Genomic DNA, 55,765 nt, shown 5'->3' on the forward strand with positions numbered 1-55,765 from the left:
CAGCTCTTCTTCCGGATCGCCGAAAGCGTCGTCGGCGGTCAGCTTGACGTCAACGGCGTCGCCGACGTTCTTGCCTTCCAGTGCCTCTTCCACCAACGGGAAAATGCCATCGTAGCCGCCGTGCAGGTAGCTGATCGGCTCTTCGGTCTTGTCGAGCAGGTTGTTTTCGGCGTCGAACATCTCGTAGTGGAGCGTGACGATGGTGTTTTTGGCGATTTGCATGAGTCGATTATCCGTGAGGATGGTAAAAAAACTTGACAGGGGCAGGCACCAGGGTGTTCCTTCCTCCGCAAGATAGGGCGTCTGTGCGCCTGGCCGTATTGTAAACCATAGACGGGTGAATGAGCCCGTGAAAAAACCGATGAATACTGTAAACCTGCTGGGCGGCATGTCGCCCGAACAATTTCTGGCCGAGTACTGGCACAAGAAGCCGCTGCTGATCCGCGGCGCCTTGACCGATGTCGGCCCGCATGTTGATTTTTCCGTACTGTCGCAATTGGCGCAGCGCGATGACGCGGAGTCGCGGCTGATCGAATACAAGAAGGAAAAGTGGCATCTGGAGCGCGGCCCTTTCCGCGCCTCGCGTTTCCGCCGGCTGGGCGAAACCGACTGGACGCTGCTGGTGCAGGGCGTCAACCATCACCTGCCGCATATCGACGACATCCTGTGGCGTTTCAACTTCATCCCTTATGCCAGGCTGGACGATCTGATGATCAGCTACGCGCCGCCCGGTGGCACCGTGGGGCCGCATTTCGACGCCTATGATGTGTTTCTGCTACAGGTAGGCGGCCAGAAGCGCTGGCAGATCTCTTCACAGCATGACGATGACTTCATCGAAGACGCGCCGATCCGCGTGCTGAAGGATTTCCGCATGGAGCAGGAGTTCGTGCTGGAACACGGCGACATGCTGTATCTGCCGCCGCATTGCGCGCACTACGGCGTGGCGCTGGAACCGGGCATGACGTATTCGATCGGTTTCCGCGCGCCGCCGGCGCAGGAGCTGGCGACGCAGTTCCTAGTGTATCTGCAGGACCGCATGTGCTTGGACGGCGTGTATGCCGATCCGAATCTGAAGCTGCAGGCCGAGCCGGCCCGCATCGGCGATGAGATGATCGAGCAGGTGGCCGGTTTGCTGTCGCAAATACGTTGGGACAAGGACACGGTGTGCGATTTCCTCGGCCATTACCTGACGGAGCCTAAGGCGCATGTGTTCTATGACGCGCCGGAAGATGAACTCGATGAAGACGAGTTTGCCGAGGCGGTGGCGGCGCGGGGCTTGGCGCTGGATCGCAAGAGCCAGATATTGTTCTGCGACGCCTGCGTCTATTGCAATGGCGAAAAGGTGGAAACTGCGGATGAAGATCTGGATGCCTGGCGGCGTTTTGGCAATCTGCGTCGACTGCCGGCGGGAAGCTATTCCGATGAAATGCTGGCCACGCTGTTCGATGGTTATCTGTCGGGGTACTGGCATTTATCAGACGTTGTTGTAGAATGACCACAAATTCTTGGCTTGTATCGAATTGGCAACGCTCGGAACGTGAATATTTCGCGTGCAAACGCCCGTTTTTGCGTCTGTGCGGCCTATTGGCCGGCTCGGGTCGGCTATGTGGTTTTTTTAGATTTTTGCCCTCTATACAGCCATTTTTTTCGTGATACAATTTGCTCACTGATGGATTTTCAGTCGCGCGGCTTTTCGTCGAGACCGTGCGATAACTGACGTCTTGTTCAACTTATCCTCAAAGGTAAAGAAAAAATGAAACAGTCGCTCCTCGTTGCTGCCCTGCTGGCCGTAGCCCTGTCCGCTTGCGGTAAGAAAGAAGCTCCGGCTGAAGCTTCCGCTCCGGCTGCCGAAGCTTCCGCTCCGGCCGCTTCCGCTCCGGCTGCTGAGGCTTCCGCTCCGGCCGCTTCCGCTCCGGCTGCTGAGGCTTCCGCTCCGGCTGCTTCCGCTGCTAAGTAATTCGCGGAAAGCAACAACAAAAAAACCGGCTTCGGCCGGTTTTTTTGCGTTCTTTTTCCAGGACGTATGTTTGTCTATTGGCTGATTTGATGCAAAAACCACAGAATCGCTTGCAAAATACAAAGCGTTACATACTGGCGATTAGCGCTTGAACGCGCTTGCGCAACGGACTGATCAATCATCAAGCCGGTCAATCAGATGAGTTATGCATAAAAACAGCCCGCATTGCGCGGGCTGTTGCATTTGTGCTGACGGCTGTTGTTTTATTGCAGTTCGGTCTGCAGTTTGCCCAGCGCGGCTTTGACGAATTCGTCGGACAGCGGTTTGCCTTGCTTGTCCTGGATCTGCAGCGAAGTGGCGCCGTTGTTCAGCTCCTGCAGCTTGATCCGGTATTCCTGCTCGCTCGGTTTGACGGTCTTGCCATCGCTGCTCTTCCAGAAGGCCAGGCTGGACCAGAAGCCGCCGCTTTCTTCCTTGTCGGTTTCGCTCTTGGCCGGCTTCACGTAGTACAGGCCTTGCGAGCGGTCGCGGTCGGTGACGACCAGGCCGACGCGGTCCAGCGCCAGGCCGACGCGGCGCCAGGCGCGGTCGAAGCCGTCGGACAGCTGCAGTTGGCCGTCGATGATCGGGTCCTGCGGTTTGACCGGCTTGGCCAGCGTCTGCTGAACCTGGGCTTTCGCCTTGTCCTCGGTCAGACCCAAACGGATCATGAAGCGGCCGAGCAGCTCGGCTTCCAGGTTCGGGTCGGCCGGGCGGGCCTGCCAGATGGTGTTGGTCTTGCTGTTGTCGGCGTAGACCTCTTCCATGCCGCGATGCGAGAAGTACACCTCGGTGCCTTGCGGCGTGTTTTCCAGGCGGATGCGGAACTTGTCGCGCTCGCCGGTGGAGTAGACGCTGCCGAGGCCCACGGTTTCCAGCAGCTTGCGCAGGCCGTCGTTGGGCAGCTTGGCGCGGTTTTCCGCCCAGTCCGTCTCCATGATGCCCAGGCTCGGGTCTTCGGTCTTGATGACGAAGCCGTTTTCCTGCCAGAACGCTTTCAGCACCGGCCACAGCTCGGCGGCCTTCTTGTTGCCGACCAGCAGCCAGCGTTGGGTGCCGGCGCGCTCCATCTTGATGTTGTCCAGCTGGTTCACGGCGACCGGTGAGGATACGGCCGGCGCGGTGGCGTCGTCAGTGGCGGAGACCACGCCGTTCGGCAGATTGTATTTGTTCTGGACTTGCGGCGCGGTCAGGTCCGGCGGCACTTCCAGGCTGTTGCCGGTGGTTTTCGGCGCATCGGACTTGTAGTCCAGATTCTTGCTCAGGGGTTGTTGAGTGCTGCTGCACGCGGCCAACAGGCCGGTTGCCAGCAGGATCGCGACGGACGCGCTGCGTTTCATGCGGACTCCCATCAAGCAGGGGATGATCAAATGACTTCGGCTTGTTTCATGGCCGCTTCGACCACCGCTTCAGCGGAGGCGCTCAGCGGCGTCAGCGGCAGGCGAATGCCGGCGGGGATGCGTTGCATCCGCGTCAGCGCCCACTTGGCCGGAATCGGGTTCGGTTCGACAAACAGCTGCTTGTGCAGGCCTTGCAGCTTGTCGTTGATGGCGCGCGCCTTGGCGGTGTCGCCGGAGGTGGCGGCCACGCACAGCTCGCTCATCAGTTTGGGGGCGATATTGGCGGTGACCGAGATCACGCCATGGCCGCCGCACAGCATGAAGGCCATGCCGGTGGCGTCGTCGCCGGAATACAGCGCGAAGCCTTCCGGCGCGCGCAGCGCCAGGTCGCAGGCGCGCCCGATGTCGCCGGTGGCATCCTTCAGGCCGACGATGTTCGAGTGCGCAGCCAGGCGCAGCGCGGTGTCGTTGCTCATGTCGGCCACGGTGCGGCCCGGCACATTATAAAGAATGACCGGCAGCGGGCTGTGGTCGGCGATAGCCTTGAAATGTTGATAGATGCCTTCCTGGGTCGGCTTGTTGTAGTACGGGACCACGGACAGCACCATGTCGGCGCCGGCTTCGGCAGACAGGCGGCCCAACTCGATGGCCTCGCTGGTGGCATTGCCGCCGGCGCCGGCGATCACCTTGATCCGGCCTGCGGCGTATTTCACCACCGCTTTGACCACTTCGATGTGCTCTTCCACCGACAGGGTGGCCGATTCGCCAGTCGTGCCGACGGCGACGATGCCGGATGTGCCGTTTTCGATGTGGAACTCAACCAATCGTTGCAGCGCCGCAAAATCCACCTCGCCGTCGTTAGACATCGGGGTCACGAGCGCTACCAAGCTGCCGGTAAGCATAGTTCTGCCTATCTGGAATAAGGATTTACAAGGTTTACGATTGTAGCGGAATTCGTCTGGCTGGCAAAAGTTCATGGCGAACAACCGCGGGAGGCTTCGGGAATTCATGGCGCTTGTGCTAGAATCCTACGTTTTTCCGATACTTACGGCTTACGGCTGAAGGATCCTCAAGCGTGATTACCACAAGCAATATTACGATGCAGTTTGGCGTGAAACCTCTGTTCGAGAAGGTTACCGTCAAATTCGGCGAAGGCAACCGTTACGGCCTGATCGGTGCCAACGGTTCCGGCAAATCCACTTTCATGAAGATTCTGGGTGGCGACCTGGAGCAAACCGCTGGCGAAGTCGCCATCGAGAACGGCTTGCGCCTGGGTAAACTGCGTCAGGACCAGTTTGGCTACGAAGATCAGCGCGTGATCGACGTGGTGATGATGGGCCATACCGAGATGTGGGCGGCGATGAGCGAACGCGACGCCATCTACGCCAACCTCGAAGCCACCGAAGAAGATTACATGCACGCGGCCGAACTGGAAGCCAAGTTCGCCGAATACGACGGCTATACCGCCGAGGCGCGCGCCGGCGAGCTGTTGATGGGCGTGGGCATTCCTGTGGAGCAGCACTTCGGCCCGATGAGCGAAGTGGCGCCGGGCTGGAAGCTGCGCGTGCTGCTGGCGCAGGCGCTGTTCTCCAATCCGGACATCCTGTTGCTGGACGAACCGACCAACAACCTGGACATCAACACCATCCGCTGGCTGGAGAACGTGCTCAACGAGCGCAACTCCACCATGATCATCATCTCGCATGACCGCCACTTCCTGAACTCGGTGTGCACGCACATGGCGGACTTGGACTACAACACCATCCGCATCTACCCGGGCAACTACGACGACTACATGATCGCCTCGGCCCAGGCCCGCGAGCGACAGCTGAGCTCCAACAGCAAGGCCAAGGAGCGCATCCAGGAACTGCAGGAGTTCGTGGCCCGCTTCTCCGCCAACAAGTCCAAGGCACGCCAGGCAACCAGCCGTCTGAAGCAGGTGGACAAGCTGAAGTCCGAAATGGTGGAAGTGAAGCCATCCAGCCGCCAGAACCCGTTCATCCGCTTCGAGATGGACGACAAGTTCAAGCTGCACCGCCAGGCGGTGGAAGTGGAAAACCTCAGCAAGGCCTACGACAACAAGGTGTTGTTCAAGGACTTGAACCTGATCTTGGAAGCCGGCGCCCGCCTGGCCATCATCGGCCCCAACGGCGCGGGCAAGACCTCGCTGGTCAAGCTGCTGGCCGGCGCATTCGATCCCAAGTTCGCCGAAGGCCTGACCGCCGACTACGGCACCATCAAGTGGGCGGAAAAGGCGCAGATCGGCTACTTCGCCCAAGACCATGAAGCCGAATTCGACAGCGACGCCACGCTGACCGAGTGGATGCGCGAGTGGGGCCAGGAAGGCGACGACGAGCAAGTGATCCGCGGCACGCTGGGCCGCCTGCTGTTCGGCGGCGACGAGGTGGGCAAGCCGGTGCGCGTGCTGTCCGGCGGCGAAAAGGGCCGCATGCTGTACGGCAAGCTGATCCTGCAGAAGCCGAACGTCATGATCATGGACGAGCCGACCAACCACATGGACATGGAGTCGATCGAGTCACTGAACATGGCGCTGGAAAAGTACAAGGGCACGCTGATCTTCGTTTCGCACGACCGTCAATTCGTGAGCTCTTTGGCCACCCACGTGCTGGAGCTGGACGGCAAGGGCGGTTACGACTACTACACCGGCAACTATGAAGATTACCTGGCCAGCAAGGGCCTGGAGTAATTTGGTTACGAGCTGTCGCGGCTCGTAACTTTACCGGCGGGAGGGGGTGCGCTATATTGCAGTGCACAAACTCCCGCCTTTTTCATGCGTCCCACTCAGGCGCGATAACAATAATCAGGGACCCGGCCAGGGAGGTCGATGCCGGAGACATCTGGTCCTCATCCGCCCTCGGGCGACCTGATGAGATCTGCAAAGCAGTGAGAGAAGGAAACCATATGCGCTTAAAAGGGAAAGTCACCATCATCACCGGCTCCGCCAGCGGCATCGGCAAGGCTACCGCGGAGAAGTTCGTCAAGGAAGGCGCCATCGTCGCGGTGTGCGACCTGAACCAGGAGGCAGTCAACTCCGTGGTCGGCGAGCTGAAAGCGCTGGGCGGCGAAGCCTATGGCTACAAGGTGGATGTGACCAACAAGGGGCAGATCGCCGAGATGGTGGCGGATCTGAAAAACCGCTGCGGCCGCATCGATGTGCTGGTCAACAATGCTGGCATCGTGCAGGACGCGCAACTGACCAAAATGACCGAAGACCAGTTCGACAAGGTCATCGACATCAACCTGAAGGGCGTCTACAACTGTGCCCGCGCCGTGGTGGACACCATGGTGGAGCAGGGCGGCGGCGTGATCCTGAATGCTTCGTCCGTGGTGGGCGTCTACGGCAACTTCGGCCAGACCAACTACGCGGCGGCAAAGTTCGGCGTCATCGGCTTCGTCAAGACCTGGGCCAAGGAGCTGGGCAAGAAGGGCATCCGCTCCAACGCCGTCTGCCCTGGTTTTGTCGCCACGCCCATCCTGAAGGCCATGCCGGAAAAGGTGTTGCAAGCGATGGAAGACAAGGTGCCGATGCGCCGCATGGCTGATCCGGTGGAGATCGCCAACGTCTACGCCTTCCTGGCGTCGGACGAGGCTAGCTACATCAACGGCGCCGCCATCGAAGTGACCGGCGGCCTGACGCTGTAAGCGCGAGCCTGCCGCTCCCAGAACAACGCCCCGGCTGGTCCGGGGCGTTGGCTTTGGTGGGATCACTCCTCGTCGTAGACATCGTGCGCCAGCAGCGCCGAATCCACCTCGCGGCGATGCAGGTGCGGCGCGAACAGCTCGATGAAGGTGTAGGCGAAGCCGCGCAAATAGGCGTCCTTGCGGATGCCGATCTTGGTGGTGGACGGTTCGAACAGATGGCTGGCGTCTATCGCCACCAGATGGCGGTCGCGCTCCGGCTCGAAGGCCATGCTGGCGATGATGCCCACGCCCAGCCCCAGCGAGACATAGGTCTTGATCACATCGGTGTCGATGGCGGTCAGCACCACGTTGGCGTTCAAACCCAGATCGGCGAAGGCCTTGTTGATCTTGGAGCGGCCGGCAAAGGCGAAATCGTAGGTGACGATGGGGTACTGGGCGATGTCGGCCAGCGAGATCGGATGCTTTAGCTCTGCCAGCGGATGGCCTGCGGGCACCACCACCGAGCGATTCCACTCGTAGCAGGGCAGCATGGCCAGCTCCTTGTACAAGGAGATGCCCTCGGTCGCGATGGCCAGATCGGCTTCGCCGGAGACCACCATTTCGCAGATCTGCGTCGGGCTGCCCTGTTTCAGCGACAGCCGCACCTTGGGGTAGCGGCGCACGAATTCGGCGATGGCCTGCGGCAGCGCGTAGCGAGCCTGGGTGTGAGTGGTGGCGATGGTCAGCGCGCCTTCCGATTCGCGCGAGAACTCCTCGCCGACGCGCTTGAGATTCTGCGCCTCGCGCAGGATGCGTTCGGAGATGCGCAGCACTTCCTTGCCTGGTTCGGAGACCGATACCACGCGCTTGCCGTTGCGGATGAATACCTGGATGCCCAGCTCATCCTCCAGCAGGCGGATCTGTTTGGAGATGCCCGGTTGCGAAGTGTGCAGTTTCTCGGCCGCTTCCGAGACGTTCAATCCCTGCTTGGCCACTTCCACCAGATAGCGCAGTTGTTGTAGCTTCATGTTGACGGCCTGTCCTCTATAAAACCTGTAGTCATTAAATACTAACACAATATTCTTTTAGGTTTATAAGCCCTTTGGTTAGGATGAGCTCGAACCATTCCCGGAGCGCTTGATGAGCTTGGAATCCAAACTGGCCGCCACCACGGCGCTGCTGCAAACCATTGCCGCCGAGCATCCCGATGCCTTGCTGGCCAACAGCTACGGCGCCGAAGACATGGTGCTGACCGATCTGATCGCGCGTCTGAACCTGCCATTGCGCAGCTTCAGCCTCGATACCGGCCGCCTGCCGGCGGAAACCTATGATCTGATGCAAAAAGTAGCCGAGCGCTACCCCAGCCATCCGGTCACGGTGTATTTCCCGGACACCGCCGCCACCGAGCAATACGTCAACCTGCACGGCATCAACGGCTTTTACCAGAGCGTGGCGCTGCGCCAGTCCTGTTGCGCGGTGCGCAAGCTGGAGCCGCTCAAGCGCGCGCTGGCAGGCCGCTCCGCCTGGATTACCGGCTTGCGCCGCCAGCAATCGCCGACGCGGCAGGATCTGGCGGACAAGCAATACGACGCCGACAACAGCCTGTGGAAGTTCAGCCCCTTGCTGGAGTGGAGTGAGGCCGAGGTGTGGCAGTACCTGAAGGAAAACCAGGTGCCGTACAACGCGCTGCACGACCGCCACTATCCATCGATAGGCTGCGCACCCTGTACCCGCGCCATCAGCGTGGGCGAGGATGTCCGCGCCGGCCGCTGGTGGTGGGAAAACCCGGAAACCAAGGAGTGCGGGCTGCATGCGAAGGCTAGCCCGCTGCAAAGCCCCGTCTGACCCGCCGGCCATCGCCGTCGGCATTCCCGCTGGAATCCAACCATGTATCGATACGATGAAGTAGATCATCGCCTGGTGCGCGAGCGCGTCGACCAGTTCCGCGACCAGACGCGCCGCTTCCTGGCCGGGGAGTTGTCGGAAGATGAGTTCCGTCCGCTGCGGCTGATGAACGGCCTGTACATCCAGCGCCACGCGCCGATGCTGCGGGTGGCCATCCCGTACGGCCATTTGCGCAGCGAGCAGCTGCGCAAGCTGGCCGACATCGCCCGCCGCTACGACAAAGGCTACGGACACTTCACCACCCGCCAGAACATCCAGTTCAATTGGCCGGCGCTGGAAACCGTGCCGGACATTCTGGAGGAGCTGGCCACCGTCGAAATGCACGCGATCCAGACCTCCGGCAATTGCGTCCGCAACACCACGACCGATGCCTTTGCCGGCGTCTCCGCCGATCAGTTGTTCGATCCGCGGCCGTATTGCGAGATCATCCGCCAGTGGAGCACGCTGCATCCGGAATTCGCCTTCCTGCCGCGCAAGTTCAAGATCGCCGTGTCCGGCAGCGTGGAGGACCGCGCCGCCACCATGGTCCACGACATCGGCCTGCACGTCAGCCGCAACGAAGCCGGCGAAGCGGGATTCCGCGTCATCGTCGGCGGCGGCTTGGGACGCACGCCCATGGTGGGCGAGGTGATCCGCGAATTCCTGCCCAGGCAGCACCTGCTGACCTATCTGGATGCGGTGCTGCGCGTGTACAACCGCTTTGGCCGCCGCGACAACAAGTACAAGGCGCGGGTCAAGATTCTGGTCAAGGCGATGACGCCGCAAGGCTTCGCCGCCAAGGTGGAGGACGAATGGCTGCATCTGAAGGATGGACCGGCCACGCTGCGCGACGAGGATGTCGCCCATTACGCCAGCTTCTTCGCCGATCCCGACTATCCGCCGCTGCTGGACAATCCGGCAGAACTGACAGGCCCCTTGGCCGAAGACAAGGCGTTTGCCCGCTGGTATGAGCGCAACACCCGCCCTCATCGCCAGCCTGGTTATCGCTCCGTGGTGCTGTCGCTGAAGGAAACCGGCGCGCCGCCGGGCGACATCACCGCCGAGCAAATGGAGGCGGCGGCGGACTGGGCGGACCGTTTCGGCTTTGGCGAACTGCGCGTCGCGCATGAGCAGAACCTGGTGCTGCCGGATGTGGCGCAGAAAGACCTGCACGCCTTGTGGCAGGAGGCTCGCCGGCACAGAATGGCCACGCCGAACATCGGCCTGTTGACCGACATCATCAGCTGCCCGGGCGGGGATTTCTGTTCGCTGGCCAATGCGCGGTCGATTCCCGTCGCCAATGCGATCCAGCGCACTTTTGATGATCTCGATTATCTGTACGATCTGGGCGACATCGCCTGCAACTTCTCCGGCTGCATGAACGCCTGCGGCCACCACCACATCGGCAACATCGGCATCCTGGGCGTCGATAAAAACGGCGAGGAGTGGTATCAGATCACGCTGGGCGGCAGCCAGGGCAGCGACACCGCCATCGGCAAGGTGATTGGACCCTCATTTGCGCAGGCCGATGTGCCGGTGGCCTTCGGCAAGATCATGCAGGTTTATCTGGAGCTGCGGCTGGATGGCGAGCGCTTCATCGACACCCTGCGCCGCGTCGGCGTGGAACCATTCAAGGAGAGGGTCTATGCCCCGGTACATTAAGGATGGCAAGGCGCAGATCGATGCCTGGACGCTGCTGCGCGCGGACGAGTCAGGCGCGCTGCCCGCCGCGCCGGCCGACGCGGATGTGATCGTGCCGCTCGCGGCCTGGCTGGCCGATCCGGCAGGCTGGCAGGCCCGGCCGGGGCGCGTAGGAGTGTGGCTGGCGCCGGATGACGAGCCGGCGCGGCTGGCGCCGTATCTGGCCAGCCTGGCCGTGATAGCCGTTGACTTTCCGGTTTTTACCGATGGACGCGGTTATAGTCTCGCCAGACTGCTGCGGGAGCGTTATGATTTCGCCGGCGAGCTGCGGGCCGTCGGCGACGTCTGGCAGGATTTGATCCATCCCCTGTGGCAGGTAGGTTTTGACGCCTTCCTGATCAAGGATGGCAAGGCGCTGAATGAGGAAGATTATTACAATACCTTCAGCGATGGCTATCAAGTGACATATCGGCAGCCGCAACCACTGTTTCGCCGGCGCGTCACACTATCGTAATGTGTCGCGTGTGAGAGACAGGTCTTAACGATAATTAGCGAAATGTGATGCATTTGTGCAACGTTTGGCAGGCTTGCCGGCCGGCCTCGTGTTGACATGGTGTTGCTGGATTCCTATAGTGCGGGTTAACTGCATCAACACAGCATGTAGCCATCTCTGATGTTTGCAGTCAACTTGTTCGCGTGGTCTTTGCGTCAGCCCGCATTGCTACCCATTTTATAGATTAAAGAGGGAATAACATGACTAAACAGCTGAAACTGAGCGCACTGGTTGCCGCCCTGTTGGTTTCTGCTAGCGCTTTTGCTGCTAAACCGGGTTATGCCGTTGACCAGTCCACCGACTCCGTGGTCCGCAACAATTATGGCGAATGCTGGCACACCGGCACCTTCGACAAGGCCGCCAATGGTCTGGTTGAGTGCGGCGACCGCGAAGCAGCCAAGCCGGCTCCGGCTCCGGTAGCTCAGAAGCCGACCCTGGTTCCGATGAAGGAAAAAGTGACTCTGTCCGCCAAGGTGCTGTTTGACTTCAACAAGTCCGTTCTGCGCGCTGACGCCAAGAACGAACTGGACCCGCTGGTTGCCAAGCTGAAGGCTCACGCTGGCAAGGGCTACCTGAACGGCGTGGAAGTTGACGGTTACACCGACTTCATGGGTTCCGACAAGCTGAACAACGCTCTGTCCCAGAAGCGTGCTGACGCCGTTAAGGCCTACTTCGTGAACGAAGGCGTGCCGGCTGACAAGGTTACCTCCGTAGGCAAGGGCAAGGCCGAAGCCAAGATGACCGAAGAGTGCAAGGCCAAGTTCCCGAAATACGCGAAGAACAAGAAGCAAAATGCCGAAATCAAGGCTTGCATCGAGTCTGATCGTCGCGTTGAAGTGGTGATCGATGCCGTGAAGGAAACCATGGTTGAGCAACCGGCCAAGTAAGCCAAACGCTCCGATTGGAAAAGCCCCGCGCCATGCGGGGCTTTTTGTTTGCGCGTCAGATGGATGACGGCTGGACGCTATTGACCGCGGGCGGCTACAATCGACGGTTTCAGGACGTGTACAAAGACCGCAAATGCAGGTATTTCTGGGGGATCCGCGTCGTTTCGCCCTGCCGGGCTGCGCGTTGACCATAGGCAATTTCGATGGCGTGCACCAGGGGCACCGCCGCATGCTGGAGAAGCTGCGCCAGGAGGCGCAAGCGCGGGCATTGCCGACGGCGTTGCTGACGTTCGAACCGCATCCGCGCGAATTCTTCAGCCGCGCCAAGCCGCCGGCCCGTTTGTCCACGCTGCGGGACAAATTCGTCTTGCTGCGGGAGCTGGGTCTGGTGGACTATGTGTTTGTCTACCGTTTCAATCACAGCTTCGCCAACATGACGGCGGCGGATTTTGTCGATCAGGTGCTGGTTGAGCAATTGCAGACGCGCTATCTGCTGATCGGCGATGATTTCCAGTTTGGCGCCGGCCGCCAGGGAAATTTCCAGTTATTGGCCGATTGCCGGCATTTTGCCACCGAGGCGATGCCGTCGGTGCTGGTGCAGGGCGAACGGGCCTCCAGCACGCTGGTGCGGGAGAAGCTCGCCGCCGGCGATCTGCCCGCGGCAAACGCGCTGCTGGGGGACATTTACCGGATTTCCGGCAAAGTCATGCATGGCAAGAAGCTGGGCCGCACCATAGGTTTTCCCACGGCCAACATCCATTTGCCGCATTTGAAGCCGGCGCTGCAGGGGGTGTTCGTGGTTGAGGCGGATACGCCGCACGGGCGGCTGGGCGGCGTGGCCAGCCTGGGCCTGAACCCGACGGTCAGCGACACGCCGGACTACAAGCTGGAAGTGCATCTGTTCGATTTCGCCGGCGACCTGTACGGCCAGCGGCTGACGGTGCGCTTCCTGAAAAAACTGCGCGACGAAGCGCGCTATGATGATTTGGCCACCCTGGTGGCGCAGATCGAGCGCGACGCGGCCAGCGCCAAGACCTATTTGACAAGTTTGCAGCGAGAGCAGGCATGACCATTGATTATCGTAAAACCGTAAACCTGCTGGATACACCTTTCGCCATGCGCGGGGATCTGGCCAAACGCGAACCGGCCTGGGTCAAGCGCTGGCAGGAAGAGAAGCGCTACGACAAGCTGCGCAAGCTTTCCGCCGGCCGCCCCAAGTTCATTCTGCATGACGGTCCGCCGTACGCCAATGGCGACATTCACATCGGTCACGCCGTCAATAAGGTGCTGAAAGACATCATCGTCCGCTCCAAGACGCTGGCCGGTTTCGACGCGCCGTATGTGCCGGGCTGGGACTGCCACGGTCTGCCGATCGAGCTGATGGTGGAAAAGCTGCACGGCAAGGATATCCCGGCCGCCAAGTTCCGCGAGCTGTGCCGCGAATACGCCAAGGAGCAGATCGCCCGCCAGAAGAAGGACTTCATCCGTCTGGGCGTGCTGGGCGATTGGGACAATCCGTATCTGACCATGGATTTCAAGACCGAGGCCGACATCGTCCGCACCCTCGGCAAGATTTATGAAAACGGCTACCTGACCAAGGGCGAGAAGCCGGTGCACTGGTGCATCGAGTGCGGTTCCTCGCTGGCCGAGGCCGAAGTCGAGTACGAAGATAAAGTATCGCCGGTGATAGACGTCGGCTTCAAGGTGGTCGACGCCGACAAGGCATCCGCCGCTTTCGGCGCGGATGCCGCCGACGCGATGGCCGTGATCTGGACCACCACGCCGTGGACCTTGCCGGCCAACCAGGCGGTCGCCGTCGGCGCCAACCTCGATTACCAGCTGATCGACACGCCCAAGGGCAAGCTGATTCTGGGCAAGGACCTGGTCGAATCGGCGATGAAGCGCTACGGCGTGGACGAGTACCGCGTGCTGGGCGAGGCCAAAGGCCAGGCGCTGGAACTGATTGCGCTGCAACATCCGTTCTACGCCCGTCAGGTGCCGGTGATCCTGGGCGACCACGTCACCACCGATGCCGGCACCGGCCTGGTGCACACCGCGCCGGCCCACGGCCTGGAAGACTTCCAGGCCGGCCTGCAGTACAAGCTGCCGGTAGATAATCCGGTCGCCGACAACGGCCGCTACAAGAGCACGACGGAAATTTTCGCCGGCATGCTGGTATGGGACGCCAATGCCCGCGTGATCGAAACGCTGGAAGCCAACGGCGCGCTGGTGCAGCAGGCCAAGCTGGAGCATAGCTATCCGCATTGCTGGCGCCACAAAACCCCCATCATCTTCCGCGCCACGCCGCAATGGTTTGTCAGCATGGATCGCCAGGCCCACGGCGGCGAGACTTTGCGCGAGATCAGCCAGCGCGCGGTGGATGCCACCGAGTTCTTCCCGTCCTGGGGCCGCGCCCGCCTGGACGCGATGATCAAGAACAGCCCGGACTGGTGCGTATCGCGCCAGCGCAACTGGGGGGTGCCGATGACCTTCTTCATCCACAAGGAAACGGGCGAGCTGCATCCGCGCTCCGCGCAATTGCTGGAAGAAGTGGCGCTGCGCATCGAGCAGCAAGGCATCGAAGCCTGGTTCAGCCTGGACGCCAAGGAGCTGTTGGGCGAAGAGGCCGAACACTACCGCAAGCTCAGCGATACCCTGGACGTGTGGTTCGACTCCGGTTCCACCCACTTCGCTGTGCTGAAGCAGCGCCCGGAATTGGCCTGGCCGGCCGATCTGTACCTGGAAGGCTCCGACCAGCACCGCGGCTGGTTCCAGTCATCCTTGAAGACGGGTTGCGCCACCATCGGCCGCGCGCCTTACAAGCAGCTGCTGACCCATGGTTTTGTGGTGGACGGCAAGGGCATGAAGATGTCCAAGTCCAAGGGCAATGTCGTATCGCCGCAAAAGGTCAATGATAGCCTCGGTGCCGATATTCTGCGTTTGTGGGTGGCATCGACCGACTATTCCGGCGAACTGGCTATTTCCGACGAAATTCTGAAGCGCGTGACGGAAAGCTATCGCCGTCTGCGCAACACCATCCGCTTCCTGCTGGCCAATCTGTCCGATTTCGATCCGATCGAGCACGCCGTGCCGCTGGCCAATATGGTGGAGCTGGACCAGTACGCGCTGCTGCGCGCGCGCCAGATGCAGGAAAAAGTGGTGGGCGAGCTGTACTCCCGCTACGCCTTCCACCACGTGGTGCAGGAAGTGGTCGGCTACTGCTCGGAAGACCTGGGCGCGTTCTACCTGGACGTGATCAAGGATCGCCTGTACACCACTCAGGCCGACAGCCGCGCCCGCCGCAGCGCCCAGACCGCGCTGTACCACATCACCCGCAGCCTGTTGCTGATGGTGGCGCCGATTCTGTGCTTTACCGCCGACGAGGCGTGGAACGTGCTGGTGGACAGCGAGGAAGAGTCCACGCTGTTCCACATCTGGCACGAATTCCCGGCGCAAGCCGTGGAGCGGGAGGAGGCGCTGTCCATCAAGTGGCAAGCCATCCGCGAGCTGCGCGCCGTGGTCAACAAGGAAATCGAGGAACTGCGCAGCGCCGACAAGCTAGGCTCCTCGCTGCAGGCCGAGGTGGAGATCGACGCGCCGGCCGACTTGGCCCGCCAACTGCTGAGCCTGGGCGAAGAGCTGAAGTTTGTGTTGATCGTGTCCAAGGTGACGGTGCGCGAGGCGGCCGAGCTGGCCATCCGCGTATCGCCTGCCGCGCATGAGAAGTGCGAGCGCTGCTGGCATTACCGCGCCGATGTGGGCAGCCATGCCGGCCACGGCGCCGTCTGCGGCCGCTGCGTGGACAACCTGGACGGCCAGGGCGAGCAGCGTCTGCACGCCTGATCCGTCGGTAACGGGGCCGCGCGGGCGGCCCCGTCAGTAATGGGAAACCCATAAATGGATTCTGCAATGACTATGCCTGGCGCAAGCCGCTGGTCCAAGTGGTTCGTGCTGGCGGCGCTGGTTGTTGTGCTGGACCAGATCAGCAAGCTGTATTTCAACGGCAACTTCCAGTACGGCGAAGTGCGTCAGGTGATAGCCGGCTTTTTCAGCTTCACCCTGATTTACAATCCGGGCGCGGCGTTCAGCTTTTTGCATGATGCCGGCGGTTGGCAGAAATATCTGTTCACCATCTTGGCTTTCGCGGTGTCGGGCTGGCTGGGCTGGAGCATCGTCAAGGGCCGCTTCAGCGGCGTGATGAATCTGGCTGCCGCCTTCATCATCGGCGGCGCGCTGGGCAATGTGATAGACCGCCTGGCTTACGGCCACGTGATCGACTTCATCCTGGTTCACTACTACAACCAGTGGTACTACCCGGCGTTCAATCTGGCCGATTCCTTCATTTGCGTCGGCGCGGCGCTGATGGTGCTGGACAGTTTCAAAAAGCCATCGCGTTGAGCGGACTAGGATTGGATTCAAAGCAATGGCCCGCGGTGCGGGCCATTGGCGCATGCGCCGGGTAAAACCCTGGCTTGAATAAGGAAATACGGATGTCGAAGACCATCATGCTTGCCAACCCGCGCGGCTTCTGCGCCGGCGTGGATCGGGCCATCGCCATCGTCGAACGCGCCATCGAACTGTATGGCGCGCCCATCTATGTGCGCCACGAAGTGGTGCACAACCGTTTTGTGGTCGATGATCTGCGCGCCAAGGGCGCCGTGTTCATCGAGGAGTTGAAGGACGTGCCGCCTGGCAGCACCTTGATTTACTCCGCCCATGGCGTGCCGCTGTCTGTGCGCGCCGAAGCTGACGCCTTGGGCCTCACGGTGTACGACGCCACCTGTCCGCTGGTGACCAAGGTGCATATCGAGGTCAAGCGCATGCGGCAGGCGGGCATGGAGATCGTCATGATCGGCCACGCCGGGCATCCGGAAGTGGAGGGCACCATGGGCCAGGCCGATTCCGGCATGTATCTGGTCGAGAACGAGGCCGATGTGGCCAAGCTGCAGGTGAGCAATCCAGAACAGCTGTCCTATGTCAGCCAGACGACGCTGTCGGTGGACGAGACGCGCGACATCATCGCGGCCCTGAAGGCGCGCTTCCCGGCCATCCATAGCCCCAAGAAGGATGATATTTGCTACGCCACGCAGAATCGCCAGGATGCGGTGAAATTGCTGGCCGAGCAGTGCGACATGGTCGTCGTCGTGGGTTCGCCCAACAGCTCGAACTCCAACCGCCTGCGCGAAGTGGCGGCGCTCAAGGGCGTGGACGCTTACATGGTGGACAATGCCGATCTGCTGGAACCGGAGTGGTTTGTCGGCAAGAGCCGAGTCGGCGTGACTGCCGGCGCCAGCGCGCCGGAGGTGCTGGTGCAGGCGGTGATAGACCGCATCAAGTCTTTCGACATCAGCCAGGTGACAGAGCTGCCTGGCGTGGAGGAGACGACGGTGTTTGCGCTGCCGCCCGCGCTGCGGCCGGCTTGATTTATCCAGTTTCGCCGCGAAAAGGCCGCCCGATTGGGGCGGCCTTTTTGTTTATTCCAACAGCGGGGTTTTTGAGTCGGGAGGCGAAAAGAATGTATACGTTAATTTACAGATCGGCACTATTTGAATAGGATAATGGAATAAAAACTATATCAATGCACCGACGCCAACTGATAACTTTTTTTGTCGGATGAACATCTCTATGAAATCTATTAAGGCTCTCTTGCTGTTGTTAGTTCTACTGCTGTCTGCTTGCGCTGCAACCCCTTCCAGCATTAAGGAAAGCGAGGATGATCAAAGCTGGAACGCCCCAGATTATTCAGTAGGTAGTAATATTCCACATCATGCCAATAGTCGGACGGAAACTTTGTCTGACCAAGCGCAGCAAGAGCTTGCCAATCAGATCTTGCATGGCAATCCTGCTAGGGTTAACAAATAAGTTGCCTGTACTTTCATTCTGAGAGCTAGAACGGCAACTCCGGCTGCACGCCTTGCGGATGTTCGATCCGTGCCTCGGTGCTGCCTTCGGCCAGCCGCAGCGTCACTCTTTCATGGTCTTGAAGTTCGGCCGGGTTCTTGACTGCCTGGCCGTTCCGCTTTTGCACGATGGCGTAGCCGCGCGCCAGCACCGCCTCGGGGTTGAACGCGGTCAGCGTGGCGGACAGTTGCGCCAGTTGCTGGCTGCGCCGCTCCAGCAATCGATCCCGCGCGCGTTGCAGCCGGGCTTGCTGTTGTTGCAGGCGCTGGCTCTGCGCTGCCAGGTCCGGCTGATGACGCGTCAGGTGGCTGGCTGCCAGTTGCAAGCGCCAGCGGCCCTGATCGAACATGGTGTGTACCCGTTGCCGCAGGGTTTGGGACAGGGAGCCCAGCTTGTCGCGTTGCGCTTGCAGCTTGGAGCCGGGGTGGGTCAGCCGGCGTCCCAGGAAGTCCAGCTGCTGCGTCTTGTCGGTCAACAAACGGCCCAGCGCCCGTTCCAGCGCGCGCTTGGTTTGCTCCAGCTGAATGGCCAGATGCTCGCGGTTTGGCGACACCAGTTCCGCCGCCGCGGTCGGCGTCGGGGCGCGTCGGTCGGCGACGAAGTCGCAGATGGTGAAGTCGGTTTCATGGCCGACGCCGCTGACGGTCGGGATCGGGCAGGCGGCCACGGCGCGGGCGACGATTTCTTCATTGAACGACCACAGGTCTTCAATGCTGCCGCCGCCGCGGCAGATGATCAGCACGTCGGCCTCGCGCCGCTCGCCTGCCTGGCGGATGGCATTGGCGATCTGCTGCGCGGAGCCCTCGCCCTGAACCTGGGCAGGGTAGAGAATGAGCGGAATGCCGGGCATGCGGCGTCGCAGCGTGCTGACTACATCGCGCAACGCGGCGGCGGCCGGCGAAGTGATGATGCCGATGGCAGCTGGATGGGCCGGCAGCTCGCGCTTGCGGCTGCTGTCGAACAGACCCTCGGCCTGCAGCCGCGCTTTCAGCCGTTCGAACGCTTCGTACAGGCGGCCTAGGCCGGCGGCGCGCATCTCGCCGACACTGATCTGGAATTCGCCGCGGGCCTCATACAGCGTCACCTGGCCGCGCAGTTCCACCTGCATGCCTTCCTGCGGGCGGAACGGCAGCAAGGCCAGTTTGTGGCGGAACATCACGCAGCGCACTTGGGCGCCGCCATCTTTCAGCGAGAAATAGCCGTGGCCGGATGCGGCCAGCGTCAGGTTGGAGATTTCTCCGCCAATCCAGACTGGCGGGATGCCTGCTTCCAGCAGGTCGCGCGCCATCCGGTTAAGGGAGGAGACGCTGATCACATCCTGGTTGCGATCAAGAAAATTAGGTCTTGTCAAGTGATCCACAATCGCTCGCTGGAGTAAATATTCAATCTTGGCCACGGAACAAGCGTTGGCGTAGCGTTTGATATCTGACTGAATAATCAATCAAATCAATGGTTTGAGAAAATCTGTCCCCGGGTGGGCAAAAGCAATGCAAGCCAATGGCTGCGGGCGTTTACCGCAGCTATGCACCGGCTTATCAACAAAGTTATCCACAGCCGGCGGCAGAATTCCGCAAGGCCACGGCTAGGCTTGGCAGAGCGGACTTTATCGCCGTACGTCAGCTTGGCGTGATGGATAAAGGCTGAGTAAGCACTTGCTATTTGAACCCGGATGGCGACTGTCGCAGCCGCAACAACAGGCCGCGCAGCTGCAAGGCTACATGATAGCAATCGCGCTACCATCAGGTATATCAAACTGGGGGATGAATATGGACGCACTGCTGCGCAGCATCCAGGCCGACATCACGCAGATGGATGTGGACGCCATCGTCAACGCCGCCAACAGCAGCTTGTTGGGCGGTGGCGGCGTCGATGGCGCGATACATCGCGCGGCGGGGCCGGCTTTGCTGGAGGCGTGCCGCGCGCTGGGCGGTTGCCCGACCGGGGAGGCGAGGCTCACCCCGGGCTTTAATCTGAAGGCGGCTTATGTGATCCATACCGTGGGGCCGGTATGGCAGGGCGGCGGCCATGGCGAGGCGGCCTTGCTGGCCGCCTGCTACCGCAACAGCCTGGAGCTGGCGCGCTTGCATGAGGCGCGGCGCATCGCTTTCCCGGCCATCAGCTGCGGCGTGTATGGCTATCCCTTGGACGCGGCGTGCGAATTGGCAGTCAAGGAGTTGCGGTCTTGGTTGTCGGAACGGCCGCACGCCCTGCGCGAAGTCTGGCTGGTGGCCTTCGATCCGCGCGCGCTGGACGCCTATCAGCGCGCGCTCAGCTGACTTCGCCTTTGGCTGGGCGCGGCAATTGGCCTCCGCAATGCTTGCAGTACTGGGCGTCCCAGTCGTGGCCTTCGCTAAAGCAATGCGGGCACAGTCGGGTGGCCGAGCGATTGTCGCTGCTGACGGGGTCGGGTACGCTGCGGGCGATTTCGGCGCTGACGATGCCGGTGGGCACCGCGATGATGCCATAGCCGGTGATCATCACCAGGCTGGCCAGCGCTTGGCCCAGCGGCGTTTTCGGCGTGATGTCGCCAAAGCCGACGGTGGTCAGCGTGACGATGGCCCAGTAGATGCTGATCGGGATGCTGGTGAAGCCGTGCTCCGGGCCTTCTATCACGTACATCAGCGTGCCCAGCACGATCACCAGCAGGATGACCGTGACCAGAAAGACGGTGATCTTGCGCCGGCTGGCCAGCAGGGCCCGCCGCAATTGCGCGGCCTCGCCCAGGTGGCGGCTGAGCTTCAGGATGCGGAACATCCGCAGCAGCCGCAGAATGCGGATGTCGGCGAGGAAGCGGCTCTCCGGAATGAACAGCCCCAGATACAGCGGCAGGATGGACAGCAGGTCTATGACGCCGAAGAAGCTTTTGACGTAGCGCAGCGGCTTGTGGACGCATATCAGCCGCAAGGTGTACTCAATCGTGAACAAGATGGTGAAAGTCCAGTCCAGCACGGTCAGCAACGTGCCGTACTGTTGCCGGATAGAGGAGACGCTTTCCAGCATCACGCAGGCGACGGACAGCAGGATGGCGATGATCAGCGCCATATCGAAAATGCGCCCGGCGCGGGTATCGGCCTCGTAGATGATGATGTAGAGCTTGCGGCGCCAGCCGGATAGCGGAATCAGATTTTCCTGGGTGGGCATGGGAATCTTGCCTGTGTTGCATTGACTATAACAAAGCCGGTTAGAGAGTATGGCCGGCATTTGGTTTGCTGGATATAAGCAAAGAATATTAGGCTGCCTGTCTGGCATTGATTATGATGATGGGGAATATCAGAATCGATATTTCTGGTTGATGAGGAATAAGACGATGCGCATTGCCAATACCATCACCGACCTGATCGGCAACACGCCGCTGGTCAAGCTCAACCGCGTTGCCGAGGGCGTCGGCGCCACCGTGGTCGCCAAGCTGGAATTCTTCAATCCGGCGCACAGCGTCAAGGACCGCATCGCCGTGGCGATGCTGGACGCGGCGGAGAAGGCCGGCAAGATCAAGCCGGATACCGTCATCGTTGAACCGACCTCCGGCAATACCGGCATCGGCCTGGCCATGGTGTGCGCGGCGCGCGGCTACAAGCTGGTCATTACCATGCCGGAAACTATGAGCAAGGAACGCCGCCAGCTGCTGAAGGCCTACGGCGCGGAGCTGATCCTGACGCCGGGACCGGAGGGCATGGGCGGGGCCATCGCCAAGGCCAAGTCGCTGGTGGACGAATATCCGGACACCTATTTCATGCCGCAGCAGTTCGAGAATCCGGCCAATCCGGAGATTCACCGGAACACCACGGCGGAAGAGGTGTGGAACGATACCGATGGCAAGGTGGACATCTTCGTGGCCGGCGTGGGCACCGGCGGCACCATCACCGGCGTGGGCGAAGTGTTGAAGGCGCGTAAGCCTGGCGTGCAGATCGTGGCGGTGGAGCCGGATGCCTCGCCGGTGCTGTCCGGCGGCGCCAAAGGGCCGCACCCGATCCAGGGCATAGGCGCGGGCTTTGTGCCGGGCATCCTGAATACGCAGATCTACGATGAGATCATCCGCGTCAAGAACGAAGACGCGCTGCAGACCGCGCGCGACGTGGCCACCAAGGAAGGCATCCTGGTCGGCATCTCTTCCGGCGCGGCGGTGTGGTCGGCGCTGCAACTGGCCAAGCGCCCCGAAAACGCAGGCAAGCTGATCGTGGTGGTGATTCCGTCGTTCGGCGAGCGTTATCTGTCGACGGTGCTGTTCGAGCATCTGGCGTAAACCGTTTCGCGGTACGCGCTGAAGCCCGGCTGCCGCCGGGCTTTTTTGTCGCAATCCGTCATCGATTGTGAAATCCGCGCCATTGACGGCGCAAGGGCCTGACGGGCTACAATGGCCGCCATGAAAAGACTGATCATCGGTTTGACGGTGCTGGGCGGCTTGACCGCCTGCGGCAGCCTGCAACAGATCGCGGCGCCGGTGCATCCTGGCGGCGGCGCGGCCTCCACGTCAACGGTTCGCCCCGCCTCCAGCAAGGTGGACCAACTGCTGGATGAGGCGAATCGGCTGGCCGATCGCGTCAAGTCTGGCGAGCTGACCCGCACCGCGGCGGCCGACCAGCTTGGCGCGGCGCGCTTGCGCATTGCCGGCGCCAATGCCGTCGACAACGACAATTTCGCCATCTACCGCCAGCTGACGGTGGAGCGCGAAGCGGGACGCATCGATTCTGATGCCTTCCGCGCCAGGCTGGAGGCCCATCTGCGCGAATGGATGCGCCGCTGGCCCAAGTACACGCCGAAACCGGCCGATCCCGCTTTCAGCAATTTCTTGCTCAAGTTGTACGGCCTGCCGCCGCTGGGTTACTGAATGAAGTCGAAGAAACACGCCCATGTCGCCTGCCCCTGCGGAGGCGGCGATCTGGCGGCCTGCTGCGGCCGCTACCATCAGCCCGACGCGCCGCCGGCGCCCACCGCGCAGGCGCTGATGCGTTCCCGCTACAGCGCTTATGCGCTGGGGCTGGAAGACTATCTGCTGGCCACCTGGCATGCGTCCACCCGGCCTGAACAATTGAATCTGGCCGAAGACGCCGGCGTAGTGAAATGGATAGGGCTGGAAATCCAGCGTTGCGAGGCTGGATTGGACGGCGATGAGGCAGGGCTGGTCGAGTTTGTCGCCCGTTACAAAGTGGGCGGCAAGGCCGAGCGCCTGCACGAGGTCAGCCGCTTCGTCCGCGAGGATGGACGCTGGTATTACGTGGCCGGCCAAGTATCCTGATCCGCGCTTGCTCTGGCGCAAATGTGCCGCGAACAAGGTTTGACCCCTGGCATGCCATGGCGGGAGCATAGAGTTTTCCATTGCCGGAAAAGTCCATGCTTACCATCTATTCCGATTCCCACCGTCTGCAGCACGGCCGTTCCGAGTTGATAGACGGCACGCTGAAGCCTTGTTTCGAAACCCCTTCCCGCGCCGACATGGTGCTGGCCGCGGTGCGGCAGCGCGATCTGGGCGACGTCGTGCATCCGCGCCGGCATGGTCTGGAGCCGATTCTGCGCGTGCACGACGAGGGGTATGTCCGCTTCCTGGAAACTGCCTGGCAGCGCTGGAGCGAGATGGGGCGCGATTATGACGCCTTGCCCAAGATGTGGCAGATCCGCCGCTTGCGCGAGGCCGTGCCGGAGCATGTGGAAGGCCAGCTCTGTTACTACTCGATGGACTGCGGCACGCCGATCACCGCCGGCACCTGGCAGGCGGCCACCGCTTCCGCTGATGTGGCGCTGACCGCGGTGGACAGGCTGATCGGCGGCGAGCGCGCCATCTTCGCGTTGACCCGGCCGCCCGGTCATCATGCCGCGCGCGACTATTGCGGCGGGTATTGCTTCTTCAATAACGCCGCCATCGCCGCCCAGGCGCTGCGCGATCGCGGCGCGCACCGGGTGGCCGTGCTGGACGTCGATTACCACCACGGCAACGGCACCCAGGATATTTTCTATCACCGCTCCGACGTGCTGTTTTTGTCCATCCACGGCGATCCGCGCACTGAATATCCATTCTTCCTGGGTTTTGCCGACGAAAAGGGCGAGGGCGAGGGGCTGGGGTACAACTTCAATTTTCCGCTGGCGGCGGGTTCCTGCGTCAGCACCTGGTTCTTCGCGCTGGACTGCGCGCTGGAGCAGATCGCCCGCTTCGGCGCCGAGGCGCTGGTGGTGTCGCTGGGCGTCGACACCTTCGAGGGCGACCCGATTTCCCGTTTCCAGCTGGGCACGCCGGACTTCGTCACGCTGGGCGCGCGTCTGGCGGGACTGAAACTGCCGACGCTGTTCTGCCTGGAGGGCGGCTACGCGGTGGGGCCGATAGGCGACAATGTGGTGAATGTGCTGGCCGGTTTCGAGGCGCGCAGCTAGCCCGGTTTTTTACCGCCGCTTGGCCTATGTTCAAAGAGTCTTCGCCGCGGATGGGGACGCCGCGCGGGGCATGAAACGGAGAGGCTATGGGGAAGAGTATTGACGGCTTGATCGATCGCTTGGGCACGCCGCGTCCGCCTTTGGGCGGCATATCCGCCGTGTCGCAACGCCGCGTCAGCGCGGCGCTGTCTGGCGATCTGGCTTTGGAGTTGATGGCCTTGGCGGCTGTGTTTGAAAACAGCAGCGAGGCCTTGGCTGGGGAATTGTTGGGCGCCGCCATCGCGGATGCCTGGGAGGCGCTGGATGATAGCCAGATGCTGCGCGCCACCCAGGCTTGCCGCGACATCTTGAGCGGCGCGGGGGACGGAGGCCTGCGCAGGCATTAAGTCGAAGTTTGGCGGAACGGGGCGAGGGGACGACGCAGCCGTTTTGCACGGCGGAATGCCGCAAGGTCAATACGCTTTTGCATCTGGCAACGCAAAGGGAGGCAATGATGGGATTGGCCTTGAAAACCCTGCTGACCGCGCTGGAGAGCCAGCGCGTCGGCAATGTCGATTCAGGAGCGGAGCTGGATATGCCGACGGTGCGCGTGCTGGAGGTGCCTTTGGATCTGACGGCCTGCCGCGAGCTGCGCGTGTTGGCGCATGTGTTCAATGGCGAGCAGTCGGCTTTGGCGGCGGCGGTGCTGCGCGCCGCCTTGCTGGATATGCAGGCGCATCTGGACGATGAGCTGGATCAGCTGGCGCATTTGGCGCGCAACTCGCTGGATGATTGCCAGTCCTGATGGCGGCAGCGCAATAACAGGCCGGACAGCGATGTCCGGCCTTTTGTTTGGGCGCGGCGTAAGGCTTACAGCAGCTTTTCTATGGCCGTGGCCAGTTCGGCCGGCTCAGTCTGCGGCGCATGGCGGGCGACCACGCGTCCTTCGCGGTTCACCAGAAACTTGGTGAAGTTCCACTTGATCATTTCAATGCCCAGCAAGCCCGGTTGCTGCTGCTTCAGATAGCGCCACAGCGGATGGGCGTCGTTGCCGTTGACCTGGATCTTGTCGGCCATCACGAAGTCCACGCCGTAATTCTTCTGGCAAAAGTCACCGATCTCGTCAGCCGTCCCCGGCTCCTGCGCGCCGAACTGATTGCAAGGGAAGCCTATCACCGTCAGCCCTTGGTCGGCGTAGTCGGCGTGCAGCTGTTGCAGCCCGGCGTATTGCGAGGTAAAGCCGCAGCGGCTGGCGGTGTTGACCAGCAGCAGCACGCGGCCGCGGTAGTCGGTCAGCGATTGTTCGGCGCCATTCAGGCGACGGAAGGAGAAGTCGTAGATGTCCATCAGGTCCCTTAGTTTGCGTGAGCAGGCAAGCATGCGTGCGGACTTAGGGCCTGGCAAGGGGAGGAGCATAAAAAGGGGGCGTAGCGGCAAGGGGGAACCGCGACGCCCCAAGAAGAAACAGCTTGCTGTGCAAAGGGTCGGCACAACCGGGATGTCAGCTAACCCTTTGTTTAGCCTAGAACAGTTGGTGGAAATTGCGAGAGGGTTTTTGCGGCTGCCGCAAATGCAACAGGATGGCCGGGGCCATCCTGTCTGGAGAATCGTACGAAAGTACGGTCAGGGGCGGGGCAGGGTAACGCCCACCTGGCCCTGGTATTTGCCGGCGCGGTCCTTGTACGACACGTCGCAGATTTCATCGGACTCGAAGAACAGCACCTGCGCCACGCCCTCGTTGGCGTAGATCTTGGCCGGCAGCGGGGTGGTGTTGGAGAACTCCAGCGTGACGTAGCCTTCCCATTCCGGTTCGAACGGGGTGACGTTGACGATGATGCCGCAGCGGGCATAGGTGGATTTGCCTAGGCAGACGGTCAGCACATTGCGCGGGATGCGGAAGTATTCCACGGTGCGCGCCAGCGCGAAGCTATTGGGCGGGATGATGCAGTAGCCCTTGCCGGAGACTTCCACGAAGGAGTTGGGGTCGAAGTTTTTCGGGTCGACGATGGTGCTGTTGATGTTGGTGAACACCTTGAACTCGTCGGCGCAGCGGATATCGTAGCCGTAGCTGGATGTGCCGAAGGAAATCAGCTTCTGGCCGTCTTCGTCCATCTTCACCTGATTGGGCTGGAACGGCTCGATCATGCCCTGTTCCGCCGCCATCCGGCGAATCCACTTGTCCGATTTGATGCTCATAGTCGTTGGCCCGTGTGTCGTTTATTGCAATGGCTGCAATTTTAACCGTTTAGCGGCGCTTCCGGCTATGGAATTGACCGGCGGCGGCGTGAGCGTGAAGCGTTTGACCTCGGTCAAGCCGACCCGGGATTGCGACAAATTGTCGCAAGAGGCAAGGAGGCGATTCGATATAATAATGCAAATTATTCCCGTTATTATCAGGACAAAAAACATCATGTCGTCCCTGGACATCTTTCCCGCCGGCGCCCACGGCATCGTCGAGCGGCTGAATCTGGCTGAAGAAGCCTTCCGCCGCGTGGCGGCTTTCGGCCTGGTGCCGGGCTGCCGTTTCCACTTGCGCAAGGCCGCGCCCTGGGGCGGCCCCTTGCTGCTGGAAGTGGGCGCCACCCGCTTCCTGTTGCGCCGCAGCCTGGCGCGCCATATCGAAGTGAGGGCGGCGGCATGAAGCGGTTTGCCCTGATCGGCCTGCCCAATACTGGCAAGTCCACCTTATTCAACCGCTTGACTGGCATGTCGCAGCGCGTGGGCAATTGGCCCGGACTGACCGTGGAGCTGATCAGTTCGCGTTTGCTCTTGGGCGGCAAGATGGTGGAGCTGATCGACTTGCCCGGCGTCAACGATCTGACCGGCTATACCGATGACGAGGCGGTGGTCCGCGACGTGCTGCTGTCCACGCCGTTTGACGGCGCGGTGCTGGTGCTGAACGCCAGCCAACTGGACCGCCAGCTGCCGCTGGCCTTGCAAGTATTGGCCAGCGGCCTGCCCTGCCTGGTGGTATTGAATATGGCGGACGAGGCCAAGCTGCTGGGCGTGACGGTGGATGCCGACGCGCTGGCCGAGCGCCTGCAGGCGCCGGTGGTGCTGGTGTCGGCCAAGCGTATGGAAGGCTGGCCCAAACTCAATGCCGCCTTGAACCAGCTGGCCGCGCAGGATGGCCCCGCGGTGCACGCGCAACTGGAGAACGTGCCGGAGGCGCAGCGCGCCATCGACATGGCCCGCCGCAAGCTGGAAGGCTGCTGGCGCTTGCCGCCGGTGCTGCCGGTGCTGCTGACCGAGAAAGTGGACCGCTGGCTGCTGCACCCGTGGCTGGGCCTGCCGCTGTTCTTCGCCTTCATGGCCTTGCTGTTCAATCTGACCTACCAGATCGGCACCCCATTGCAGGACGCCGTGGGCGGCGTGCTGGACTGGGTCAAGGACCAGGCGCTGGCGCCTGCCGTCGCTTCGCTGCCGGCCATCCTGCAGAGCTTGGTGCTGGACGGCGTGTGGCAGGGCGTGGCGACTGTGCTGACTTTCGCCCCCATTCTGTTCGTCTTCTTCGTGCTGATGGCCATGGTGGAAGACAGCGGCTATCTGGCGCGCGCCGCTTTCCTCACGGATGCGATGATGGCGAAGCTGGGGCTGGATGGCCGCGGCTTCGTGATGCAATTGATGGGCTTCGGCTGCAATGTGCCGGCCATCCTCGGCACGCGGGTGATGCGCGAGCGCAAGCAGCGGTTGCTGACCATGCTGGTGATCCCGTTTTCGCTGTGTTCGGCGCGCCTGCAGGTGGTGGTGTTCTTCGCTGGCATTTTGTTCAGCAAGGCACAGGCGCCGTGGGTGGTGTCAGGCCTGTATCTGATGACTTTCGTCGCCGCCATCATCACCGCCTGGGTGTTCAAACGCCGCTACCGCGGCGACGAGGCCTTCCTGCTGGAAGTGCCGCCGTATCGCCTGCCGGGCGCGCGCCACATGCTGACGCGGGCGGTGGGGGAGGTGAGTGCCTTCCTGCGCCTGGCGTCCACCTTCATCCTGGCCGGCGTGGTGATGGTCTGGCTGCTGACCCACATCCCGGCCGGCCACGACAAGACCCTGGCCTACGTGCTGGGCGAGACGATGTCGCCGGTGCTGGACCCGATAGGCATCCGCGCGGAGCTGGCGGTGGCGCTGCTGTTCGGCTTCATCGCCAAGGAGATTCTGCTGGGCAGCCTGGCGGTGATTTACGGCGTGTCCGAGGCCGGCTTGGGCGGGGTGCTGGTGCAGCATCTGGACTGGGTGTCGGCGATGAGCTTCCTGATCTTCACGCTGGTGTATGTGCCTTGCCTGTCCACGGTGGCGGCGATGCACCGCGAGTCCAAGGATTGGCGTTTCACCGCGATGTCGGTCGGCTGGTCGGTGTTGTTGGCCTGGCTGCTGTCTTTCGCTTTCTATCAGGGCGTGCATCTGATGCGCTGAGCGCCTAGAATGACGGCTTGAATCACCAAGAACAACAGGAAACGATCATGCAAGGCGATCCCCAAACCCTGGCGCTGCTCAACGACCTCTTAGCCGAGGAGCTGTCCGCCGCCGACCAGTATTTCATCCATGCCGAGATGTACAAGGACATGGGGCTGAACAAACTGTTCGAGCGGATTGATCATGAGCGCGAGGATGAGTTGGAGCACGCCCGTACGCTGATTGCCCGCACCCTGTTCCTGCAGGGCAAGCCCAATGTGGCGCGCCGGGTGCCGATCAAGGTGGGCGAGGACGTGCCGGCCATGCTGCAGGCGGACCTGGAGGTGGAGTACCGCGTCGGCGCGCTGCTGAAGCAAGTGATCGCCCACTGTGAAAGCGTGCGCGACTACGTGACGCGCGACGCGCTGATGGTGCTGCTGGAAGAAACCGAAAACGACCACGCGCACTGGCTGGAGCAGCAATTGAAGCTGATTGAGCTGATGGGCGTGGAAAACTACCAGCAGGCGCAGATGTAAGCCGTTTCCTTGTGCGGAAGCGCGCCCAATGCCCGGCCATGAGCCGGGCATTGTCTTTGGCGGCGTAGTTTCTGCCAGGGCGGGAACGAAGGCAGAGGCAAGGATGTCATCCGCCGCAACCTTGACACCGCTCAGCGCGGCGCGAGGCTATTTCCTTGATACTGCGGCGGTTTCAATCCAAACCGGAGCCCGCCATGCCTGACCATTCCTCCATCGACCTGTCCGTCACCTGGCTCGGCCAGACCATGCCTGGCTGCCTGTACAACGCTTCCGGCGTGTGGTGCCGCGAGGAAGACGAGCTGGAAACGGTGCGCGCCTCCGCCGCTGCGGCGGTGATCAGCAAGAGCGCCACCTTGCACGCGCGCGAGGGCAATCCCGAGCCGCGCTACTACCGCACGGCTTTGGGCAGCATCAATTCCATGGGGCTGCCGAATCGCGGATTCGCCTATTACCTGGACTATGCGCGCCGCTACGATTACGGCTGCGGCAAACCCTTGTTTCTTTCCCTGTCCGGCATGACGCTGGATGACAATCTGACCATGCTGCGCACGCTGGCCGCGGCCGGCCTGCCGGCGATTCCGGAGATCAATCTGTCCTGCCCCAATGTGCCGGGCAAGCCGCAACTCGGTTATGACTTCGTGGCGACGACGGAGGCGCTGAGCGCCTTCGACCAGGCCTGGCCCGGCCGCTATGGCGTCAAGCTGCCGCCTTACTTCGATCCCGCGCACTTCGCCGCGATGGCGGAGATTCTCAATCGCCATCCGCGTCTGGCCTACGTCACCTGCATCAATTCCATAGGCAACGGCCTGGTGGTGGATGTGGACAGCGAAGCCGTGACGATCAAGCCCAAGGATGGCCTGGGCGGCCTGGGCGGCGATTACGTGCTGCCGACTGCGCTGGCTAATGTGCGCGAGTTCTACCGCCTGCTGCCGGGCAAAGACATTGTCGGCTGCGGCGGCGTGAAGAGCGGTCGCGAGGCATTCATGCATATCCTGGCCGGCGCGCGCGCGGTGCAGGTGGGCACCTGCCTCTATCACGAGGGGCCGGCGGCCTTTGCCCGCATCGCCGCCGAGATGGCGGAGCTGATGCGGAGCAAGGGCTATCGCCGCTTGGACGATTTTCGCGGCAAGCTGCGGACGCTCTAGTCAAAACGCCAGCACGTCATGGACAGCGAGCCCGCCCGCCAGTCGTCATGCAGCTTTTGGGGCTCCGCATCGTCGCTGGCGGCGCCAAGCGCCACCAAGAGCGGCTGGAAGTGCTCGTCGCTGGGGTGGTTCTCGCGCGCATGGGGCGCGCGCTGGCGCCAGTTCACGACATCGTCGCGCCGGTTTTCCGTCAGCGCTTGATCCATCCAGCCGGCGAATTCCGTCGCCCATGGCGCCGGCGCGCTGCCTTCCGGCTGCAGTTCCCACAGATTATGGGTGTAGCTGCCGCTGCCCAGCACCAGCACGTTCTCGTCGCGCAGCGGACGCAGCGCCCGGCCCAGGGCGTAGTGTTCGGCTGCGCCTGCCTGGTGATGCAGCGAGATCATCACCAGGGGAATGTCCGCCTGCGGGAACATCAGCATCAGCGGCGTCCAGACGCCATGGTCCAGCGGGCGTTGCTGGGTCGTCGCAACCGGCAGGCCGGACGCGGAGAGCAGGCCGACAATGCGTTCGGCCAATTCGAGGTCGGTCGCCGCGGGGTAGCGCAGCGTGCGCAAGACCGCAGGAAAGCCGCCGAAGTCGTACAGCATATCGGGGCGCGCTTGCAGATTGACGGTCAGCGCATGCGTTTCCCAGTGGGCGGAAACGATGACGATGGCGCGCGGGCGCGGCCAGCTACGTCCCAGCGTTTCCAGAAAATGGCGCGTGGGGCTGTCTTCTATGGGAAGCGTCGGCGCGCCGTGCGAGATGAACAGCGCGGGTTGTCGGGTATGCATGATGTGCTGCCTGCAATAAGGTATGGCGACAGCTTACGCCGCAGCGGCGGGTAAAAAAATCCCGGTTTGCTCACTGAATTGTTTCTTGCTGTTCAATAGTCTTGGCAGGATGAGCGCCATATAGGTCTTGCGCCATCATTGCAGCCAGGCAAAGCCGGCCCACATCTCTTGCAGGATCTTGCGCCAGTCTTGTTTCATCGTTCTCTCCCGGATACTGGATGCTTGCAGTATCCGCAATCCTCATAGTCTTGTTAAATTAATTGTTTGTAGCAAATAGTTAGGGTTTGGCTATGGCCCAGCGGCCAGCGCGCCGTTCGGGCGTAAAAAAACCCGGCCAGGCCGGGTGGGGTTTGCTTGGGTAGGATCTTAATCCCAGGGCACGTCGACGGCATCGCCTTTGCTTGGCGCCGACGCGCTAGCCTGGGGGGCAAGCGGCTGCGCCTGGCTGTCTTCCAGTCCGCCCAGCGCTTCCACCAGTGCTTCCACCAGTTCGCCCAGCTCTTCGCTCATCAGGATGAAGGTGGCCTGGAACAGGCTTTCGCGGTCGTCCCCGGCCTGGCTGGCTTCGTCTTGCAGCACGTCCAGGAACTGGATGCGCTTCAGTTGCAGCGTATCGGTCAGTTGGAAGCGGATTTTCTCGTTCCAGATCAGGCCCAGCTTGGTGGCCTGTTTGCCGGTGGCGATATGCTGGCGGATCTCGTCGCTGGTCAGGTCGATGCGGCTGCAGCGTACCACCGCGCCGTTTTCGCTGCCGTCTTTCAGCTCGCAGTCGGCGTCCAGCTCGAAGCCGCCGGGCGCTTCGCCTGCGGCCAACCAGTCGGTCATGGCGGTATGCGGCGCGATCTTGGTGCGCGGCAACGCGGCCGGGAAGGGCGGCAGCGCCTCGCGCAGTTTGGAGATCAGCGCCTCGGCCTTGCTGGACGACCCGGAGTCCACCATCAGCCAGCCGCGGGCGATGTCCAGATAGGCGCTGGTGCGGCTGCTGCGGACAAAGGCGCGCGGCAGCAGGTCGTCAGTCACTTGTTCCTTCAAGGCCAGCTTTTCCTTGCGGCCTACCTTGCGCAACTCCTTGTCTTCGATCTCCTGCACCTTCATTTCGACGAAGTCGCGGATCACCGAAGCCGGCAACACCTTGTCCTCGCGCCGCATCGAAACCATCAGGCTGCCGCGTGCCGCATATACTGGCGCTTCTAGATAGGAAGCCGGCGCAACCCACCCTTCGCTGAACCAATCGAGCCCCATGCAGGGTTGGAATGGGCGTTTTTCCAATGCCTGCAACAGCTTGTCGGCGTCCACCAGGCTTTCTTTGTTCAAACGATAAAAAGATAGTTGCCTAAACCACATATTTGTTCCATAATGCGCGTCCTCTGAAGCCGCTGATTGTACCGCAGCAAGCGATGCAGCAGCAGATTTTCAGACAAGCAGTTTTGACCGGTCGTCGGAGTGTAGCTTAGCCTGGTAGAGCGCTACGTTCGGGACGTAGAGGCCGGAGGTTCGAATCCTCTCACTCCGACCAGTTAAACAAAAATCGCTTGTCAGAAAACAGTAAACGAGGTAAAGTAGCTTCCCTCGGCGCTAGCTGAGGAAGCAGCAAATCGGAGTGTAGCTTAGCCTGGTAGAGCGCTACGTTCGGGACGTAGAGGCCGGAGGTTCGAATCCTCTCACTCCGACCAGAATTCAAAAAAGCCTTGATTTTCAAATTCAGAGAATCAGGGCTTTTTTAACAGATTGGATTGCCGGTATAGCTCAGTTGGTAGAGCAGCGCATTCGTAATGCGAAGGTCGTAGGTTCGACTCCTATTACCGGCACCATAAAAATCAGGCTCGTCAGTTTAGTTTATCTGTCGGGTCTTTTCTTTTGCTTGCATCTAGTTTGCTGATTTCTGCGGGTGAGTGGTTTATTGATTGCCTAGCGCAAAAGATAATATAAAATGCTTGCCAGGATTAATCAGTTAAGGTATAGTTCCTTTCTCTCAAGTCGCTGCGCGGTTTGAGATAGTGTTGGCAGTTAGCTCAGTTGGTAGAGCATCGGATTTTGATTCCGAGGGTCACAGGTTCGAGCCCTGTACTGCCTGCCAGAATTCAGAAAAAGCCCTGGAGTCAATCCGGGGCTTTTTTGCGTTTGTTCACTGGATGTGAAAAAGCCCGCGGAAGCGGGCTTTGTTTATTATTGCCCGCTGGGAGCGAGCAATGGCGCGTAGCCTAGTTCGCGCAATTTCTTCATGGCTTCGTCGGCCTCGGCCCGGTTTTTGAACGGGCCGACCTGGACGCGGGTGACGGTGTGCGCCGCAATGCCGTGTTTCTGCAGTTCTTTCACCAGTTTTTGGGCGTTGCCCATGCTGGCGAACAGGCCTAGCTGCACTTGATAGCCCACAGAGCTGCCGGCGGGTTCGGCTTTGGCGGGAGCGCTTGGCAGGGCTGTCGCGACGGGCGGCGCAACTTTTGCCGCGGCGGCGTTGTCCATGCTGGGCGCTGTGGTCGCTTCGTTACGCGCAGGTGTGCTGGGTGGGCGAGTGCTTGCCGTTTTGCTCGGAGGCGTTTCGCGTTCCTGGCTTGCGGCTTTGCTGGCGGGTTGCGTCTGGCTTGGCGCCGTTGCGTGGGGGCTGGCCGGATGTCGGCTGGCCGCTTGCTGGTTGGCGATGGCGGGCGTTTTGCTCAGGTCCGGCGTGGACGGAAGGTTGGCGGCAGGCGCGACGGGCGCGCCATTGCCGGCTTCCGCTGTCGGTGCGCTGCTTTGCTGCGCGGGCGCGCTGGCGATCTTGGGCGGCGTGATGATGCCGGCCTCCGGGCTGGATGCCGGTTTGACGATCTTGCCGGAGCTGGGAGTGGGGGCGTCGCTGCTCATTTCCACTTTGGGTTTGGTCAGCGCGTCCATCAGTGGAATGGCGGCCACGGCGACGGCGACCAGTCCGCCGGCAATCCATAGCCGTTTTTTCAGCTTGCTGTTGAGGTCGGATTCGTCCGGGCCGATTTGCGGCGCTTGCTGCTGATTTTGTTCTCGCATGGTGCCTGTATGGAATGTGCAGCACGTGTTTGAAAACGCTGCTAAAATAGCGGGTTCGTCAGAATTGGGTAACCCGAGTGGCGTCATAATACTCAAGTTTAGCCACTTGTCTTGTCGTTAGGGAGAATTTATATGGCAATCGAACGTACCTTGTCCATCGTTAAGCCGGATGCCGTTGCGAAAAACGTAATTGGTAAAATCTACGACCGCTTCGAATCCGCCGGCCTGAAGGTTGTGGCCGCCAAGATGAAGCAACTGTCCCGCGCGGAAGCCGAAGGCTTCTACGCCGTGCACAAAGAACGCCCGTTCTTCAACGATCTGGTGAGCTTCATGGTGTCCGGCCCGGTGATGATCCAGGCGCTGGAAGGCGAGAACGCCGTGCTGAAGAATCGCGAGCTGATGGGCGCGACCGACCCGAAGAAGGCTGAAGCCGGCACCATCCGCGCCGATTTCGCCGACTCGATCGACGCCAACGCCGTGCACGGTTCCGACAGCGTGGAAAACGCTGCCATCGAAGTGGCCTACTTCTTCGCCGCTTCCGAGATCTGCTCGCGCTAATCTCGAACTGTAGTTGATTGACCGGAGGCTGCCGCGCAAGCGGCGGCCTCTTTCCCCTCTCGAGGATTGCATGAAAACCAACCTGCTCGACTTCAATCTGGACCAGTTGACCCAGCACTTTGCCGAAATGGGCGAGAAGCCGTTCCGCGCCAAGCAAGTGATGCGCTGGATGCACCAGATGGCCGAAGACGATTTCGACGCGATGACCGATCTCGCCAAGAGCCTGCGCGCCAAGCTTCACGAGCGCGCCGAGGTGCGCGTGCCGTCGCTGATGACCGGGCAGGAGTCCAGTGATGGCACCCGCAAGTGGCTGCTCGACGTCGGCACCGGCAACGGTGTGGAAACCGTGTTCATTCCGGAAGACGACCGCGGCACTTTGTGCGTGTCATCCCAGGTGGGTTGCGCGCTGGAGTGCACGTTCTGCTCCACCGGCCGCCAGGGATTCAACCGCAACCTGAGCACTGCCGAGATCATCGGCCAGCTGTGGTGGGCCAACAAGGCCATGGGCGTGACGCCGAAGAACGAGCGCGTGGTGTCCAATGTGGTGATGATGGGCATGGGCGAGCCGCTGGCCAATTTCGACAACGTGGTCAGCGCGATGCAGATCATGCTGGACGACCATGGCTATGGTTTGAGCCGCCGCCGCGTCACGTTGTCCACCTCCGGCCTGGTGCCGCAGATGGACCGTCTGCGCGAGGAGTGCCCGGTGGCGCTGGCGGTGTCGCTGCATGCGCCGAACGACGCGATCCGCGACGTGATCGTGCCGATCAACAAGAAATATCCGCTGTCGGAGCTGATGGCCGCCTGCAGCCGCTATCTGGAAAAAGCGCCGCGCGATTTCATCACCTTTGAATATGTGATGCTTGACGGGGTCAACGATAGACCGGAACATGCTCGCCAGTTGATGGAGTTGGTGAGGGACGTGCCGTGCAAATTCAACCTGATCCCATTCAATCCTTTCCCCAACTCGGGTTATGATCGTTCCAGCAACAACGCGATCCGCATTTTCCGTGAACTTCTGCAAGAACAAGGCTATGTGGTGACCGTGCGCAAGACGCGCGGCGACGACATCGATGCAGCCTGTGGTCAACTGGCCGGCCAAGTGCAAGATAAAACCAGGCGTCAGGCCAAATGGATGCAAATAAGCGAGGATAAGAAACTATGAATAAATGGCGGGGATGGTTGGCTGGATGGCTGTTGGCATTTGGCGTCGCCACCTCCGCCATGGCGGCTAACTCCAGCGAGCTGGCGCAGATACGCAGCCAGCTTGCCGTGGAGTACGCCAGGATAGGCAATCTGAAGGCGGCGCTGGACAACGCCAATCAGGCGGTGCAGGCGGATGCGTCCTATGTGGCCGCGTATGTCGCCCGGGCCTATGTGCTGGGCTTGCTGCAGCAGAACGACCAGGCGGAACAGGATTTCCGCCGCGCCTTGCAGTTGGACCCGGCGAATTCGGCCGCCAACAACAATTACGGCCTGTTTTTGTGCGAAAACGGCCGGGTGCAGGATTCGCTGCCGCTGTTTCTGAAGGCGCTGGCCAATCCGCTGTATGATTCTCCTCAATCCGCCTATCTGAACCTGGGGCGTTGCAACCTCAAGCTTGGGCAGGCGGACAAGGCCAATGAGTATCTGCTGGACGCTTTGCGCGCGGCGCCCAATTATCCGCCGGCGCTGCGCGAACTGGCGGAGATGCATCTTGGCCAGGGTAATGCAAAACTAGCCGCTTTCTATTTCGGCAGGCTGCGCAGCGCCAGTCCCGAGGGTTTGGGCGCCGCCGACCTGTGGCTGGGAGCCAGAATCGCCCGCAAGACCGGCGACGGCACGTTGGAAAGCGAATGCGCCGGCGAGCTGAAGAACCGGTATCCGGACTCTAGAGAAACACAACTGCTGTTGAGTGGAAGCTGAGGATGGAAAGAACAAACGAACATCTAGACGCTCCGATGCCCAAAGGCATCGGCCCCAGTTTGAAAGCGGCGCGCGAGGCGGCCGGACTGGGCTTGGGGGAAGTGGCTGATCGGCTGAAGCTGTCGATGCGGCAGTTGGAAGCGATTGAGCGCGACGATTTCGACGCTTTGCCCGGAGCCACCTTTGTCCGTGGCTTCGTCCGCAATTACGCGCGCTTTCTGGGCGTGGATCCGGAGCCGCTGATGCAGGCCCTGGAGCAGCATTTTCCCTCGGCCGTCAATGATGTGGCCAATCTGGTAAAAGGCACCGCCGCGCGCGACTTGCCGCACGAGCCGGAGGAGGCGCCGGCGGAAAGCCGTGAAGGCTCGTCCATTGGCAAATGGCTGGCGCTGGCGGTGATTGTCGCCGGCATCGCGGGCGGCGGCTTCTGGTACGCCAATCGCGACGATGGCGGCGCCAAGGCGGAGCAGCATGCGGACGACCAACTGGCCCCGATGCTGACTCAGCAGCATGATGCGTCTGCGGTGGCGGCATCCGTTCCGGCGGCAGCGACGCCGGCGAACTCTCCCGCCTCGGCTGCGGTGGCGGCCGCCAAGCCGGCAGCCAGCAGCCCGGCCCAGCTGGCTGCTGCCAAGCCTGTTGCCAGCGCGCCAGCCAAGGCGATTGCCGCCAAGCCGGTGGCGAGCGCCCCGGTCAAGGCCGCTGCGGCCAAGCCGCTGGCCAGCGCGCCGGCAGCGGCGCCAGGCAACGACAAGGTCAGCGTCAACGTCAAGGACGCGGCCTGGATATCGGTGCAGGACGCCACCGGCCGCAAACTGATTTACAAAGTCATGCAGCCTGGCGATGCCACCGAGGTTTCCGGCACCGCGCCGTTCAAAGTGGTGGTGGGCAACGCCAGCCAGGTGGAGCTGAGCTACAACGGCAAGCCGGTGGACTTCAGCGACAAGATCCGCGGCACAACCGCCAAGATTCAACTCAAGTGATGCAGGGTAGCGAATGGATAGCGTGAATATCGCGCGCCGCCCCACTCGCCTAGTGCGGGTGGGGCATGTTTTGGTAGGCTCCGCCGCGCCAGTGGTGGTGCAGTCGATGACGAATACCGATACCGCCGACGCCGCCGCGACGGCGGAACAGGTGTATCAGCTGGCGCAGGCTGGTTCCGAAGTGGTGCGCATCACCGTCAACTCGCCGGAAGCGGCTGCGCGCGTGGCGGAAATCCGCCAGCGGCTGGATGATCAGGGTTGCAATGTGCCGCTGGTCGGCGACTTCCACTTCAACGGCGACCGTCTGCTGAAGGAATACCCGGATTGCGCCCAGGCGCTGGCCAAATACCGGATCAATCCCGGCAACGTCGGCAAGGGCGCCAAGGGCGACGACAAGTTCGCCTTCATGATCCGCACCGCGATGGAGCTCGACAAGGCGGTGCGCATCGGCGTCAACTGGGGCAGCCTGGACCAAGCCTTGCTGGCTCGGATGATGGACGCCAATAACCGCTCCGCCGCGCCTTTGCCGCTGCCCAAACTGATGCAGGAAGCGCTGATTGTTTCGGCGCTGGAGTCGGCCGATAAAGCCATGGAAATCGGCCTGTCGCCGGACAATATCATCCTGTCCTGCAAGGTCAGCAATGTGCAGGACCTGATCAGCGTCTACCGCGAGCTGGGCAGCCGCTGCGACTACCCGCTGCACCTGGGTTTGACCGAAGCCGGCATGGGCAGCAAGGGCATCGTCGCTTCCAGCGCCGCGCTGGCCGTGCTGTTGCAGGAGGGCATAGGCGATACCATCCGCATCTCGCTGACGCCGCAACCGGGCGAGGCGCGCACCAAGGAAGTGGTGGTGGCGCAGGAGTTGCTGCAAACCATGGGTCTGCGCAGCTTTACGCCGCTGGTCACCGCCTGTCCGGGCTGCGGCCGCACCACCAGCACCTTCTTCCAGGAGCTGGCGGACGATATCCAGAACTACCTGCGCGAGCAGATGCCGGTATGGCGTCTGCAATACCCTGGCGTCGAGGACATGAAGGTGGCGGTGATGGGCTGCGTGGTCAATGGTCCGGGCGAGTCCAAGCTGGCCGACATCGGCATCTCCCTGCCCGGCACCGGCGAAGTGCCGGTGGCCCCGGTCTATGTGGACGGCCACAAGGATGTGACGCTGAAGGGCGACAACATCGCGGCCGAGTTCACCGCCATCGTCGACAACTATGTCAAAACCCGCTACGGCGAAGGCGGCGCCAAGCGCCGCGAAAACGCCAGCCGCACTATTCCGATCCAGCCGGTGAAAGCCTGACGGAACCAGAATTCAGCTGATACAAGAAGATAGCAATGGCTCAGAAATACCAAGCGGTCAAAGGCATGAACGATGTGCTGCCGACCGAATCCTACCAGTGGGAATATTTTGAAGGGGTGCTGCGCAAGCTGCTGGCCGACTACGGCTACCACAACATCCGCACCCCTATCCTGGAAAATACCGCGTTGTTTGTCCGTTCCATCGGCGAAGTCACCGACATCGTCGAAAAGGAAATGTACACCTTCATTGACAGCCTGAACGGGGACAGCCTGACGCTGCGCCCTGAGGGCACCGCAGGCACGCTGCGCGCGGTGGTCGAGCACAATCTGCTCTACAACGCCACCCAGAAGGTGTGGTACATGGGGCCGATGTATCGCCACGAGCGTCCGCAAAAGGGCCGCTACCGCCAGTTCCACCAGATGGGCGTGGAAGCGCTGGGCTTTGCCGGCCCGGACGTGGACGCCGAAATCATCGCGATGACGGCCGACCTGTGGCGCCGTCTCGACATCAGCCAGTATGTGCGTCTGGAAATCAACTCGCTGGGCAACAAGGAAGAGCGCGCCGCCCACCGCGACGCGCTGATCCAGTACCTGGAGCGCCACGTCGACATCCTGGACGAGGATGGCAAGCGCCGCCTGTACACCAATCCGCTGCGCGTGCTGGACACCAAGAATCCGGCGCTGCAGGAAATGGCCAACGCCGCGCCCAAACTGTCCGACTATCTGGGCGAGGCGTCGCGCGCCCATTACGAGGGTTGGAAGGCGATGATCGCCGCGCTGGGCGTGGAGTATGTGGAAAACCCGCGGCTGGTGCGTGGTTTGGACTACTATAACCAGTCCGTGTTCGAGTGGGTGACCACCGAGCTGGGCGCCCAGGGCACCGTCTGCGCCGGCGGCCGTTACGACGGCCTGATCGAGCAGCTGGGCGGCAAGCCGGCGCCGGGCATCGGCTTCGGCATGGGCATGGAGCGCGTGCTGCTGTTGCTGCAAGACAAGGGCCTGCTGCCGTCGCAGCGCGGCGTCGATGTCTACCTGGTCAACCAGGGCGAGGGCGCGGGCCTGTACTCGATGAAGCTGGCGCAGCAATTGCGCGCCGCCGGTTTCTCCGTGGTGCAGCACCTGGGCGAGGGCAGCTTCAAGTCTCAAATGAAGAAGGCCGATGCCAGCGGCGCAGCGTTCGCCGTCATCGTCGGCGAGAACGAGATCGCCGCCGGCCAGGCCGTGATCAAGGCCTTGCGCGCGGAAATCGAACAAAAGACCGTGGCAGCCGCGGATGTCGCCGCGACGCTGGCCACTCTGAAAGCTTGATTGAATAAGGGGGAACGCAATGGCGTTCGACTTGCAGGAACAGGAACAGATCGATTCGATGAAGGCCTTCTGGCAGCAGTGGGGCAAACTGATCGGCGGCGCAGTGCTGGCGGTCAGCCTCGGCTACCTGGGTTACAAGGCCTATGGCATGTATCAGCGCCAGCAAGCGGAAAAAGCCGCCGTCGCGTATGAAGCAGTGGACGCAGCCATCGCCGCCAAGGATGTCGCCAAGCTGAAAACGGCGGCCCAGCAATTGCAGGGCGAGTTCGCCGGCACGGTTTACGCCAGCCGCAGCGCGCTGGTGCTGGCCAAGGCTGCGTTCGACAAGAACGATCTCGATCTGGCCTCCAGCCAGCTGCAGTGGGTGGTGACGAACGGCAAGGACGAGGCCATGCAGGCCATCGCCCGCTTGCGTCTGGCATCGCTGCATCTGCAGCAGAAGAAATACGATGCCGCGATTTCTGAGCTCAACCAGCCGCACCCGGCGGCTTTCGACGCCGAGTATCTCGAGTTGAAGGGCGATGTGTTCTCCGCCAAGGGCGATACCGCCGGCGCGCGCGACGCCTACAAGGCCGCGCTGGCCAAGCTGGTGGAAGAAAATCCGAGCCGCGAGCTGGTTCGGATGAAACTCGACGCGTTGGGAGGCTGATCGCATGCGCCGCCAACTGTTGCTTACCGCTGTCATCTCTTCCTTGTCGCTGGCTGGTTGCGCCAGCTGGTTTGAAGGTTCCTCGCAATTTCAGCCGACGCCGCTGGCCGCCATCAAGCCGCTGCAGACGCTGGAGCTCAAGTGGACGCTGCAGCAGGCGGCGCCGGCCGGCAGCTTCCTGCCGGTGTACGCCAACGGCAATGTGGTGACGGCAGACGCTGCGGGGCGCATCCGCAGCATCGATGCCCTGTCCGGCCGTATCCAGAGCGATGTGTCGCTGAAGCGCGGCCTGAGCACCGGCGTCGCCGTCAGCGGCGATACCGTGCTGGTGGGCACGCAGGACGCCAAGCTGCTGGCGGTGGACCGCGTCAGCGGCAAGACGCTGTGGGAGCAGTCCCTGACCAGCCTGATGCTGGAAGCGCCGCAGATCGCCGGCGACAAGGTCATCGTGCGCACCAACGATGCCCGTCTGACGGGGTTCAACCTGGCCGACGGCAAGCAGCAGTGGTCGGTCGGCAACGTATTGCCGCAGCTGACGGTGCGCAACGACGGCTCGATGCGCGCGGTGGGCCGCGAGGCGGTGATGGTGGGGCAGGCCGGCGGCCAGCTCGACATCATCAATCCGCAAACCGGCAATTCGCTGTGGCAGGGTGCCGTGGCCACGCCGCGCGGCGCCACCGAGCTGGAGCGCGTCACCGACGTCACCAGCCGCCCGGTATTCGATGGCGGCCAGGTGTGCGCCGTGGCCTATCAAGGGCGCGTCGCCTGCTTTGAGGCGCGCAGCGGCAGCCTGCAGTGGGCGCGCGAGATCTCGTCCAGCCGCGGCCTGGCGGTGGATGCCCGCAATGTCTACGTGACGGCGGAAAACGGTTCGGTCTGGGCCTATGATCGCCAGAGCGGCCGCAACGTCTGGAAAAACGACGATCTGAAGTACCGCGATGTCTCCGGCCCGGTCATGCTGGGCCGCTTCGTGCTGGTGGTGGATGGCGAAGGCTATGCGCATCTGCTATCCAACGAGAGCGGCGGCATTGTCGGCCGCAGCAAGATCGGCACCTCCGGTCCGGTCAATCAACCGGTGTCGCTCGGCTCCTCCGCCCTGGTACAGGGACAGGATGGCCGCTTGGCGATGCTGAATTTGGGATAAAAGCAGTTTTACATGAAACCTACCGTAGCGCTGGTCGGCCGCCCCAATGTGGGCAAGTCGACCCTCTTCAACCGGCTGACCCGCAGCCGTGACGCCCTGGTCGCCGACCAGCCGGGCCTGACGCGTGACCGTCATTACGGTCACGGCCGGGTCGGCGAGAAGCCGTATCTGGTGGTGGACACCGGCGGTTTCGAGCCGGTGGTGGACGAAGGCATCCTGTTCGAAATGGCCAAGCAGACCTTGCAGGCCGTTGACGAAGCCGATGCCGTGGTGTTCCTGGTGGACGGCCGTTCCGGCCTGACGCCGCAAGACAAGATCATCGCCAACCGCCTGCGCCAACTGGACCGTCCGGTGTTCCTGGCCGTCAACAAGGCGGAAGGCATGAAGCATGCCATCGCCGGTGCCGAGTTCCATGAACTGGCGCTGGGGGAACCGCTGGTGATTTCCGCCGCCCACGGCGACGGTGTGCGCGAGCTGATGGAGCTGGTGCTGGAGGGCTTCCCCGATGAAGTGGAGGAAGAAGACAGCCGCCATCCGAAGTTCGCCGTGATCGGCCGGCCGAATGTCGGCAAGTCCACCCTGGTGAACGCCATTCTGGGCGAGGAGCGCGTCATCGCCTTCGACCAGGCCGGCACCACCCGCGACAGCATCTATATTGATTTTGAGCGCGAAGGCCATACCTATACCATCATCGACACCGCCGGCGTGCGCCGTCGCGCCAAGGTCAACGAGATGCTGGAGAAATTCTCCGTCATCAAGACCATGAAGGCGATTGAAGACGCCAACGTCGCGGTGCTGGTGCTGGATGCCCAACTGGACATCTCCGAGCAGGACGCCACTATCGCGGGCTTCGCGCTGGAGGCGGGCCGAGCCCTGGTGGTGGCAGTCAACAAGTGGGACAACCTGGACAGCGAGCAGAAAGACACCGTGCGCCGCGAGATCGCGCGCAAGCTCAACTTCCTGGATTTCGCAAAGTTTCATTACATCTCGGCCATCGAGGGCCGAGGTGTGGCAGACTTGTTCAAATCGATCGACGAGGCTTACCGCGCCGCGATGGTGAAGCTGGCGACGCCGAAGCTGACGCGGGTGCTGCAGGTGGCGCTGGAGCGCCAGCAACCGCCGCGCAGCGGCCTGATCCGCCCCAAGATGCGCTATGCGCACCAAGGCGGGCAGAATCCGCCTATCATCGTCGTGCACGGCAACGCGCTCGACAATATACCCAACAGCTACACCCGCTATTTGGAACATACTTTCCGTAAAGTGTTCAAACTGCAGGGCACCCCGCTGAGAGTGCAGTATAAATCGTCGGAAAACCCGTTCGACAACGACGACGGCAAGGAGAAATCCCGGGCCAAGCCTAAGCCGATGTCCAAGATGCGGGGCAGGGAAAAAGAAGTTCGCTACGGCAAAAACAGCAAAAAATAGTACGCCGGAATGTTTTCTGCTAAAAATAAGCAGGCCGCCGCGCTGTTCGCTGTACAGTTAATACAACAATCAACGATTCGGAGAAAAACGAATGAGCTCTAAAGGGCAAATGTTACAAGACCCGTTCCTGAACATCCTGCGTAAGGAACACGTGCCGGTCTCCATCTATCTGGTCAACGGCATCAAGTTGCAGGGTCAGGTTGAATCCTTCGACCAGTACGTGGTTCTGCTGAAGAATACGGTCACTCAGATGGTTTACAAGCACGCCATCTCCACCGTGGTCCCGGCTCGCGCGGTTACCATCCCGCACGAACACCCGGCGCAGAAGCAGGAACAGGCGCAGGACGCCTAAGGCAGCCGGCCTCGCCGCCCGGGCCGATTGGCCGCATCATGCATGCGGCCTTTCGGCCTTTGTCTTTTATCGCCGCACTAGATTGCTACAGCATGTTTGATCGTCCCGACTTAGGCGACCAGGCCGTTCTGGTCAGCCTGGATTTTGGTGATGCCGACTACCAGGAAAGTGTCGCCGAGTGCGCCGAGCTGGTGCGCAGCAGCCATGTCGAAATTCTCGGCATGGTGCAGGGCAAGCGTCAGCGCCCCGACGCGGCCCTGTTCGCCGGCAAGGGCAAGGTGGAGGAGATCGCGTCCATGGTGCGGGCCACCGGCGCCAACGTGGTGATCTTCAACCACGCGCTGTCGCCGGGCCAGGAGCGCAACCTGGAGCGCGTGATCCAGTGCCGCGTGATCGACCGCAACAGCCTGATCCTCGATATTTTCGCTCAGCGCGCCCGCAGCCATGAAGGCAAGCTGCAGGTGGAGCTGGCCCAGCTATCGCATCTGTCCACGCGCCTGGTGCGCGGCTGGACCCACTTGGAGCGGCAAAAGGGCGGCATCGGCCTGCGCGGCCCCGGCGAAACCCAGCTGGAAACCGACCGCCGCCTGCTCGGCATCCGCGTCAAGGCGCTGAAGGAGCGTTTGGGCCAGGTGCAGAAGCAGCGCAACACCCAGCGCAAGGGGCGCAATCGCGCCGGCATCGCTTCGGTGTCCATCGTCGGCTATACCAACGCCGGCAAATCCACCTTGTTCAATGCGCTGACCAAGGCCAACAGCTACGCCGCCGACCAGTTGTTCGCCACGCTGGACACCACCAGCCGCAAACTGTTTCTGAACCACCAAAGTTCCGTCGTGCTGTCCGACACCGTCGGCTTCATCCGCGATCTGCCGCATACCCTGGTGGCGGCTTTCCGCGCCACGCTGGAGGAGACGGTCCAGGCCAATCTGCTGCTGCATGTGGTGGACTGCGCCAACGAGATGCGCGATGCGCAGATCGAGGAGGTCAACAAGGTGCTGGCCGAAATCGACGCCGATGGCATTCCGCAGCTCATCGTATGGAACAAATGCGATCTGAAAGCGCTGCCGCCGGAGATCGAGCGCGGCGAGGATGGCCAGATCGTTTCGGTACGCGTATCGGCGCTGAAGGGCGAGGGGCTGGAACTCTTGCGCGAGGCGATTGCCGAACGGGTGCAACCTTTCGCAAACAACCATAAAGAACCATACGAGCATGTCGCAGAATGACCCGAACCGTGGCCGCAACGGCCAGAATGGGCCACCGGACCTCGATGAAGTGTTCCGTGATCTGAACCGCAAACTGTCCCGCCTGCTGGGCGGCAAGTCCGGCAATGGCGGCCCGAACAACCCGATGGGCCAGGGCGGACGCCCCGGCTCCGGCATATCGCCGCCGTCGTTCAAAGGCGGCGCCGCCGCCGTGATCGGCGTATTGGCCGCCTTGTGGCTGGCCAGCGGCTTCTACGTGGTGGACGCGCGCGAAGCCGGCGTGGTGCTGCGGCTGGGCAGTTTCAATCGCCTGACCGAGCCGGGCCTGCAATGGCGCGCCCCGTATCCGTTCGAGAAGTCCGAAATCGTCAACCTGACCGAAGTGCGCAGCGTCGAAGTCGGTTATCGCGGCAGCGCGCAGAACCGCGTGCCGGAAGAGTCGCTGATGCTGACCGAAGACCAGAACATCATAGATGTGCAGCTGTCGGTCCAGTACGACATCAAGGATGCGCGCGCGTTTCTGTTCAATAACGCCGCGCGCGAGCGCGACGGCAAGGACCTGGTCAAACAGGCGACGGAAACCGCCATCCGCGAGGTGGTCGGCCGCAACAAGGTGGACTTCGTCCTGAACGAGGGGCGCGCCCAGATCGCCGTAGACGCCCACAAGCTGATCCAGGAAGTACTGGACCGCTACCAGGCCGGCATCCGCATCGCCAAGGTCAACATCAACGACGTGCAGCCGCCGCAGCAGGTGCTGGCGGCGTTCGACGACGCGGTGAAGGCGGGCCAGGACAAGGACAAGCTGCTGAACGAGGGCATGGCCTACGCCAACGAAGTGGTGCCCAAGGCCAAGGGCATGGCTTCGCGTCTGGTGCAGGAAGCCGAGGCTTACCAGCAGCAGGTGGTGGAACGAGCCGAGGGTGATGCCCAGCGATTCAAGCAAGTGTTGCCTGAATACAACAAGGCGCCCAAGGTCATGCGCGACCGCATGTACCTCGACATGATGCAGCAGATCATGCACAACAGCAGCAAGGTGCTGGTGGATCAGAAGGGCGGCAACAGCCTGCTCTACCTGCCGCTGGACAAGCTGATGCAGATGACCGCTCCCGGCACCGCCGCGCCGGCTCCCGCCCAACCCTCCGCGAGCCCGGCCCCTGCGGCCCCGGCCCAGCCGGCTAATCCGCCGGCGGCCAAGAACGGGCGCGATACCTCGCGCGGTCGCGATATTTTTGGAGCGGAGCGATGACGCAAAGACTGATCCCAACCCTGGTGGCGATCGCCGGCGCGCTGTTTGTCGCCAGCTTGTCGCTGTTCACCGTCGATCAGCGCCAGTACGCGCTGGTCTTCCAATTCGGCGAGGTGGTCAAGGTGATCTCCCAGCCGGGCATCCAGTTCAAGATTCCGCTGCTGCAGAACGTGCGCTACTTCGACCGCCGCGTGCAGACCATCGATGCGGAAACGCCTGAGCTGTTCAACACCCGCGAGAAGAAGAACGTGCTGGTGGACAGCTTCGTGAAATGGCGCGTGGTCGATGTGTCGCAGTTCTACAAGAGCGTCGGCACCGAGGCTGCCGCCGTGGCGCGTCTGAAGCAGACCATCAATGATGGCCTGCGCGCGGAGTTCGGCCAGAAGACCGTTGCCGACGTCATTTCCGGCCAGCGCGATCAGGTCATGGAGACGGTTCGCAAGCGCGCGGACGCGGATGCGCGTAAAATAGGTGTGGAAATTCTCGATGTCCGCTTAAAACGCGTCGACTTTCCGGATAAAATAAGCAGTTCCGTCTACGACCGCATGCAGTCCGAGCGTCGCACCGTGGCCAGCAAGCTGCGCAGCGAAGGCGCTGCCGATGCCGAGCGGGTGCGGGCGGAAGCCGACAAGCAGCGCGACGTGATCCTGGCGGAAGCCTATCGCAAGGCGCAGGAGCTGAAGGGCGTGGGCGATGCCAAGGCGGGGGCGATCTACGCCGAGGCCTACGGCAAGAATCCGGAGTTCTACGCCTTCTGGCGCAGCATGGATGCGTACAAGGAGTCGTTCAAGAACAAGAGCGACGTGCTGGTGCTGGATCCGAGCAGCGATTTCTTCAAGTACCTGAAGAACCCGCAGGCGGGACAAGGCAAGAGCAAGTAAGCGACAATTTAGTATAAAGAAGACTGGCCGGGGCGACCTGGCCAGTTTGCTGATGACAAGGCGGGGCTCCTCCCGCCTTTTATTCTGTTGAAACGAAATGCGTAATTGGCTGTTACCTGAATATATCGCGGACATCCTGCCGGCCACGGCGCGTCAGGTTGAATCCGCCAAGGCCGCGATGCTGGAAGGCTTTCGCGTGGCTGGCTACGAGCTGGTGCTGCCGCCGCTGATCGAGTACATCGATTCGCTGGTCAGCGAAGGCGACGTCACGCTGGATCTGAAAACCTTCAAGCTGGACGACCAGTTATCCGGTCGCCAGCTGGGCCTGCGCGCCGACATCACGCCGCAGGTGGCGCGCATCGACGCCCACCTGTTGGGCGGCCGCACCGGCGTCACCCGCCTGTGCTACGCCGGCAGCGTGGTGCACAGCCGTCCGTCCGGCCTGACCAGCTCGCGCGAGCCGCTGCAGGTGGGCGCGGAGCTGTACGGCTATGCCGGCATCGAGGCCGACCTGGAGATCATCGATCTGATGCTGTCCACGCTGGAAAAAGCCGGCGTGGAAAAACTGCGTCTGGACGTGGGCCATATCGCCATCTACCGGGGCTTGGCCGCGGCGGCCGGCCTCGCGCCGGAGGTGAGCCGCGAGCTGTTCGGCCTCTTGCAGAATAAGGACACCGCCGGCATCGCCGCGCTGGTGGCCGGCGTGGCCGAACCTTACAAGAGCGCTTTCCTGGCGCTGCCGGAGTTGTATGGCCCGGCTTCTGTGCTGGAGAAGGCGCGTACCCGTCTGCCTTCGCTGCCGGAGGTGGAGCTGGGGCTGATGCAGCTGTCCGCCATCGCCCGCGCGATGCAGGGCAGGGTGGAGCTGAGCTTCGATCTGGCCGAGCTGCGCGGCGACTTCTATCACACCGGCCTGATGTTCGCGGCTTACGCGCCGGGCTGGTCCGACGCCATCGCGCGCGGCGGCCGCTACGACAATGTGGGCCGGCGCTTTGGCCGCGCCCGTCCGGCCACCGGCTTCAGCCTGGATTTGCGCGACCTGCTGCGCATCCTGCCGGAGCGGGACTCCAGCCGAGGCATCCGCGTGGCGGCCCGCCATCTGCCGGCTGCCGCTGAGGAAGTGGCGCGTCTGCGCGCCTCAGGCGAGATGGTGGTGGTGGATTATCTGGGCGAATCGGCGGAAGCGTTGAATTGCGATCGCGAGCTGGTGCCGGCCGAGCAGGGCTGGCAGCTGGCGCCGTTTCATTGATTTTTTATTTGAATCTGACTGACGAAGAGGTTTTTTCCAATGTCCAAGAACGTTGTCGTGATTGGCACCCAGTGGGGTGACGAAGGCAAGGGCAAAATCGTTGACTGGCTGACCGACCACGCGCGTGCCGTGGTGCGCTTTCAGGGTGGCCACAACGCCGGCCATACGCTGTGGGTGAATGGCAAGAAGACCGTGGTGCGCCTGGTGCCGTCCGGCATCCTGCGTCCGGATGTCGAGTGCTTCATCGGCAATGGCGTGGTGCTGTCGCCGGAAGCCCTGCTGAAGGAAATCGACGAGCTGGAAGCCGCCGGCGTCAACGCCTCCGCCCGCCTGAAGATTGCAGAAGGCTGCCCGCTGATCCTGCCGTACCACATCGCTCTGGACCAGGCGCGCGAAGCCGCCATGGGCGCCGGCAAGATCGGCACCACTGGCCGCGGCATCGGCCCCTGCTACGAAGACAAGGTGGCACGCCGCGCGCTGAAGGTGATCGACCTGTTCAACGCCGAGCGCTTCGCCGCCAAGCTGAAGGAAAACGTAGACTACTACAACTTCCTGCTGACCAGTCTGTTCAAGGCCGAGCCGGTGAGCTACGAGGCCATCCTGGCCGACACCATGAAGATGGCTGAGCGCATCAAGCCGATGGTGGCTGACGTGTCGCGCACCCTGTACGACATGGACAAGGCTGGCACCCCCATCCTGTTCGAAGGCGCGCAAGGCACGCTGCTGGACATCGACCACGGCACCTACCCGTACGTGACCTCGTCCAACTGCGTGGCCGGCGCGGCTGCGCCGGGCGCCGGCGTGGCGCCGCAAATGCTCAACTACGTGCTGGGCATCGTCAAGGGTTACGCCACCCGCGTCGGTTCCGGTCCGTTCCCGACCGAGCAGGAAAACGATATCGGCGCCTTCCTGGCCAAGCGCGGCAACGAGTTCGGCTCCGTCACCGGCCGTCCGCGCCGCTGCGGCTGGTTCGATGCCGCCGCGCTGAAGCGCTCCATCCAGATCAACGGCGTGTCCGGCTTGTGCGTGATGAAGCTGGACGTGATGGACGGCTTGGAAGAGATCAAGCTGTGCACTGGCTACATGCTGGACGGCAAGCTGATCGACATCCTGCCGTTCGGCTCCGATGCCGTGACCAAGTGCGAGCCGGTATACGAAACCCTGCCGGGCTGGACGGGCACCACCGTCGGCGTGAAGCGTTGGGAAGACCTGCCGGCCAACGCCCAGGCTTACCTGAAGCGCATCGAAGAAGTTTGCGGCGCGCCGGTCGACATCGTGTCCACCGGTCCGGATCGCGAAGAAACCATCGTGCTGCGTCACCCGTTCGGCCTGTAAGCCGTTAGCAGGCGCAAGCCCAAGCAAAAGCCCACCGTTCGCGGTGGGCTTTTTCATTAAGGCTTCATGATTTTTTCACTACCACTTTATTTTTGATATTTTCTGATACAGGGCTGGATGGGCGATATTTGCAACTGTCCGGTCCCGATGAACTCAATGCGACACTGGCAGTTTGGGCATATCATATATGCCCCTTGACTATCCTGATCTAGTGTCGGGCCATTGACTTTGGAATTGTATGGCCCGTCTAGGTGCTGTGTTTGATACAGCTCTTCGTCGCAGCATGGACATGGTACTGAGGTAGCGCTCATAGTGACTCCTGAAGCAAGTAATATGCACTTGCAATATAAGTCTGTATTTAAAGGTTCAGAGCGATCTGCTCACCGCTAGATGAGCGACACGGTTTGTTGCCTCGTCTTGTCTTCCTGCTATGGACTTCGCTATTCAGCGTAGTCTGGCCGGTTTGCTCACGCTGGTTTTTTGCTCTGGCGGGACGGCTTATAGCCATCATTCAGAGTCTTTAGGAATACCAGCATGTCATTGATGTCTTTTTCGTCGAAAGCCGCCTTGGCGCCGGGTTTGCCGCCGAATGGCGGCTCCATGTTGACGTTGCCGTGGTAGCGCCCGGGCAGGTCGTCAAACTTCGCCACCTTGCCGTCCTTGCCCTTCGGGTACCACTTTTCCGGATGCGTGTCGCGCTCGGCGTAGAAGCGCAATACCTGGCGCAGATCGTTGAACGAGCCGTTGTGGAAGAAGGTTTTGCGGGTGGCGACATTGCGTAGGCTGGGCGTGCGGAACAGGCCGCAGTATTCGGAGTGGTTCTTGAGGTCGGTGCGATAGGGGCCGCACAGGCCCAGGTCGTAGTAATGGCCATTGTGGTTGGCGGCGATGGCCGGGTTGCGCGGCGCGCCGACGGCTATGTGGCCGAAATCGCTGAACAGCGGAAACGCGCCGTTTTCGCTGCGCGCGCTCAGGTGGCAGGACGCGCAATTGCCCTTGGCCGGGTCATTGAAGGCTTTCAGCCCGCGCATTTCCTGGGCGCTGAGCTTGGTTTGGCCGCGCAGATAGGCATCGTACTTGCTGTCGTAAGGGGCAAATTCCCTGGGGTTCTGCTGGAAGACTTCCAATGCCAGCACCGCCTTGGCAAAGGCCATGTCGGGATGGCTGAAGATGTCGGCGCCGAATAGCTGGCGGAAGCGGCCGGCAGCGGGCGACGCCTGCAATTTTTTCACTACGGCAGCCGGCGTGCCATTGGCCATTTCGTTGGCGGCCAGCAAGGGCAGGGAGGCCTGGCTGTGGGTGGAGTCGGCGCGGCCATCCCAGGTGAAGCCGCCAGTCGGGCCGGCATCCTCGCTGTCATTGCCATCGTCGTCATGGAAGTGTTCGCTGAAGGCCGGCACGGTTTGCAGATAACGCAGGGACGGCACGGCGCGGGTGCCCGGCTGCTTGCCATCGACGCCGCCCAGTTGCACGGCCAGTCCGTTTGGTGGGCCATAAGCATGCGCTGGGCTATGGCAGGTGGCGCAGGACATGGCGCCGGATGCCGATAGCGAGCGGTCGAAGAATAGCTGGCGTCCCAGGCTTTCCAAGGCCTTGGCGCTGACCGGGTGAGGGCCGGGCGCATAGGCGGCGCCGACGTAGGCCGGTTGAGTGGGCGGCGCGGCAAGCGGAGCGGTGGAAAGGGCGGCCAGTATCGATAGCGGGATGAGTGTGCGCAGCATGATGTCGGATGAATGAAGTGTGGCGGCGACTGTACTGCGTGAAAGTGACGGAAATGTGACAGCAGGCGATTTGTTTCCCGGATGTGGTGAGGGCGGAGAATGTTAACAAGTTGTAAACTTGCTGAAACATTCCATCAGGATAATCCGCACACTCCATCAAACCGCAAGGATGATCATCCCATGCAACGCTTGACCTGTGGCTTTGCGCTGACCCTGATCGGCGCGGCCGTATTGACCGCCTGCGGCGGCGGCGGCTCCTCTTCCGCCAGCGCGGCCCCCTCCAGCACCAGCGGCGTGGTGACCGGCAGCTATTTCCGCCACGCCAAAGTGTGCCTGGATCAAAACGGCAACGGTCATTGCGACAGCAATGAGCCGTTTGCCTACACCGACAACAACGGCGCGTTTTCGCTGAAAGGCAGCGGCGCGGTGCTGGTGGAGGTAGGAACCGATGCGACCCGTTATGACCCCGATACCAGCACGGCCACCCCGGTAACCGACCCGCTGATTTTCCGCGCCCCGTCCGGCGCCAATAATGTGGTGGTCAGCTCATTGACCACCGAAGTCGCCGACCTGATGGACGGCGGCATGGATCTGACTACTGCGCGCAAGGCCGTCGCGGATCGCCTGGGTGTCGATCCTGAAAAAGTGATGGCCGACCACAACAAGGAAAGCGATCCGGACGTCAAGGCCACGCTGAAGGCGGCGATCAATCAGAACATCGACGCCATCGCCAGCGCAGTGAAGGAAGCCGGCGCCACCGGCGATATCAAGGGCAATCTGCACAAGCGGCTGAGCCTGAGCGATATCAAGAACGTGGTGGTGATCTACGCCGAGAACCGCGGCTTTGATAACTTGTACGGTCTGTTCCCTGGCGCCAACGGCATTCCGGGCGTCAATCCGACCGCCAAGGGACAGATCGTGCCGCAGAAGGATTTTGACGGTTCGGTGTTGCCGGCGCTGCCGCCGACCTGGACGGGTTTGACTGCGACAGGCCAGAGCGTGACGCTGACCCAGGCACAGACCGTAGGCTTCCCCAACAAGCCGTTCCAGATCGACGATCCGAAGGGCCTGAACGGCACCGGCGTGGTGGTGTCGCAATCGGTCATCACCCGCGACCTGGTGCACCGCTTCTACAACAACCAGATGCAGATCAATGGCGGGGCCAACGACAAGTTTGCCGCCTACTCCGACGCCGGCGGCCTGTCCATGGGCTACTACGACGGCAGCAAGATGTCGATGTGGCAGCTGGCCAAGCAGTATACGCTGGCCGACAATTTCTTCATGGGCGCCTTCGGCGGCTCCTTCCTGAATCACCAGTATCTGGTGTGCGCTTGCGCGCCGGTGTATCCGAACGCCGATGCCGCCAATTCTCCGGCCAAGAACAGCATTTCTGCGATCGATACCGACAGCAAGGGCAATTTCGTCCGCTTGACGCCGGCCGCCAACAGCCCGGCCTCGGTACTGATCGGGCCTGCTCAGTACAAGAACGATAGCACGCTGACGCCTAAGGACAGCGCCGGCAAGTTCTATGCCGTCAACACTATGCAGCCGCCGTTCCAGCCTAGCGGCAATAATCCGGCATCTGGCGACAAGACCGGCAAGTATGCCGATCCGAGCAAGGCCTCCACGCTGCCGGCGCAGACCCAGGCCACCATCGCCGACCGTCTGGATGCCAAGAAAGTCAGCTGGGCATGGTATGCCGGTGCCTGGAGCGCCTCGCAGTCCAACCCGGCCAATATCTACAACAACACCATTCCGAACTTCCAGCCGCATCACCAGCCGTTCAATTACTATGCCGCTTTCGATCCGGTGACGCAGTCGGCCTATCGTAACCAGCACCTGAAGGACTTCGATCAGAGCTTCCTGGCCGATGCGGCGGCCGGCAAGCTGCCCCAGGTAGCGTTCTACAAGCCGCAGGGCAACCTGAACCAGCACTCCGGCTACGCTAGCGTGGCGGATGGCGACCAGCACATCGCCTCGGTGATCGCCCAGCTGCAGAAGAGCCCGCAGTGGAAGAACATGCTGGTGGTCGTCACCTATGACGAAAATGGCGGCTACTACGACCACGCCGCGGTGCCGAAGGGCGACCGCTGGGGGCCGGGCACCCGCATTCCGGCGATTGTGATTTCGCCGTTCGCCAAGAAGGGCTTTGTCGATCATACCCAGTACGACACCGCATCGATCCTGCGTTTCCTGACTCGTCGCTTCGGTCTGCAAGCTTTGCCGGGCGTGAGCGCGCGCGATGCCGCACTGGTGAAGAATGGCGGAAAGCCGATGGGCGACTTCCTGAGCGCGCTGTCGTTCAACTAAGCGGGAACATCGTTCCTTTGCAACCGCCCGGCTTGGTCCGGGCGGTTTTGTTTGTGCGGGCGGTGGGCAGCGCCGCGCGTAAGCGAGACGCAATGGTTGGCAGGGAGGATGAGGGGGCGGGAAACGGCGTCAGGCAAAGAAAAAGGCAGGCCGAGAGGCCTGCCTTCATGGCGAATTCCAGCGTAACGCTTAGCGTTCGACGTGGTAGTTCGGCGCTTCCTTGGTGATCTGCACGTCGTGGACGTGGGATTCGCGGATGCCGGCCGAAGTGATCTCGACGAACTGCGCGTTCTCATGCAGTTGATCGATGTTCGGGCAACCCAGGTAGCCCATGGACGAGCGCAGGCCGCCCACCAGTTGGTGGATCACCTGGCCGATCGGGCCCTTGTAAGGCACGCGGCCTTCGATGCCTTCCGGCACGAACTTGTCGGCGGCGTTGGAGCTGTCTTGGAAGTAACGGTCGGCCGACCCCTGGCTCATCGCGCCCAGAGAACCCATGCCGCGGTACGACTTGTAGGAACGGCCCTGGAACAGTTCCACTTCGCCCGGGGCTTCCTCGGTGCCGGCGAACATGCCGCCCAGCATCACCGCGTTGCCGCCAGCGGCCAGCGCCTTGGCGATGTCGCCGGAGAAGCGGATGCCGCCGTCGGCGATCATCGGCACGCCAGTGCCCTTCAGCGCTTCGGACACGTTGTGGATGGCGGTCAGCTGCGGCACGCCCACGCCGGCCACGATACGGGTGGTGCAGATCGAGCCGGGGCCGATGCCGACCTTGACGCCGTCGGCGCCGGCGTCCACCAGGTCCCGCGCGGCTTGCGCGGTGGCGATGTTGCCGCCGATCACATCAACATGCTTGAAGTTTTGCTTGACCCAGCGCACGCGGTCCAGCACGCCTTGGCTGTGGCCGTGGGCAGTGTCCACCACGATGACGTCCACACCTGCGGCCACCAGCGCCTTGACGCGCTCTTCGGTGTCGGCACCGGTGCCGACGGCCGCGCCTACGCGCAGACGGCCCTGGCTATCCTTGTTGGCGTTCGGGTGTTCGCTGGTCTTGATGATATCCTTGACCGTGATCAGGCCCTTCAGCTCCCAGGCGTCGTTGATCACCAGCACGCGCTCCAGGCGGTGCTTGTGCATCAGTTCGCGGGCCTCGTCGATGCTGGCGCCTTCCTTGACGGTGATCAGGCGCTCGCGCGGGGTCATGATGGAGCCGACGGTTTGATCCAGGCGGGTTTCGAAGCGCAGGTCGCGGTTGGTGACGATGCCCACCACCTTGCCGGCTTCGATGACCGGCAGGCCGGAGATCTTGTACTGGCGGGTCAGCAGGACCAGATCGCGCACCAGCATGTCCGGTGCGATGGTGATCGGGTCTTTCACCACGCCGCTCTCATGGCGCTTAACCTTGGAAACTTCGGCAGCCTGCTTATCGACGCCCATGTTCTTGTGCACGATGCCAATGCCGCCTTCCTGCGCCATGGCGATGGCGAGGCGGGCTTCGGTCACGGTGTCCATGGCGGCGGAAACCAGCGGCAGGTTCAAGGTGATGTTGCGAGTGAGGCGCGTAGCGAGCGATACGTCGCGCGGCAGAACTTCAGAATGAGCTGGGACGAGGAGAACGTCGTCGAAAGTATAGGCTTTCTCGATGATACGCATCGCGTTTCCTTAGGCGGCAAAGCCGCATTGTACCGGATCGGCGACTGTTCTGCAAAAACGCGTTCCGACCGCTTTTGCGCGGCCGGATGGCAGGCCTTACAATCCGGGACATACAGCCAGAGGGTTCGGGGATAGCGACAATGAAGTCATCTTTAGTATGGACGTTTTTGTTGGTTTTGCTGACGCCAGCCGCCGCGTTGGCCGAGGTCTACACCTGGACCGACGCCAACGGCAAAAAGGTGTATTCCGATCAGCCGCCGCCCAATGTCAACGCGCGCAAGCTGAACGTGCGGACGCACCCGGCGCCGATGCCGGCCTCCGCGCCGCAATCGGAAAAAAAGGCGGAAAAGAAAGCCGAGAGCAAGCCCGTGGCGTCCGACAGCGCGGCCATCGCGGCCGCCAACGCCAAGATCAAGGAGCAGAACTGCAAGCAGGCGCAAAACAATTTGTCCACGCTGCAGCTGAACGGGCGCATCCGCCTGCCGGGCTCCACCGCGCTGGCCACCGACGCCCAGCGCA

The 55,765-nt window shown here is 62.0% G+C and carries 53 protein-coding genes and 3 tRNA genes (2 of these 56 running past the window's edge); 43 read left to right on the forward strand and 13 right to left on the reverse strand.

Annotation, left to right across the window (positions count from 1 at the left end; translation table 11 throughout):
- Positions 1-222, reverse strand: partial view of a peptidylprolyl isomerase gene (locus JHD59_RS01685; RefSeq protein ID WP_043620513.1) — the 5' portion only. The gene continues 258 nt to the left of window position 1, outside the view; only the first 222 of its 480 coding nucleotides appear in the window; the start codon lies at positions 220-222; the stop codon falls past the left edge of the window.
- 139 nt (positions 223-361) lie between these two features.
- Between JHD59_RS01685 and JHD59_RS01690 the strand changes: the two genes are divergently transcribed.
- Complete coding sequence (locus JHD59_RS01690) at positions 362-1,495, forward strand: cupin domain-containing protein (protein ID WP_103319947.1); 1,134 nt, start codon at positions 362-364, stop codon at positions 1,493-1,495.
- Between the two features lie 725 nt (positions 1,496-2,220).
- Here the strand turns inward: JHD59_RS01690 and bamC are convergent.
- Together bamC and dapA are read right to left on the reverse strand one after the other, a co-directional pair.
- Complete coding sequence (gene bamC, locus JHD59_RS01695) at positions 2,221-3,336, reverse strand: outer membrane protein assembly factor BamC (protein ID WP_103319960.1); 1,116 nt, start codon at positions 3,334-3,336, stop codon at positions 2,221-2,223.
- Positions 3,337-3,362: 26 nt separating this feature from the next.
- Entirely contained in the window at positions 3,363-4,238 is an 876-nt protein-coding gene (dapA, locus tag JHD59_RS01700) for a 4-hydroxy-tetrahydrodipicolinate synthase (protein WP_199152903.1), read from the reverse strand.
- A 173-nt stretch (positions 4,239-4,411) separates the two neighbouring features.
- Between dapA and JHD59_RS01705 the strand changes: the two genes are divergently transcribed.
- Positions 4,412-6,043 (forward strand): ABC-F family ATPase, encoded by a 1,632-nt coding sequence (locus tag JHD59_RS01705; protein WP_103319944.1) that lies wholly within the window; start codon positions 4,412-4,414, stop codon positions 6,041-6,043.
- Between the two features lie 215 nt (positions 6,044-6,258).
- Entirely contained in the window at positions 6,259-6,999 is a 741-nt protein-coding gene (fabG, locus tag JHD59_RS01710; protein ID WP_103319942.1) for a 3-oxoacyl-ACP reductase FabG, read from the forward strand.
- A 62-nt stretch (positions 7,000-7,061) separates the two neighbouring features.
- Here fabG and cysB read toward each other — a convergent pair whose 3' ends face one another.
- On the reverse strand, positions 7,062-8,006 hold the full coding sequence (gene cysB / locus JHD59_RS01715) for an HTH-type transcriptional regulator CysB (RefSeq protein WP_199152904.1): 945 nt from the start codon (positions 8,004-8,006) through the stop codon (positions 7,062-7,064).
- Between the two features lie 112 nt (positions 8,007-8,118).
- Here cysB and JHD59_RS01720 point away from each other — a divergent pair, with 112 nt between their 5' ends.
- The 9 genes from JHD59_RS01720 (at position 8,119) to JHD59_RS01760 (ending at position 17,805) form a co-directional block, all read left to right on the forward strand.
- A complete protein-coding gene (locus tag JHD59_RS01720) occupies positions 8,119-8,823 on the forward strand; it encodes a phosphoadenylyl-sulfate reductase (protein WP_103319941.1) in 705 nt (234 codons plus the stop codon).
- Between the two features lie 42 nt (positions 8,824-8,865).
- Positions 8,866-10,524 carry a nitrite/sulfite reductase gene (locus JHD59_RS01725; RefSeq protein WP_199152905.1) on the forward strand — a complete coding sequence of 553 codons (1,659 nt, stop codon included), beginning with the start codon at positions 8,866-8,868 and terminating at the stop codon, positions 10,522-10,524.
- Complete coding sequence (locus tag JHD59_RS01730; RefSeq protein ID WP_199152906.1) at positions 10,508-11,017, forward strand: DUF934 domain-containing protein; 510 nt, start codon at positions 10,508-10,510, stop codon at positions 11,015-11,017. Before JHD59_RS01725 ends, JHD59_RS01730 begins: the two co-directional genes overlap by 17 nt.
- A gap of 239 nt (positions 11,018-11,256) precedes the next feature.
- Entirely contained in the window at positions 11,257-11,943 is a 687-nt protein-coding gene (locus tag JHD59_RS01735) for an OmpA family protein (protein ID WP_103319936.1), read from the forward strand.
- 133 nt (positions 11,944-12,076) lie between these two features.
- The gene (locus tag JHD59_RS01740; RefSeq protein WP_103319935.1) at positions 12,077-13,012 is read left to right on the forward strand and encodes a bifunctional riboflavin kinase/FAD synthetase; all 936 of its coding nucleotides are present in this window, start codon (positions 12,077-12,079) and stop codon (positions 13,010-13,012) included.
- Entirely contained in the window at positions 13,009-15,786 is a 2,778-nt protein-coding gene (ileS, locus tag JHD59_RS01745; RefSeq protein ID WP_199152907.1) for an isoleucine--tRNA ligase, read from the forward strand. Before JHD59_RS01740 ends, ileS begins: the two co-directional genes overlap by 4 nt.
- 72 nt (positions 15,787-15,858) lie before the next feature.
- Positions 15,859-16,341, forward strand: coding sequence for a signal peptidase II (lspA, locus tag JHD59_RS01750; RefSeq protein WP_233163848.1), 483 nt, complete (start codon positions 15,859-15,861; stop codon positions 16,339-16,341).
- Between the two features lie 92 nt (positions 16,342-16,433).
- Positions 16,434-17,366, forward strand: coding sequence for a 4-hydroxy-3-methylbut-2-enyl diphosphate reductase (ispH, locus tag JHD59_RS01755; protein WP_199152908.1), 933 nt, complete (start codon positions 16,434-16,436; stop codon positions 17,364-17,366).
- Between the two features lie 202 nt (positions 17,367-17,568).
- A complete protein-coding gene (locus JHD59_RS01760; RefSeq protein ID WP_199152909.1) occupies positions 17,569-17,805 on the forward strand; it encodes a hypothetical protein in 237 nt (78 codons plus the stop codon).
- A 25-nt stretch (positions 17,806-17,830) separates the two neighbouring features.
- Here JHD59_RS01760 and xseA read toward each other — a convergent pair whose 3' ends face one another.
- Positions 17,831-19,195, reverse strand: coding sequence for an exodeoxyribonuclease VII large subunit (xseA, locus tag JHD59_RS01765; RefSeq protein ID WP_199152910.1), 1,365 nt, complete (start codon positions 19,193-19,195; stop codon positions 17,831-17,833).
- Positions 19,196-19,610: 415 nt separating this feature from the next.
- Between xseA and JHD59_RS01770 the strand changes: the two genes are divergently transcribed.
- Positions 19,611-20,120, forward strand: coding sequence for an O-acetyl-ADP-ribose deacetylase (locus JHD59_RS01770; RefSeq protein ID WP_199152911.1), 510 nt, complete (start codon positions 19,611-19,613; stop codon positions 20,118-20,120).
- On the opposite strand, the gene JHD59_RS01775 is transcribed toward JHD59_RS01770, so the two are convergent.
- Positions 20,113-20,985, reverse strand: coding sequence for an ion transporter (locus JHD59_RS01775; RefSeq protein ID WP_199152912.1), 873 nt, complete (start codon positions 20,983-20,985; stop codon positions 20,113-20,115). The genes JHD59_RS01770 and JHD59_RS01775 overlap by 8 nt on opposite strands.
- A 166-nt stretch (positions 20,986-21,151) precedes the next feature.
- Here JHD59_RS01775 and cysK point away from each other — a divergent pair, with 166 nt between their 5' ends.
- The 6 genes from cysK (at position 21,152) to JHD59_RS01805 (ending at position 24,988) form a co-directional block, all read left to right on the forward strand.
- Positions 21,152-22,084 (forward strand): cysteine synthase A, encoded by a 933-nt coding sequence (cysK, locus tag JHD59_RS01780; protein ID WP_103319925.1) that lies wholly within the window; start codon positions 21,152-21,154, stop codon positions 22,082-22,084.
- A 120-nt stretch (positions 22,085-22,204) separates the two neighbouring features.
- Positions 22,205-22,669, forward strand: coding sequence for a hypothetical protein (locus JHD59_RS01785; protein WP_233163840.1), 465 nt, complete (start codon positions 22,205-22,207; stop codon positions 22,667-22,669).
- Entirely contained in the window at positions 22,670-23,077 is a 408-nt protein-coding gene (locus tag JHD59_RS01790; protein ID WP_199152914.1) for a YchJ family protein, read from the forward strand.
- A 95-nt stretch (positions 23,078-23,172) separates the two neighbouring features.
- On the forward strand, positions 23,173-24,204 hold the full coding sequence (locus tag JHD59_RS01795; RefSeq protein WP_199152915.1) for a histone deacetylase family protein: 1,032 nt from the start codon (positions 23,173-23,175) through the stop codon (positions 24,202-24,204).
- An 86-nt stretch (positions 24,205-24,290) separates the two neighbouring features.
- Entirely contained in the window at positions 24,291-24,590 is a 300-nt protein-coding gene (locus JHD59_RS01800; protein ID WP_071108202.1) for a hypothetical protein, read from the forward strand.
- A gap of 107 nt (positions 24,591-24,697) precedes the next feature.
- Positions 24,698-24,988, forward strand: a complete 291-nt coding sequence (locus tag JHD59_RS01805) for a hypothetical protein (RefSeq protein ID WP_233163841.1) — start codon at positions 24,698-24,700, stop codon at positions 24,986-24,988.
- 65 nt (positions 24,989-25,053) lie between these two features.
- Here the strand turns inward: JHD59_RS01805 and JHD59_RS01810 are convergent, their stop codons facing one another.
- Positions 25,054-25,530: a glutathione peroxidase gene (locus JHD59_RS01810; protein WP_103319920.1), complete on the reverse strand. Its 477-nt coding sequence runs from the start codon at positions 25,528-25,530 to the stop codon at positions 25,054-25,056.
- 276 nt (positions 25,531-25,806) lie between these two features.
- Entirely contained in the window at positions 25,807-26,379 is a 573-nt protein-coding gene (dcd, locus tag JHD59_RS01815; RefSeq protein ID WP_043625225.1) for a dCTP deaminase, read from the reverse strand.
- Positions 26,380-26,593: 214 nt separating this feature from the next.
- Between dcd and JHD59_RS01820 the strand changes: the two genes are divergently transcribed.
- The 4 genes from JHD59_RS01820 (at position 26,594) to JHD59_RS01835 (ending at position 30,250) form a co-directional block, all read left to right on the forward strand.
- Complete coding sequence (locus JHD59_RS01820) at positions 26,594-26,824, forward strand: FeoA family protein (RefSeq protein WP_043625227.1); 231 nt, start codon at positions 26,594-26,596, stop codon at positions 26,822-26,824.
- Positions 26,821-28,590 (forward strand): ferrous iron transport protein B, encoded by a 1,770-nt coding sequence (feoB, locus tag JHD59_RS01825; protein ID WP_103319918.1) that lies wholly within the window; start codon positions 26,821-26,823, stop codon positions 28,588-28,590. Before JHD59_RS01820 ends, feoB begins: the two co-directional genes overlap by 4 nt.
- 47 nt (positions 28,591-28,637) lie before the next feature.
- Positions 28,638-29,105 carry a bacterioferritin gene (gene bfr / locus JHD59_RS01830; RefSeq protein WP_199152917.1) on the forward strand — a complete coding sequence of 156 codons (468 nt, stop codon included), beginning with the start codon at positions 28,638-28,640 and terminating at the stop codon, positions 29,103-29,105.
- Positions 29,106-29,299: 194 nt separating this feature from the next.
- Positions 29,300-30,250, forward strand: a complete 951-nt coding sequence (locus JHD59_RS01835; protein ID WP_199152918.1) for a dihydroorotate oxidase — start codon at positions 29,300-29,302, stop codon at positions 30,248-30,250.
- On the opposite strand, the gene JHD59_RS01840 is transcribed toward JHD59_RS01835, so the two are convergent.
- Positions 30,247-31,026 (reverse strand): class III extradiol ring-cleavage dioxygenase, encoded by a 780-nt coding sequence (locus JHD59_RS01840; protein WP_199152919.1) that lies wholly within the window; start codon positions 31,024-31,026, stop codon positions 30,247-30,249. The two genes, JHD59_RS01835 and JHD59_RS01840, sit on opposite strands and share 4 nt — an antisense overlap.
- A gap of 366 nt (positions 31,027-31,392) precedes the next feature.
- A complete protein-coding gene (locus JHD59_RS01845) occupies positions 31,393-32,370 on the reverse strand; it encodes a recombination-associated protein RdgC (RefSeq protein ID WP_199152920.1) in 978 nt (325 codons plus the stop codon).
- A 95-nt stretch (positions 32,371-32,465) separates the two neighbouring features.
- Here JHD59_RS01845 and JHD59_RS01850 point away from each other — a divergent pair.
- From JHD59_RS01850 to JHD59_RS01860, 3 genes are all read left to right on the forward strand, one after another.
- Positions 32,466-32,542: transfer RNA gene (locus tag JHD59_RS01850), tRNA-Pro, on the forward strand.
- 80 nt (positions 32,543-32,622) lie between these two features.
- A tRNA-Pro gene (locus JHD59_RS01855) sits at positions 32,623-32,699 on the forward strand.
- Between the two features lie 62 nt (positions 32,700-32,761).
- Positions 32,762-32,837 (forward strand) — tRNA-Thr (locus JHD59_RS01860).
- A 355-nt stretch (positions 32,838-33,192) separates the two neighbouring features.
- Here JHD59_RS01860 and JHD59_RS01865 read toward each other — a convergent pair.
- Positions 33,193-34,029 carry an SPOR domain-containing protein gene (locus tag JHD59_RS01865; protein ID WP_199152921.1) on the reverse strand — a complete coding sequence of 279 codons (837 nt, stop codon included), beginning with the start codon at positions 34,027-34,029 and terminating at the stop codon, positions 33,193-33,195.
- Positions 34,030-34,161: 132 nt separating this feature from the next.
- Between JHD59_RS01865 and ndk the strand changes: the two genes are divergently transcribed.
- The 15 genes from ndk (at position 34,162) to JHD59_RS01940 (ending at position 49,562) form a co-directional block, all read left to right on the forward strand.
- Positions 34,162-34,587 (forward strand): nucleoside-diphosphate kinase, encoded by a 426-nt coding sequence (ndk, locus tag JHD59_RS01870; RefSeq protein ID WP_043625243.1) that lies wholly within the window; start codon positions 34,162-34,164, stop codon positions 34,585-34,587.
- Positions 34,588-34,657: 70 nt separating this feature from the next.
- Positions 34,658-35,752: a 23S rRNA (adenine(2503)-C(2))-methyltransferase RlmN gene (gene rlmN / locus JHD59_RS01875; RefSeq protein ID WP_103319908.1), complete on the forward strand. Its 1,095-nt coding sequence runs from the start codon at positions 34,658-34,660 to the stop codon at positions 35,750-35,752.
- Positions 35,749-36,492 carry a type IV pilus biogenesis/stability protein PilW gene (gene pilW / locus JHD59_RS01880; protein ID WP_071108191.1) on the forward strand — a complete coding sequence of 248 codons (744 nt, stop codon included), beginning with the start codon at positions 35,749-35,751 and terminating at the stop codon, positions 36,490-36,492. The genes rlmN and pilW overlap by 4 nt, the downstream gene beginning before the upstream one ends.
- A gap of 2 nt (positions 36,493-36,494) precedes the next feature.
- Complete coding sequence (locus JHD59_RS01885; RefSeq protein WP_199152922.1) at positions 36,495-37,475, forward strand: helix-turn-helix domain-containing protein; 981 nt, start codon at positions 36,495-36,497, stop codon at positions 37,473-37,475.
- A 13-nt stretch (positions 37,476-37,488) separates the two neighbouring features.
- On the forward strand, positions 37,489-38,772 hold the full coding sequence (gene ispG, locus JHD59_RS01890) for a flavodoxin-dependent (E)-4-hydroxy-3-methylbut-2-enyl-diphosphate synthase (protein ID WP_103319905.1): 1,284 nt from the start codon (positions 37,489-37,491) through the stop codon (positions 38,770-38,772).
- 35 nt (positions 38,773-38,807) lie between these two features.
- The gene (gene hisS, locus JHD59_RS01895; RefSeq protein WP_199152923.1) at positions 38,808-40,079 is read left to right on the forward strand and encodes a histidine--tRNA ligase; all 1,272 of its coding nucleotides are present in this window, start codon (positions 38,808-38,810) and stop codon (positions 40,077-40,079) included.
- Between the two features lie 19 nt (positions 40,080-40,098).
- Positions 40,099-40,728: a tetratricopeptide repeat protein gene (locus tag JHD59_RS01900; RefSeq protein ID WP_199152924.1), complete on the forward strand. Its 630-nt coding sequence runs from the start codon at positions 40,099-40,101 to the stop codon at positions 40,726-40,728.
- A 4-nt stretch (positions 40,729-40,732) separates the two neighbouring features.
- Positions 40,733-41,872, forward strand: a complete 1,140-nt coding sequence (gene bamB, locus JHD59_RS01905) for an outer membrane protein assembly factor BamB (RefSeq protein ID WP_103319902.1) — start codon at positions 40,733-40,735, stop codon at positions 41,870-41,872.
- Between the two features lie 12 nt (positions 41,873-41,884).
- A complete protein-coding gene (der, locus tag JHD59_RS01910) occupies positions 41,885-43,297 on the forward strand; it encodes a ribosome biogenesis GTPase Der (RefSeq protein ID WP_103319900.1) in 1,413 nt (470 codons plus the stop codon).
- Positions 43,298-43,388: 91 nt separating this feature from the next.
- Complete coding sequence (gene hfq / locus JHD59_RS01915; RefSeq protein ID WP_043625265.1) at positions 43,389-43,649, forward strand: RNA chaperone Hfq; 261 nt, start codon at positions 43,389-43,391, stop codon at positions 43,647-43,649.
- Positions 43,650-43,741: 92 nt separating this feature from the next.
- The gene (hflX, locus tag JHD59_RS01920) at positions 43,742-44,872 is read left to right on the forward strand and encodes a ribosome rescue GTPase HflX (protein WP_199152925.1); all 1,131 of its coding nucleotides are present in this window, start codon (positions 43,742-43,744) and stop codon (positions 44,870-44,872) included.
- A complete protein-coding gene (hflK, locus tag JHD59_RS01925; RefSeq protein ID WP_199152926.1) occupies positions 44,859-46,097 on the forward strand; it encodes an FtsH protease activity modulator HflK in 1,239 nt (412 codons plus the stop codon). Before hflX ends, hflK begins: the two co-directional genes overlap by 14 nt.
- Positions 46,094-46,978, forward strand: coding sequence for a protease modulator HflC (hflC, locus tag JHD59_RS01930; RefSeq protein WP_103319894.1), 885 nt, complete (start codon positions 46,094-46,096; stop codon positions 46,976-46,978). The genes hflK and hflC overlap by 4 nt, the downstream gene beginning before the upstream one ends.
- 97 nt (positions 46,979-47,075) lie before the next feature.
- Positions 47,076-48,227 (forward strand): ATP phosphoribosyltransferase regulatory subunit, encoded by a 1,152-nt coding sequence (locus tag JHD59_RS01935; protein WP_199152927.1) that lies wholly within the window; start codon positions 47,076-47,078, stop codon positions 48,225-48,227.
- 39 nt (positions 48,228-48,266) lie between these two features.
- A complete protein-coding gene (locus JHD59_RS01940) occupies positions 48,267-49,562 on the forward strand; it encodes an adenylosuccinate synthase (RefSeq protein ID WP_103319890.1) in 1,296 nt (431 codons plus the stop codon).
- A 467-nt stretch (positions 49,563-50,029) separates the two neighbouring features.
- On the opposite strand, the gene JHD59_RS01945 is transcribed toward JHD59_RS01940, so the two are convergent.
- Positions 50,030-51,283 (reverse strand): cytochrome-c peroxidase, encoded by a 1,254-nt coding sequence (locus JHD59_RS01945; protein ID WP_199152928.1) that lies wholly within the window; start codon positions 51,281-51,283, stop codon positions 50,030-50,032.
- Between the two features lie 180 nt (positions 51,284-51,463).
- Between JHD59_RS01945 and JHD59_RS01950 the strand changes: the two genes are divergently transcribed.
- On the forward strand, positions 51,464-53,593 hold the full coding sequence (locus JHD59_RS01950) for an acid phosphatase (protein WP_199152929.1): 2,130 nt from the start codon (positions 51,464-51,466) through the stop codon (positions 53,591-53,593).
- Positions 53,594-53,782: 189 nt separating this feature from the next.
- Here JHD59_RS01950 and guaB read toward each other — a convergent pair whose 3' ends face one another.
- Complete coding sequence (gene guaB, locus JHD59_RS01955) at positions 53,783-55,246, reverse strand: IMP dehydrogenase (protein WP_199152930.1); 1,464 nt, start codon at positions 55,244-55,246, stop codon at positions 53,783-53,785.
- 140 nt (positions 55,247-55,386) lie between these two features.
- Between guaB and JHD59_RS01960 the strand changes: the two genes are divergently transcribed.
- Positions 55,387-55,765: the 5' portion of a DUF4124 domain-containing protein gene (locus JHD59_RS01960; RefSeq protein ID WP_199152931.1), read on the forward strand. Its footprint extends 53 nt past the window's final position; only the first 379 of its 432 coding nucleotides appear in the window; the start codon lies at positions 55,387-55,389; its stop codon lies off the right edge, out of view.

The organism is Chromobacterium sp. ASV23 (genome assembly GCF_016428945.1).
GTDB lineage: Bacteria > Pseudomonadota > Gammaproteobacteria > Burkholderiales > Chromobacteriaceae > Chromobacterium > Chromobacterium sinusclupearum.

What these genes read in the sequence shown, in the direction of transcription:
- JHD59_RS01945 (WP_199152928.1), bottom strand. Translation starts at nt 51,283, where the DNA reads ATGCTGCGCACACTCATCCCGCTATCGATACTGGCCGCCCTTTCCACC.
- JHD59_RS01805 (WP_233163841.1), top strand. Translation starts at nt 24,698, where the DNA reads ATGGGATTGGCCTTGAAAACCCTGCTGACCGCGCTGGAGAGCCAGCGC.
- hfq (WP_043625265.1), top strand. Translation starts at nt 43,389, where the DNA reads ATGAGCTCTAAAGGGCAAATGTTACAAGACCCGTTCCTGAACATCCTG.
- ispH (WP_199152908.1), top strand. Translation starts at nt 16,434, where the DNA reads ATGTCGAAGACCATCATGCTTGCCAACCCGCGCGGCTTCTGCGCCGGC.
- rlmN (WP_103319908.1), top strand. Translation starts at nt 34,658, where the DNA reads ATGAAAACCAACCTGCTCGACTTCAATCTGGACCAGTTGACCCAGCAC.
- fabG (WP_103319942.1), top strand. Translation starts at nt 6,259, where the DNA reads ATGCGCTTAAAAGGGAAAGTCACCATCATCACCGGCTCCGCCAGCGGC.
- JHD59_RS01940 (WP_103319890.1), top strand. Translation starts at nt 48,267, where the DNA reads ATGTCCAAGAACGTTGTCGTGATTGGCACCCAGTGGGGTGACGAAGGC.
- JHD59_RS01885 (WP_199152922.1), top strand. Translation starts at nt 36,495, where the DNA reads ATGGAAAGAACAAACGAACATCTAGACGCTCCGATGCCCAAAGGCATC.
- bfr (WP_199152917.1), top strand. Translation starts at nt 28,638, where the DNA reads ATGCAAGGCGATCCCCAAACCCTGGCGCTGCTCAACGACCTCTTAGCC.
- cysB (WP_199152904.1), bottom strand. Translation starts at nt 8,006, where the DNA reads ATGAAGCTACAACAACTGCGCTATCTGGTGGAAGTGGCCAAGCAGGGA.
- JHD59_RS01900 (WP_199152924.1), top strand. Translation starts at nt 40,099, where the DNA reads ATGGCGTTCGACTTGCAGGAACAGGAACAGATCGATTCGATGAAGGCC.
- feoB (WP_103319918.1), top strand. Translation starts at nt 26,821, where the DNA reads ATGAAGCGGTTTGCCCTGATCGGCCTGCCCAATACTGGCAAGTCCACC.
- pilW (WP_071108191.1), top strand. Translation starts at nt 35,749, where the DNA reads ATGAATAAATGGCGGGGATGGTTGGCTGGATGGCTGTTGGCATTTGGC.
- JHD59_RS01820 (WP_043625227.1), top strand. Translation starts at nt 26,594, where the DNA reads ATGTCGTCCCTGGACATCTTTCCCGCCGGCGCCCACGGCATCGTCGAG.
- bamB (WP_103319902.1), top strand. Translation starts at nt 40,733, where the DNA reads ATGCGCCGCCAACTGTTGCTTACCGCTGTCATCTCTTCCTTGTCGCTG.
- der (WP_103319900.1), top strand. Translation starts at nt 41,885, where the DNA reads ATGAAACCTACCGTAGCGCTGGTCGGCCGCCCCAATGTGGGCAAGTCG.
- JHD59_RS01785 (WP_233163840.1), top strand. Translation starts at nt 22,205, where the DNA reads ATGAAAAGACTGATCATCGGTTTGACGGTGCTGGGCGGCTTGACCGCC.
- ileS (WP_199152907.1), top strand. Translation starts at nt 13,009, where the DNA reads ATGACCATTGATTATCGTAAAACCGTAAACCTGCTGGATACACCTTTC.
- JHD59_RS01935 (WP_199152927.1), top strand. Translation starts at nt 47,076, where the DNA reads ATGCGTAATTGGCTGTTACCTGAATATATCGCGGACATCCTGCCGGCC.
- JHD59_RS01795 (WP_199152915.1), top strand. Translation starts at nt 23,173, where the DNA reads ATGCTTACCATCTATTCCGATTCCCACCGTCTGCAGCACGGCCGTTCC.
- JHD59_RS01865 (WP_199152921.1), bottom strand. Translation starts at nt 34,029, where the DNA reads ATGCGAGAACAAAATCAGCAGCAAGCGCCGCAAATCGGCCCGGACGAA.
- JHD59_RS01800 (WP_071108202.1), top strand. Translation starts at nt 24,291, where the DNA reads ATGGGGAAGAGTATTGACGGCTTGATCGATCGCTTGGGCACGCCGCGT.
- ispG (WP_103319905.1), top strand. Translation starts at nt 37,489, where the DNA reads ATGGATAGCGTGAATATCGCGCGCCGCCCCACTCGCCTAGTGCGGGTG.
- hflC (WP_103319894.1), top strand. Translation starts at nt 46,094, where the DNA reads ATGACGCAAAGACTGATCCCAACCCTGGTGGCGATCGCCGGCGCGCTG.
- JHD59_RS01845 (WP_199152920.1), bottom strand. Translation starts at nt 32,370, where the DNA reads ATGTGGTTTAGGCAACTATCTTTTTATCGTTTGAACAAAGAAAGCCTG.
- JHD59_RS01740 (WP_103319935.1), top strand. Translation starts at nt 12,077, where the DNA reads ATGCAGGTATTTCTGGGGGATCCGCGTCGTTTCGCCCTGCCGGGCTGC.
- JHD59_RS01720 (WP_103319941.1), top strand. Translation starts at nt 8,119, where the DNA reads ATGAGCTTGGAATCCAAACTGGCCGCCACCACGGCGCTGCTGCAAACC.
- JHD59_RS01775 (WP_199152912.1), bottom strand. Translation starts at nt 20,985, where the DNA reads ATGCCCACCCAGGAAAATCTGATTCCGCTATCCGGCTGGCGCCGCAAG.
- hisS (WP_199152923.1), top strand. Translation starts at nt 38,808, where the DNA reads ATGGCTCAGAAATACCAAGCGGTCAAAGGCATGAACGATGTGCTGCCG.
- JHD59_RS01690 (WP_103319947.1), top strand. Translation starts at nt 362, where the DNA reads ATGAATACTGTAAACCTGCTGGGCGGCATGTCGCCCGAACAATTTCTG.
- dcd (WP_043625225.1), bottom strand. Translation starts at nt 26,379, where the DNA reads ATGAGCATCAAATCGGACAAGTGGATTCGCCGGATGGCGGCGGAACAG.
- lspA (WP_233163848.1), top strand. Translation starts at nt 15,859, where the DNA reads ATGCCTGGCGCAAGCCGCTGGTCCAAGTGGTTCGTGCTGGCGGCGCTG.
- JHD59_RS01950 (WP_199152929.1), top strand. Translation starts at nt 51,464, where the DNA reads ATGCAACGCTTGACCTGTGGCTTTGCGCTGACCCTGATCGGCGCGGCC.
- JHD59_RS01735 (WP_103319936.1), top strand. Translation starts at nt 11,257, where the DNA reads ATGACTAAACAGCTGAAACTGAGCGCACTGGTTGCCGCCCTGTTGGTT.
- JHD59_RS01770 (WP_199152911.1), top strand. Translation starts at nt 19,611, where the DNA reads ATGGACGCACTGCTGCGCAGCATCCAGGCCGACATCACGCAGATGGAT.
- JHD59_RS01835 (WP_199152918.1), top strand. Translation starts at nt 29,300, where the DNA reads ATGCCTGACCATTCCTCCATCGACCTGTCCGTCACCTGGCTCGGCCAG.
- JHD59_RS01725 (WP_199152905.1), top strand. Translation starts at nt 8,866, where the DNA reads ATGTATCGATACGATGAAGTAGATCATCGCCTGGTGCGCGAGCGCGTC.
- hflX (WP_199152925.1), top strand. Translation starts at nt 43,742, where the DNA reads ATGTTTGATCGTCCCGACTTAGGCGACCAGGCCGTTCTGGTCAGCCTG.
- guaB (WP_199152930.1), bottom strand. Translation starts at nt 55,246, where the DNA reads ATGCGTATCATCGAGAAAGCCTATACTTTCGACGACGTTCTCCTCGTC.
- hflK (WP_199152926.1), top strand. Translation starts at nt 44,859, where the DNA reads ATGTCGCAGAATGACCCGAACCGTGGCCGCAACGGCCAGAATGGGCCA.
- JHD59_RS01810 (WP_103319920.1), bottom strand. Translation starts at nt 25,530, where the DNA reads ATGGACATCTACGACTTCTCCTTCCGTCGCCTGAATGGCGCCGAACAA.
- ndk (WP_043625243.1), top strand. Translation starts at nt 34,162, where the DNA reads ATGGCAATCGAACGTACCTTGTCCATCGTTAAGCCGGATGCCGTTGCG.
- JHD59_RS01790 (WP_199152914.1), top strand. Translation starts at nt 22,670, where the DNA reads ATGAAGTCGAAGAAACACGCCCATGTCGCCTGCCCCTGCGGAGGCGGC.
- JHD59_RS01760 (WP_199152909.1), top strand. Translation starts at nt 17,569, where the DNA reads ATGAAATCTATTAAGGCTCTCTTGCTGTTGTTAGTTCTACTGCTGTCT.
- bamC (WP_103319960.1), bottom strand. Translation starts at nt 3,336, where the DNA reads ATGAAACGCAGCGCGTCCGTCGCGATCCTGCTGGCAACCGGCCTGTTG.
- cysK (WP_103319925.1), top strand. Translation starts at nt 21,152, where the DNA reads ATGCGCATTGCCAATACCATCACCGACCTGATCGGCAACACGCCGCTG.
- JHD59_RS01840 (WP_199152919.1), bottom strand. Translation starts at nt 31,026, where the DNA reads ATGCATACCCGACAACCCGCGCTGTTCATCTCGCACGGCGCGCCGACG.
- JHD59_RS01730 (WP_199152906.1), top strand. Translation starts at nt 10,508, where the DNA reads ATGCCCCGGTACATTAAGGATGGCAAGGCGCAGATCGATGCCTGGACG.
- dapA (WP_199152903.1), bottom strand. Translation starts at nt 4,238, where the DNA reads ATGCTTACCGGCAGCTTGGTAGCGCTCGTGACCCCGATGTCTAACGAC.